Annotated in this window: 53 protein-coding genes; 37 read left to right on the top strand and 16 right to left on the bottom strand. The window is 64.0% G+C overall.

Translation table 11 applies throughout. The features are described from left to right. Positions 1–213: 213 nt before the first annotated feature. The gene (locus J7548_RS18965; protein WP_290977671.1) at positions 214–1917 is read left to right on the top strand and encodes a long-chain fatty acid--CoA ligase; all 1704 of its coding nucleotides are present in this window, start codon (positions 214–216) and stop codon (positions 1915–1917) included. A gap of 114 nt (positions 1918–2031) precedes the next feature. Here J7548_RS18965 and J7548_RS18960 read toward each other — a convergent pair whose 3' ends face one another. The 4 genes from J7548_RS18960 to J7548_RS18945 form a co-directional block, all read right to left on the bottom strand. Beyond that, positions 2032–2658 carry a 2-dehydro-3-deoxy-6-phosphogalactonate aldolase gene (locus J7548_RS18960; protein ID WP_290977669.1) on the bottom strand — a complete coding sequence of 209 codons (627 nt, stop codon included), beginning with the start codon at positions 2656–2658 and terminating at the stop codon, positions 2032–2034. Between the two features lie 24 nt (positions 2659–2682). Then, positions 2683–3648 (bottom strand): 2-dehydro-3-deoxygalactonokinase, encoded by a 966-nt coding sequence (locus J7548_RS18955; RefSeq protein WP_290977667.1) that lies wholly within the window; start codon positions 3646–3648, stop codon positions 2683–2685. Between the two features lie 10 nt (positions 3649–3658). Beyond that, the gene (locus J7548_RS18950) at positions 3659–4612 is read right to left on the bottom strand and encodes a 2-hydroxyacid dehydrogenase (protein ID WP_290977665.1); all 954 of its coding nucleotides are present in this window, start codon (positions 4610–4612) and stop codon (positions 3659–3661) included. A gap of 99 nt (positions 4613–4711) precedes the next feature. Beyond that, entirely contained in the window at positions 4712–5182 is a 471-nt protein-coding gene (locus J7548_RS18945) for an acyl-CoA thioesterase (RefSeq protein WP_290977663.1), read from the bottom strand. Positions 5183–5335: 153 nt separating this feature from the next. On the opposite strand from J7548_RS18945, the gene J7548_RS18940 reads away from it, so the two are divergent. The 4 genes from J7548_RS18940 to J7548_RS18925 all read left to right on the top strand — a co-directional run bounded on the left by J7548_RS18940 (position 5336) and on the right by J7548_RS18925 (position 10877). Then, positions 5336–7240: an ABC transporter ATP-binding protein/permease gene (locus J7548_RS18940; RefSeq protein ID WP_290977661.1), complete on the top strand. Its 1905-nt coding sequence runs from the start codon at positions 5336–5338 to the stop codon at positions 7238–7240. Positions 7241–7333: 93 nt separating this feature from the next. Further along, positions 7334–8323: a LysR family transcriptional regulator gene (locus J7548_RS18935; protein WP_290977659.1), complete on the top strand. Its 990-nt coding sequence runs from the start codon at positions 7334–7336 to the stop codon at positions 8321–8323. A 253-nt stretch (positions 8324–8576) separates the two neighbouring features. Next, positions 8577–9869: a Glu/Leu/Phe/Val dehydrogenase gene (locus tag J7548_RS18930; protein WP_290977657.1), complete on the top strand. Its 1293-nt coding sequence runs from the start codon at positions 8577–8579 to the stop codon at positions 9867–9869. Between the two features lie 78 nt (positions 9870–9947). Continuing rightward, positions 9948–10877 carry an amino acid ABC transporter substrate-binding protein gene (locus tag J7548_RS18925; RefSeq protein ID WP_290977655.1) on the top strand — a complete coding sequence of 310 codons (930 nt, stop codon included), beginning with the start codon at positions 9948–9950 and terminating at the stop codon, positions 10875–10877. 128 nt (positions 10878–11005) lie between these two features. Here the strand turns inward: J7548_RS18925 and J7548_RS18920 are convergent, their stop codons facing one another. Next, positions 11006–11347: a hypothetical protein gene (locus tag J7548_RS18920; protein ID WP_290977653.1), complete on the bottom strand. Its 342-nt coding sequence runs from the start codon at positions 11345–11347 to the stop codon at positions 11006–11008. Here J7548_RS18920 and J7548_RS18915 point away from each other — a divergent pair. The 6 genes from J7548_RS18915 (at position 11347) to coq7 (ending at position 16697) form a co-directional block, all read left to right on the top strand. Further along, positions 11347–12294, top strand: coding sequence for an amino acid ABC transporter substrate-binding protein (locus tag J7548_RS18915; RefSeq protein ID WP_290977651.1), 948 nt, complete (start codon positions 11347–11349; stop codon positions 12292–12294). The two genes, J7548_RS18920 and J7548_RS18915, sit on opposite strands and share 1 nt — an antisense overlap. Before the next feature lie 247 nt (positions 12295–12541). Then, positions 12542–13291 carry an amino acid ABC transporter permease gene (locus J7548_RS18910; RefSeq protein ID WP_290977649.1) on the top strand — a complete coding sequence of 250 codons (750 nt, stop codon included), beginning with the start codon at positions 12542–12544 and terminating at the stop codon, positions 13289–13291. A 3-nt stretch (positions 13292–13294) separates the two neighbouring features. Further along, complete coding sequence (locus J7548_RS18905; RefSeq protein WP_290977647.1) at positions 13295–13990, top strand: amino acid ABC transporter permease; 696 nt, start codon at positions 13295–13297, stop codon at positions 13988–13990. A 66-nt stretch (positions 13991–14056) separates the two neighbouring features. After that, the gene (locus tag J7548_RS18900) at positions 14057–14785 is read left to right on the top strand and encodes an amino acid ABC transporter ATP-binding protein (protein WP_290977645.1); all 729 of its coding nucleotides are present in this window, start codon (positions 14057–14059) and stop codon (positions 14783–14785) included. A 210-nt stretch (positions 14786–14995) separates the two neighbouring features. Continuing rightward, a complete protein-coding gene (gene pyrC / locus J7548_RS18895; RefSeq protein ID WP_290977643.1) occupies positions 14996–16030 on the top strand; it encodes a dihydroorotase in 1035 nt (344 codons plus the stop codon). 40 nt (positions 16031–16070) lie between these two features. After that, positions 16071–16697, top strand: coding sequence for a 2-polyprenyl-3-methyl-6-methoxy-1,4-benzoquinone monooxygenase (coq7, locus tag J7548_RS18890; RefSeq protein WP_290977641.1), 627 nt, complete (start codon positions 16071–16073; stop codon positions 16695–16697). A 70-nt stretch (positions 16698–16767) separates the two neighbouring features. Here coq7 and J7548_RS18885 read toward each other — a convergent pair whose 3' ends face one another. Beyond that, positions 16768–17226 carry an OsmC family protein gene (locus J7548_RS18885; protein WP_290977639.1) on the bottom strand — a complete coding sequence of 153 codons (459 nt, stop codon included), beginning with the start codon at positions 17224–17226 and terminating at the stop codon, positions 16768–16770. 43 nt (positions 17227–17269) lie between these two features. On the opposite strand from J7548_RS18885, the gene J7548_RS18880 reads away from it, so the two are divergent. The 7 genes from J7548_RS18880 to erpA all read left to right on the top strand — a co-directional run bounded on the left by J7548_RS18880 (position 17270) and on the right by erpA (position 21534). After that, complete coding sequence (locus J7548_RS18880) at positions 17270–17701, top strand: hypothetical protein (protein ID WP_290977637.1); 432 nt, start codon at positions 17270–17272, stop codon at positions 17699–17701. Positions 17702–17842: 141 nt separating this feature from the next. After that, entirely contained in the window at positions 17843–18271 is a 429-nt protein-coding gene (gene rplM, locus J7548_RS18875) for a 50S ribosomal protein L13 (protein WP_050469369.1), read from the top strand. Positions 18272–18280: 9 nt separating this feature from the next. Further along, positions 18281–18673 carry a 30S ribosomal protein S9 gene (gene rpsI, locus J7548_RS18870; RefSeq protein ID WP_050469370.1) on the top strand — a complete coding sequence of 131 codons (393 nt, stop codon included), beginning with the start codon at positions 18281–18283 and terminating at the stop codon, positions 18671–18673. 266 nt (positions 18674–18939) lie between these two features. After that, positions 18940–19977, top strand: a complete 1038-nt coding sequence (gene argC / locus J7548_RS18865; RefSeq protein ID WP_290977632.1) for an N-acetyl-gamma-glutamyl-phosphate reductase — start codon at positions 18940–18942, stop codon at positions 19975–19977. Between the two features lie 23 nt (positions 19978–20000). Beyond that, complete coding sequence (locus tag J7548_RS18860; protein ID WP_290977630.1) at positions 20001–20705, top strand: DUF6776 family protein; 705 nt, start codon at positions 20001–20003, stop codon at positions 20703–20705. A gap of 9 nt (positions 20706–20714) precedes the next feature. Further along, a complete protein-coding gene (locus J7548_RS18855) occupies positions 20715–21110 on the top strand; it encodes a polymer-forming cytoskeletal protein (RefSeq protein ID WP_290977628.1) in 396 nt (131 codons plus the stop codon). A 58-nt stretch (positions 21111–21168) separates the two neighbouring features. Beyond that, a complete protein-coding gene (erpA, locus tag J7548_RS18850) occupies positions 21169–21534 on the top strand; it encodes an iron-sulfur cluster insertion protein ErpA (protein WP_290977626.1) in 366 nt (121 codons plus the stop codon). A 100-nt stretch (positions 21535–21634) separates the two neighbouring features. On the opposite strand, the gene hemL is transcribed toward erpA, so the two are convergent. Further along, the gene (hemL, locus tag J7548_RS18845; protein WP_290977624.1) at positions 21635–22921 is read right to left on the bottom strand and encodes a glutamate-1-semialdehyde 2,1-aminomutase; all 1287 of its coding nucleotides are present in this window, start codon (positions 22919–22921) and stop codon (positions 21635–21637) included. A 41-nt stretch (positions 22922–22962) separates the two neighbouring features. After that, positions 22963–23793, bottom strand: a complete 831-nt coding sequence (locus J7548_RS18840) for a hydroxymethylpyrimidine/phosphomethylpyrimidine kinase (RefSeq protein ID WP_290977622.1) — start codon at positions 23791–23793, stop codon at positions 22963–22965. Positions 23794–23913: 120 nt separating this feature from the next. Here J7548_RS18840 and J7548_RS18835 point away from each other — a divergent pair, with 120 nt between their 5' ends. The 6 genes from J7548_RS18835 (at position 23914) to J7548_RS18810 (ending at position 32203) form a co-directional block, all read left to right on the top strand. Then, positions 23914–24066, top strand: coding sequence for a rubredoxin (locus J7548_RS18835; RefSeq protein ID WP_141913301.1), 153 nt, complete (start codon positions 23914–23916; stop codon positions 24064–24066). Between the two features lie 413 nt (positions 24067–24479). Then, entirely contained in the window at positions 24480–24845 is a 366-nt protein-coding gene (locus J7548_RS18830; RefSeq protein WP_290977620.1) for a response regulator, read from the top strand. Further along, positions 24842–25405 (top strand): chemotaxis protein CheW, encoded by a 564-nt coding sequence (locus J7548_RS18825; protein ID WP_290977618.1) that lies wholly within the window; start codon positions 24842–24844, stop codon positions 25403–25405. The genes J7548_RS18830 and J7548_RS18825 overlap by 4 nt, the downstream gene beginning before the upstream one ends. A gap of 83 nt (positions 25406–25488) precedes the next feature. Then, entirely contained in the window at positions 25489–27672 is a 2184-nt protein-coding gene (locus J7548_RS18820; protein ID WP_290977616.1) for a methyl-accepting chemotaxis protein, read from the top strand. Between the two features lie 25 nt (positions 27673–27697). Continuing rightward, positions 27698–30937, top strand: a complete 3240-nt coding sequence (locus J7548_RS18815) for an Hpt domain-containing protein (protein WP_290977614.1) — start codon at positions 27698–27700, stop codon at positions 30935–30937. A 342-nt stretch (positions 30938–31279) separates the two neighbouring features. Next, a complete protein-coding gene (locus J7548_RS18810; RefSeq protein ID WP_290977612.1) occupies positions 31280–32203 on the top strand; it encodes a LysR substrate-binding domain-containing protein in 924 nt (307 codons plus the stop codon). A 26-nt stretch (positions 32204–32229) separates the two neighbouring features. Here J7548_RS18810 and J7548_RS18805 read toward each other — a convergent pair whose 3' ends face one another. The 3 genes from J7548_RS18805 to J7548_RS18795 form a co-directional block, all read right to left on the bottom strand. Continuing rightward, positions 32230–33087 carry a sulfurtransferase gene (locus tag J7548_RS18805; protein ID WP_290977610.1) on the bottom strand — a complete coding sequence of 286 codons (858 nt, stop codon included), beginning with the start codon at positions 33085–33087 and terminating at the stop codon, positions 32230–32232. A 37-nt stretch (positions 33088–33124) separates the two neighbouring features. Next, positions 33125–34042 carry a DMT family transporter gene (locus J7548_RS18800; RefSeq protein ID WP_290977608.1) on the bottom strand — a complete coding sequence of 306 codons (918 nt, stop codon included), beginning with the start codon at positions 34040–34042 and terminating at the stop codon, positions 33125–33127. 230 nt (positions 34043–34272) lie between these two features. Beyond that, positions 34273–35391, bottom strand: coding sequence for an aromatic ring-hydroxylating dioxygenase subunit alpha (locus J7548_RS18795; protein ID WP_290977606.1), 1119 nt, complete (start codon positions 35389–35391; stop codon positions 34273–34275). 266 nt (positions 35392–35657) lie between these two features. Between J7548_RS18795 and J7548_RS18790 the strand changes: the two genes are divergently transcribed. The 3 genes from J7548_RS18790 to dxs are packed head-to-tail and all read left to right on the top strand — an operon-like array spanning position 35658 to position 38757. Next, positions 35658–35918 (top strand): exodeoxyribonuclease VII small subunit, encoded by a 261-nt coding sequence (locus J7548_RS18790; protein ID WP_290977604.1) that lies wholly within the window; start codon positions 35658–35660, stop codon positions 35916–35918. Continuing rightward, the gene (locus J7548_RS18785; RefSeq protein ID WP_290977602.1) at positions 35918–36847 is read left to right on the top strand and encodes a polyprenyl synthetase family protein; all 930 of its coding nucleotides are present in this window, start codon (positions 35918–35920) and stop codon (positions 36845–36847) included. The genes J7548_RS18790 and J7548_RS18785 overlap by 1 nt, the downstream gene beginning before the upstream one ends. Before the next feature lie 44 nt (positions 36848–36891). Further along, positions 36892–38757, top strand: coding sequence for a 1-deoxy-D-xylulose-5-phosphate synthase (dxs, locus tag J7548_RS18780; protein WP_290977600.1), 1866 nt, complete (start codon positions 36892–36894; stop codon positions 38755–38757). Between the two features lie 74 nt (positions 38758–38831). On the opposite strand, the gene J7548_RS18775 is transcribed toward dxs, so the two are convergent. Further along, a complete protein-coding gene (locus J7548_RS18775; protein ID WP_290977598.1) occupies positions 38832–39386 on the bottom strand; it encodes a cob(I)yrinic acid a,c-diamide adenosyltransferase in 555 nt (184 codons plus the stop codon). Between the two features lie 283 nt (positions 39387–39669). Here J7548_RS18775 and J7548_RS18770 point away from each other — a divergent pair, with 283 nt between their 5' ends. The 6 genes from J7548_RS18770 to J7548_RS18745 all read left to right on the top strand — a co-directional run bounded on the left by J7548_RS18770 (position 39670) and on the right by J7548_RS18745 (position 47665). After that, a complete protein-coding gene (locus J7548_RS18770; RefSeq protein WP_290977596.1) occupies positions 39670–41085 on the top strand; it encodes an FAD-linked oxidase C-terminal domain-containing protein in 1416 nt (471 codons plus the stop codon). A gap of 98 nt (positions 41086–41183) precedes the next feature. After that, the gene (locus tag J7548_RS18765) at positions 41184–42074 is read left to right on the top strand and encodes a LysR substrate-binding domain-containing protein (protein WP_290977594.1); all 891 of its coding nucleotides are present in this window, start codon (positions 41184–41186) and stop codon (positions 42072–42074) included. A gap of 149 nt (positions 42075–42223) precedes the next feature. Continuing rightward, positions 42224–43711 carry an FAD-linked oxidase C-terminal domain-containing protein gene (locus J7548_RS18760; RefSeq protein WP_290977592.1) on the top strand — a complete coding sequence of 496 codons (1488 nt, stop codon included), beginning with the start codon at positions 42224–42226 and terminating at the stop codon, positions 43709–43711. Between the two features lies 1 nt (position 43712). Next, positions 43713–44792: a glycolate oxidase subunit GlcE gene (glcE, locus tag J7548_RS18755; protein ID WP_290977590.1), complete on the top strand. Its 1080-nt coding sequence runs from the start codon at positions 43713–43715 to the stop codon at positions 44790–44792. A gap of 15 nt (positions 44793–44807) precedes the next feature. Continuing rightward, positions 44808–46052, top strand: a complete 1245-nt coding sequence (gene glcF, locus J7548_RS18750) for a glycolate oxidase subunit GlcF (RefSeq protein ID WP_290977588.1) — start codon at positions 44808–44810, stop codon at positions 46050–46052. A gap of 323 nt (positions 46053–46375) precedes the next feature. Then, the gene (locus J7548_RS18745) at positions 46376–47665 is read left to right on the top strand and encodes a dicarboxylate/amino acid:cation symporter (RefSeq protein ID WP_290977586.1); all 1290 of its coding nucleotides are present in this window, start codon (positions 46376–46378) and stop codon (positions 47663–47665) included. Between the two features lie 110 nt (positions 47666–47775). On the opposite strand, the gene J7548_RS18740 is transcribed toward J7548_RS18745, so the two are convergent. The 4 genes from J7548_RS18740 to J7548_RS18725 all read right to left on the bottom strand — a co-directional run bounded on the left by J7548_RS18740 (position 47776) and on the right by J7548_RS18725 (position 51688). After that, entirely contained in the window at positions 47776–48150 is a 375-nt protein-coding gene (locus tag J7548_RS18740) for a PPC domain-containing DNA-binding protein (protein WP_290977812.1), read from the bottom strand. A 77-nt stretch (positions 48151–48227) separates the two neighbouring features. Beyond that, the gene (locus J7548_RS18735) at positions 48228–48794 is read right to left on the bottom strand and encodes a DUF296 domain-containing protein (protein ID WP_290977584.1); all 567 of its coding nucleotides are present in this window, start codon (positions 48792–48794) and stop codon (positions 48228–48230) included. Beyond that, positions 48791–50407: an acyl-CoA synthetase gene (locus J7548_RS18730; protein ID WP_290977810.1), complete on the bottom strand. Its 1617-nt coding sequence runs from the start codon at positions 50405–50407 to the stop codon at positions 48791–48793. The genes J7548_RS18735 and J7548_RS18730 overlap by 4 nt, the downstream gene beginning before the upstream one ends. A gap of 99 nt (positions 50408–50506) precedes the next feature. Then, on the bottom strand, positions 50507–51688 hold the full coding sequence (locus J7548_RS18725; protein ID WP_290977582.1) for an acetyl-CoA acetyltransferase: 1182 nt from the start codon (positions 51686–51688) through the stop codon (positions 50507–50509). Between the two features lie 530 nt (positions 51689–52218). Here J7548_RS18725 and J7548_RS18720 point away from each other — a divergent pair. The 4 genes from J7548_RS18720 to J7548_RS18705 all read left to right on the top strand — a co-directional run bounded on the left by J7548_RS18720 (position 52219) and on the right by J7548_RS18705 (position 56841). Next, positions 52219–53253 (top strand): TRAP transporter substrate-binding protein, encoded by a 1035-nt coding sequence (locus J7548_RS18720; RefSeq protein WP_290977581.1) that lies wholly within the window; start codon positions 52219–52221, stop codon positions 53251–53253. A gap of 21 nt (positions 53254–53274) precedes the next feature. Next, on the top strand, positions 53275–55158 hold the full coding sequence (locus J7548_RS18715; protein WP_290977579.1) for a TRAP transporter large permease subunit: 1884 nt from the start codon (positions 53275–53277) through the stop codon (positions 55156–55158). Between the two features lie 101 nt (positions 55159–55259). Continuing rightward, positions 55260–56030: an SDR family NAD(P)-dependent oxidoreductase gene (locus J7548_RS18710; protein WP_290977577.1), complete on the top strand. Its 771-nt coding sequence runs from the start codon at positions 55260–55262 to the stop codon at positions 56028–56030. Positions 56031–56043: 13 nt separating this feature from the next. Further along, positions 56044–56841 (top strand): SDR family NAD(P)-dependent oxidoreductase, encoded by a 798-nt coding sequence (locus J7548_RS18705; RefSeq protein WP_290977575.1) that lies wholly within the window; start codon positions 56044–56046, stop codon positions 56839–56841. Positions 56842–56965 lie beyond the last annotated feature (124 nt).

The following is a 56965-nucleotide window of genomic DNA, read 5'->3' as shown; positions in this document are numbered from 1 at the left end:
CGAAAGCAAGACGGGCGGAATACGAGCCGCGCCGGAGCGGGCTAAGTTTTACGTAAAAATCCTCCTAAACTACTTGCTCAAGCGGCCAATGCTGGATAGCATCTGCACTAAATAAAAAAACACTCGTGCTTTTTTTTGCTGTGCGCGCCAAAGCAATGACATCAAATCAACGCTCAGCCCAGCGCAAGTTCTGATCGGAGACAGAGGTACAACATGGAAAAATTCTGGCTTGCTTCCTACCCCGCGGGCGTGCCTGCCGAGATCGATCCCGGCCGCTACGGCTCGCTGGTGCAGATGATCGACGAAGCCTTCGCCAAGTATGCCGACCGCAACGCCTACGTCTGCATGGGCAAGTACCTGAGCTACGCCGAACTGGATCGGCTGTCGCGCCAACTGGGCGCATGGCTGCAAGGGCGGGGCCTGCAAAAGGGCGCGCGCGTGGCGATCATGATGCCCAACGTGCTGCAATACCCGATCGCGATCGCCGCCATCCTGCGAGCCGGATACACCGTGGTCAACGTCAACCCGCTGTACACCCCGCGCGAACTGGAGCACCAGTTGAAGGACTCGGGCGCCGAAGCCATCTTCGTGCTGGAAAACTTCGCCTGCACGCTGCAGAAGGTGGTGGCGAACACCCGCATCAAGCACATCGTGGTCGCCAGCATGGGTGAGTTGCTGGGCGCCGTGAAGGGCGCCATCGTCAACATGGTGGTGCGCCATGTGAAGAAGATGGTGCCGGCCTGGTCCCTGCCGCATGCCGTCACGTTCAGCCAGGCGCTGAAGCAGGCCGCCGGCAAGCAGCTGCAGCCGGTCAAGCTGGGCCACGACGACATCGCCTTCCTGCAATACACCGGCGGCACCACCGGCGTGGCCAAGGGCGCCGTGCTGACGCATCGCAACCTGGTGGCCAATGTGCTGCAGGCCGAAGAATGGCTGACCCCGGCGCTGAAATCGGGCAAGCCGATCGACCAGCTGGTGTTCGTCTGCGCGCTGCCGCTGTACCACATCTTCGCGCTGACGGTGTGCAACATGCTGGGTACGCGCGAAGGCGCGCTGAACCTGCTGATCCCCAACCCGCGCGACATTCCCGGCTTCGTCAAGGAGCTGGCCAAGTACCAGGTCAATACCTTCCCGGCGGTCAACACGCTGTATAACGCGCTGCTCAACAACGCCGAATTCGCCAAGCTGGATTTCTCCGGCTACCGCTGCTGCGTGGGCGGCGGCATGGCGGTGCAAAAGGGCGTGGCCGACAAATGGAAGGCGCTGACCGGCTGCCCCATCATCGAAGGCTACGGCTTGTCCGAGACTTCCCCGATCGCCAGCGCCAATCCGTGCACCATCGAGGAGTACAGCGGCACCATCGGCCTGCCGCTGTCGTCCACCGACATCGCCATCCTGGACGACAACGGCCAGCCGGTGCCGCTGGGCCAGCCGGGCGAGATCGCCATCCGCGGCCCGCAGGTGATGGCCGGCTACTGGCAGCGCCCGGACGAGACCGCCAAGGTCATGACCGATGACGGTTTCTTCAAGACCGGCGACATCGGCGTGATGGACGAGCGCGGCTATACCAGGATCGTCGACCGCAAGAAGGACATGATCCTGGTCTCCGGCTTCAACGTTTATCCCAACGAGATCGAAGGCGTGGTGGCGCAGCATCCGGGCGTGCTGGAATGCGCCTGCGTGGGCGTGCCCGATGAGCACACCGGCGAGGCGGTCAAGCTGTTCGTGGTGCGCAAGGACAAGTCGCTCACCGTCGAGCAGCTGATGGCGTATTGCAAGGAACAGTTCACCGGCTACAAGAAGCCCAAGTACATCGAGTTCCGCGACGAGCTGCCCAAGACCAACGTCGGCAAGATCCTGCGCCGCGAGCTGCGCGACGAGCAGAAGAAGCCGGAGGCGGAAAAGAAGGCGGCCTGATGCCGCGTCCGGCGCCAGGCCGGATTCAGATAAAAAAGCGCCGCTGCGACGGTATTCGCAGCGGCGCTTTTTTTCGTCGTCGTCCCGGGCATGGCGGGGACGGCAACAGGAGGATCAGGCTGTTTCGCAAGCCCGTAATGCGGCGATGAACGCCTTGGCATTGGCCCCGACTTCCTGCGCGCTCAGCCCGGGCTTGTACAACGCCGAACCCAGGCCGAAGGCGCTGGCGCCGGCCTGCAGGAAGGCTTTCAGATTGTCCGGCGTGATCCCGCCCACCGGCGCCAGCACCACATTGGCCGGCACCACCGCGCGCCAGGCCTTGACCACGGCCGGGCCCAATTGCTCTGCCGGGAACATCTTGAGGATGTCGGCGCCGGCCGCCAGCGCGGCGAAGGCCTCGGTGACGGTGGCCACGCCCGGCGCGCTGGCCAGGCCGGCATCGGTGGCGGCCCGGATCACGGCCGGGTCGCTGTGCGGCATCACGATCAACTGGCCGCCCGCGCCCGCCACCTGCTGCACCTGGGCCGGCGACATCACGGTGCCGGCGCCGACCACGCAGTCGGCCGGCAAGGTGCTGCGCAGGATGCGGATGCTCTCCAGCGGTTCGGGCGAGTTCAGCGGGACTTCGATGATGCGGAACCCGGCATCGTAGATGGCGCGGCTGATCGCCTCCACCTCGTCGGGGCGTACCCCGCGCAGGATGGCGATGAGCCGGCATTGCTTCATGGCTTCTTTGAACATGGCTTCTTTCCTTTCTTTATCGCGTTAGCGCACCAGTCCCGCTTGCACGGCGATCTTCCACAGGCCGCGTTCGGTCGCTTGCGCCGCGATGCCGACATGGCTGTAGCCGTGGATCGCCAGCGCCTGCCGGTAACGCTCGCACAGCTTGCCGTCGCCGATCAGCACGATGCGCGGGGCGGCGTCCAGCTTTGCCGCCGCGCGGCTGCCGCGCAGCGCCGCCAGCTCATGGCCGATCAGCAGGCCGGACAGGTAGTCGGCCTGGGCCGCGCCGTCCAGCGCGCCGGTCAGCCCCAGCGTGCGCGTGCTGAAGACGGTCGACAGCACGCCGTTGATGCCGTCGCCGCCGGCGGCTACCCGTACTCCGCGTTCGAAGGCTTGCGGGTTGAAATCCGCGCCGCGCTGCATGGTGCGGCCGAGGATGGTATGCGAGGACAGGGCGGCATAGGCCTCGCCGGTCATGAAGGTGTCGAAGTGTATGAAGCGTTCGCCGGCGATGCGCACCCACTTGGAATGCGTGCCGGGCAGGCCGATCAGCAGTTCCTCGCCGGCGCCGTCCTGCAGCGCCCCGACCACCTGCGTTTCTTCGCCGCGCATGACGTTGGGCAGCGCGCCGCGCTCGATCAGTCCGGGCACGATGTGCAGCACGGCGCCGCCGCGGGTGGGAACCGCGGTCAGGCCGGCGCCGATGTCGGCGATGCGCAGCGGCACGTCGAGATAGGGGGCTTCGCGCCAGCCCTGGGCGCTGCCGACCATGCCGGCGGCCATCACGGGAACCGCCGGCGCATCCTGCAGCCAGTCGCCGCAGGCCTCGCTGAAGGCTTGTTCGAAACCGGCCTTGGCGCCGGCGGCCGAGGCCTCGACCACCGGCAGGTTCATGATGCCCCAGGGCAGCGCGCGCTTGTCCAGCACCGTGCCGTCGCTGCCCAGCCGATAGGCGCGCAGCGACGAGGTGCCCCAGTCGAGCGCGATCAGTTTGGTGGTGTCAGCCATGGCCGTCGCTTCAGTTCGGCACCGGCGTGAGCACCGGCTTGCCGGCGAAGTGCGCCTGCAGGTTGTTGAAGGCGAGGTCGGCCATCGCGGTGCGCGTGACCAGCGTGCCGCTGGCCATGTGCGGGGTCAGCACCACATTGTCCAGCGCCGCCAGTTCGGCCGGGATGTTGGGTTCGTTCTCGAACACGTCCAGGCCGGCGCCGGCGATCTTGCCCTCCTTGAGCGCGCGGGTGAGCGCTGCTTCATCCACCACCGAGCCGCGCGCCACGTTGATCAGGAAGCCTTTCGGTCCCAGCGCCTCCAGCACCTCGGCATTGACCAGGGCGCGCGTGCCGGCGCCGCCGGGCGTGATCATCACCAGGAAGTCGACCGCCGCCGCCAGCGACTTGATGTCGCCGTAGTAGGTATAGGGCACGTCCTTTTTCGAACGGTTGTGGTACGCGATATCCATGTCGAAGCCGGCGGCGCGCCGGGCGATCGCTTCGCCGATGCGGCCCAGGCCGACGATGCCCAGTTTGGCGCCGCTGACCTTGGTGGTGAAGGGGAAGGGGCCGTTCTTCCATTCGCCGCCGCGGGCGAAACGGTCGGCGCGCACCACGTTGCGGGCGGTGGCCAGCAGCAGGGCGATGGCCATGTCGGCGACGTCGTCGGTGAGCACGTCGGGCGTATGCGTGACATGGATGCCGCGTTCGCGCGCGGCGGGCACGTCGACGCCGTCATAGCCGACACCGAACACCGAGACGATCTCCAGCGCCGGGAAGCGCGCCATCAATTCGCGCGGCACCCTGGCCTCGCCGTTGGCGGCGATGGCGCGGATGGATGGGGCGATCTGCTGGAGCTTCTCTTCGCTCAGGCCGTCGAGCAGGTTGTGGCAGTTGAAATTGTCGTGCAGCAGTTGCATCAGGTGTTGCGGCAGGCGTGCGACGATCAGGACATCGGGGCGGGAAGAAGTGGCGGAAGACATGACGGAAATCGGGTGACGATGAATGAGGGGAGTGTAACGATACAAACTAAGCGCGGCCCGCGTGCTGAATTCTTTTCAACATTGCGGCCGCGCCTGCCATCAAACGGCTTGCCAGCCGCCGCCCAGGTCCTGCGGGAGATTCATGTCGCCGTCGCCATCGGCGTCCTGCTCCAGCGGCGGCAGCGGGCGCGGCTTGCGGTTCTCGTCGGTGGCGACATAGGTGAGGGTGGCTTCGGTGACCTTGACGATCTCGGTCTGCAGGCGGTTGCGCTCGGCATATACCTCGACATTGACGGTGATGGAGGTGTTGCCGACCTTGACGATGTCGGCGTAGAAGGACAGCAGGTCGCCCACGAACACCGGATTCTTGAACAGGAATGAATTGACGGCGATGGTGGCCACGCGGCCGTTGGCGCGGCGCGTGGCGGGCAGCGAGCCGGCCACGTCGACCTGGGCCATGATCCAGCCGCCGAAGACGTCGCCGTACACGTTGGCGTCGGCCGGCATGGGCATGACGCGCAATTGCGGGGATTTGCCGGCGGGCAGCCGGGTTCGGGTCGGTGTGGTCATGGTTTTTCCCTTGAGAGCGTGAAGTCCTGCGGACTCTTATAATTCCAGTTTCAATTTCGCTGGCGCGAATGCCTAGTTTATCGGATGTTGCTTCGCTACAGCGGGCCTTGCCGCCGTTGACGGCACGTTTTGCCAGCCATTTTTAGCCATCCCATGCGCCGCCATCCCCATCCCTCCTCTTCGCCAACCAATGCTGCGCCGCGTCAACGCAGCGACTGGGCCGTCGTCAAGACGCTGCTGCCCTACCTGTGGACCTATAAATGGCGCGTGATGCTGGCGCTGGCCTTCCTGGTCGGCGCCAAGCTGGCCAATGTGGGCGTGCCGCTGATCCTGAAGAAGCTGGTCGACCAGATGAGCGTGAGCGCTGCGCATCCACAAGCCTTGCTGGTGCTGCCGCTGGGTTTGCTGGTCGCCTACGGTGCATTGCGGCTGGCAACCTCGGTCTTCACGGAACTGCGCGAACTGATGTTCGCGCGCGTGACCCAGCGCGCGGTGCGCACCATCGCGCTGCAGGTGTTCCGGCACCTGCACGCCTTGTCGCTGCGTTTCCACCTGAACCGGCAGACCGGCGGCATGACGCGCGACATCGAGCGCGGCACGCGCGGCGTTTCCACGCTGGTGTCGTACACGCTGTTTTCGATCTTGCCGACCATCATCGAAATCGTGCTGGTGCTGGCCTACCTGATGCTGCATTACGACATCTGGTTCTCCGCCATCACGGCCGGCGCGTTAGCGCTGTACATCCTGTTTACGATCACGGTCACCGAATGGCGCACGCATTTCCGCCGCACCATGAACGACCTGGATTCGCGCGCCAACACCCGCGCCATCGATTCGTTGCTCAACTACGAGACGGTCAAGTATTTCGGCAATGAGGATTTCGAGGCGCGCCGCTACGACGAAGGCCTGCAGCGCTACGAGCGCGCCGCGGTCAAGTCACAGAGTTCGCTGTCGCTGTTGAACACCGGCCAGTCGGCCATCATCGCCATCGCGGTCACGCTGATCCTGTGGCGCGCCACGGTGGGCGTGATCGACGGCACCATGACGCTGGGCGACATGGTGCTGGTCAACGCCTTCATGATCCAGCTCTACATCCCGCTCAATTTCCTGGGCGTGCTCTACCGCGAGATCAAGCAGAGCCTGGCGGACATGGAGCGCCTGTTCGCGCTGCTGGAAGAGAACCGCGAAGTGGCCGACGGCGCCGCTGCCGCGCCGCTCAGGACGCAGGGCGCGGCGCTGCGATTCGAGCATGTCGATTTCAGCTACGAGAGCAAGCGCCAGATCCTGTTCGACGTCGATTTCACGGTGCCGGCCGGCACCACGACCGCGGTGGTCGGCCACAGCGGTTCGGGCAAATCGACGCTGTCGCGGCTGCTGTACCGCTTCTACGATGTCGACCGCGGGGCCATCCGCATCGACGGCCAGGACCTGCGCGAGGTGACGCAGGCTTCGCTGCGCCAGGCCATCGGCATCGTGCCGCAGGACACGGTCCTGTTCAACGACACTATCGAATACAACATCGCCTACGGCAAGCCGGGCGCCGGCCGCGAGCAGATCGTGGCGGCCGCCAAGGCGGCCTACATCCATGAGTTCATCGAATCGCTGCCGGACGGTTACGCCACCATGGTGGGCGAGCGGGGCCTGAAGCTGTCGGGTGGCGAAAAGCAGCGCGTGGCGATCGCGCGCACGCTGCTGAAGGATCCGGCCATCCTGATCTTCGATGAGGCCACGTCGGCGCTGGATTCGCGCGCCGAGCAGGCGATCCAGCAGCAACTGTCGGACATTGCGCGCGAGCGCACCACGCTGGTCATCGCGCATCGCTTGTCGACCATCGTGGATGCCGACCAGATCCTGGTGCTGGACCATGGCCGCATCGTCGAGCGCGGCACGCATGCCGGGCTGTTGATGGCCGGCGGCCTGTACGCCCAGATGTGGCTGCGCCAGCAGGCCGGCGCCGACGACGAGGGGGCTTCGCCTTTGCCGGATGCGCCTGTGGACAAGCCGGCGGCGGATGACGGCGGCGAACCTAGCGTTCTGATGCCGGCGGCCAGCCGTTAAGAGGTGCTGGCGTAGCGGTGGGCGCTGCGGCACAATTCGGCCATTCGCATCATCGCATCAACAATTCCGATAAGAACGAAAAGTGGGCGGGCAATGGAAAGCAAATGGCTTGAAGATTTCGTCTCCCTGGCTGAAACCCGCAGTTTCAGCCGTTCCGCCGATTTGCGGCATGTCACGCAGCCGGCTTTCTCGCGCCGCATCCAGTCGCTGGAGGCCTGGCTGGGGGCCGACCTGATCGACCGCACTTCCTACCCGACCCGGCTGACCGCGGCGGGCGAAGTGTTCTACGAGCAGGCGGTGGAGATGCTGGGGCAGATCAACAACACCCGCGCGCTGCTGCGCGGCAAGCGCCCGACGGCGCAGACCACCATCGATTTTGCGGTGCCGCATACGCTTTCGCTGACCTACATGCCCAAGTGGCTCAGCGCGCTGGAGTCCGGTTTCGGTTCCATCAACACGCGCCTGATCGCCCTGAACGTGCACGACGCGGTGATGACTATCGTCGAGGGCGGCTGCGACCTGCTGCTGTGCTACCACCACCCGCGCCAGCCGGTGCAGCTCGATGCCAGCCGCTACGATATGCTGACCATGGGTACCGAGACGCTGCGCCCGTACTCGCGCTGCGACCGCAACGGCAAGCCCGATTACGTGTTCCCCGGCACCTCCAAGGATCCGGTGCCGTTCCTCTCCTATACCAGCAACGCCTACCTGGGCCGCATGGTGGAACTGATGATGTCGGATGTGAAGCGTCCGCTGCACCTGCTCAAGCACTATGAGACCGACATGTCGGAAAGCCTGAAGATGATGGCGCTGGAGGGGCACGGCGTGGCCTTCCTGCCGGAGTCGTCGGTGGTGCGCGAAGTGCGCAACCGGCAGCTGGCGCGCACCGATGGACCGGCCGGCGAATGGGAGGTCGAGATGGAAATCCGCCTGTACCGTGAGCGGCCCACTGCGCAGCGCGTCGGCAAGGCCCTGGTGGCGCGCCTGTGGGAGTACCTGGTGGAACAGGATGAGGCGCGCGCCGGACGGCAAAAGGGCGGGGCGCAGAAGCAGGCGCGCGGCGCCGCAAAGCGCGCTTCCTGAGCCGGAAGAGGCGTTCGGATGGTTATGCATCCTATGCATAGTTACATGTGCATAAAGCATTAGCCTTGCATTGTCGCGCTGGCTACGATGGCGTCGCTGATTCGGACGGAGAGAATTTCCCGTTCTTGCGCGATGCAATATCCGCGGGAGCGATAAGCCTTGATCGTTGGCTGTGGCGGAGTACCATGCTCAGCAGGTCCCGATTTCTTTGCAGCGTCTTGAACAGCACGGCAAACCAAAGGAGCGATGCATCATGTCGAACGTACCTAACCACGAAGTGCCTTCCTACCTCGTCCCGCACGGCATCGGTCCGTGGGGCGTCTACCTTGAGCAGATCGACCGCGTGACGCCCTACCTGGGCTCGCTGGCGCGCTGGGTGGAAACCCTGAAGCGTCCCAAGCGCATGCTGGTGGTCGACGTCCCCATCGAGCGCGACGACGGCACCATCGCCCACTTCGAAGGCTATCGCGTCCAGCACAATACTTCGCGCGGCCCCGGCAAGGGCGGCGTGCGTTTCCACCAGGATGTGACGCTGTCGGAAGTGATGGCGCTGTCGGCCTGGATGACCATCAAGAACGCGGCGGTGAACGTTCCCTACGGCGGCGCCAAGGGCGGTATCCGCGTCGATCCCAAGACCCTCTCGCGCGGCGAACTGCAGCGCGTCACCCGTCGCTACACCAGCGAAATCGGCATCATCATCGGCCCCAACAAGGACATCCCGGCGCCGGACGTGAACACCGATTCGCAGATCATGGCGTGGATGATGGACACCTACTCCATGAACCAGGGCAGCACCTCTTCGGGCGTGGTGACCGGCAAGCCGATCTCGCTGGGCGGCAGCCTGGGTCGCCATGAAGCGACCGGCCGCGGCGTGTTCGTGGTGGGCTGCGAAGCGGCCGCCAAGCGCAACCTGGAGATCAAGGATGCCAAGGTCGCCGTGCAAGGTTTCGGCAACGTCGGCGGCATCGCCGCGCGCCTGTTCGCCGAAGCCGGCGCCAAGGTGGTGGCGGTGCAGGACCATGTGACGACCGTCTTCAACGCCGGCGGCCTGGATATCCCGGCGCTGCAGACCTATGTGGCGCAGAACGGCAGCGTGAAGGGCTTCGCCGGCGCTGACGAGATCTCCGACCGCGCACAGTTCTGGTCGGTCGACTGCGACATCCTGGTGCCTGCCGCGCTGGAACAGCAGATCACCGAAGCCAATGCCGGCAACATCAAGGCCAAGATCATCCTGGAAGGCGCCAACGGCCCGACCACGCCGGCGGCCGACGACATCCTGCGCGACAAGGGCGTGCTGATCGTGCCCGACGTGATCGCCAACGCCGGCGGCGTGACGGTGAGCTACTTCGAGTGGGTGCAGGATTTCTCCAGCTTCTTCTGGACCGAGGACGAGATCAACCTGCGCCTGACCCGCATCATGCGCGAAGCCTTCGCGGCCGTGTGGCAGCTGGCCGACGACAAGAAGGTGTCGTTGCGTACGGCGGCGTTCATCGTGGCTTGCACACGCGTGCTGCAGGCGCGTGAAATGCGAGGTTTGTACCCGTAATCGGGCTTTGTTCCAAATATTGGCAGCCAAGGCGGCAATATAAGATCGCCGGCTGCGTAAAGCGGTAAGGGAGGAGACGTGGTTCGTGCGCGCGCGCGCACCGGCGGCGCTGATGCCGTGCGGTGCGCCAAACTGTCCATGGCGGTGCTGGCATGCTTGTGCCTGGCGCCGTTGTCGGCGCACGCCGAAAGCACGCTGGACAAGATCCGGCGCACCGGCACGATGGTGATCGCTTATCCGGCCAGCCACTTCCCTTTCGCCGAGGCCGATGGCGACGGCAAGGCCGCAGGGTATTCCATCGAGATTTGCCGCAAGATCGCCGACGCGGTGCGGCGCGAAACCAGGCTTTCCCAGTTGCAGGTCAGGTACCTGCAGGTCGACGTCGATGGCCGCTTCGAGGCCATTTCCAGCGGCGCCGCCGACATCGAGTGCGGCTCGACCACCAGCAACGCTTCGCGCAGAAGCCGTTTCGATTTCACCATTCCCCACTTTTATACGACTACGCGCATGTTGGTGCGCAAGGACTCGGGCATCCGCTCGTGGCTCGACATGCGCGGCAAACGCATGGTGACGCTGCGCGGCAGCGCGGTCTTGCCGTATGTGAAGGCGCGCGATGCCGCGGGCGTGCTCGGCATGCGCTGGATCGAGACCGCGACGGATGCGGATGCCATGGCAATGGTGGCGGATGGGCGCGCCGACGCCTATGCCGATGACGATGTGCTGCTGTATTCATACCGCACCGACATGAAGAATCCGGACTCCCTTGAGATCGTCGGCGAGGCGTTGTCGGTCGACCCTTATGCCATGATGATGCGCAAGGACGACGCCGCGTTCAAGGCGGTGGTCGATCGCGAGATGGCGCGCATGATTTTCGACGGCGAGATCTACGGCATGTACGATCGCTGGTTCATGCGGCCGGCGGGAGCGCGCAAACGGACCTTGAATCTGCCGATGGGATACGTGTTGCGGGATTCGTTCCGCTTCCCATCGGACAAGATCACGCAGTAAATGGCTTTTCTGGCATGGATATTGCTGTGAAAAGGGCTGGTTGTGGCGGTCATGGGCATGAATCCGCCGGAGGCGATGCCGCGAAAGCATGACCGGCGAAGCCGGATGCTCATGTAAGATGGCATGCGCTATCCATCGGGGAAGTGGCCGCCGCGGTGCGGTCCGATGATGGAAGCTGTCGAAGTAATGGGAATATTGGCGCACTGCGGGATGGATGGCGCGGACATATGTCGTAAAATGCCGCCCGCCGCATGTAGCCATGGAAGATCACTGCTGTGTGCCGGGCCGCTGCCATCGATGGCGGCGACGGACGCAAGCGGATGAAAAAAAGCCAGCGAAGATATGGCATCGATAATAAAAAACAGGCATGGCAACAGGGCCGGCAAGCCTTGCTCCATCAGCGGCTCAGGCTGTTTTTGGAATAGGGCTTTTGGTACACTACGTAAAAATTTTTCCAGGAGGTCACACAATGAAGTTATTGAAGCTAGCAGGGGTTTTGGTCGGTGCAAGCGTGCTGATGGGTTCGGTTCATGCAGAGGAATTTTCCGGCCGTCTGAAGAAGATCAAGGACTCCGGCACCCTGACTCTGGGCGTGCGCGATTCCTCGATTCCGTTCTCCTACCTCGATGACAAGCAGTCCTACCAGGGCTACTCGATCGACCTGTGCCTGAAGGCCGCTACCGCGATCCAGAAGAAGCTGGGCCTGACTTCGCTCAACATCAAGATGGTTCCGGTGACTTCGGCTACCCGTATCCCGCTGATCGCCAACGGCACCACCGACATTTCCTGCGACTCCGCCACCAACAACATGGAGCGCCAGAAGCAGGTGTCCTTCTCGGTGACCGAGTTCGTGACCGCCAACCGTTTCCTGTCGAAGAAGGCCGCGAACCTGAAGACCCTGGACGACCTGAAGGGCAAGACCATCGTGTCGACCTCGGGCACTTCCAACCTGAAGCAGATCACTTCCCTGAACACGGAACGCAACCTGGGCATGAACATCCTGGCTGCCAAGGACCACGCCGAAGCCTTCCTGATGGTGGAAACCGGCCGTGCCGCCGCGTTCGTGATGGATGACATCCTGCTGGCCGGCCTGGCCGCCAACTCCAAGGCGCCGGGCGACTACCAGATCTCCGCGGAAGCGCTGTCGGTCGAGCCGTACGGCCTGATCCTGCCGAAGGGCGACGACGCCTTCAAGAAGGTGGTCGACGATGCCCTGACCGTGGTCTACAAGGGCGACGAGATCAAGAAGATCTATGGCAAGTGGTTCACCTCGCCGATCCCGCCCAAGGGCATCAACCTGAACGTGCCGATGAGCAAGGAACTGCTGGCCGTGCTGGCCAAGCCGACCGATTCGGGCGAGCCGTCCGCTTATGCGGTGGTTCCGGAAGCGCAGAAGAAATCGGCCGGCAAGAAGTAATCGGCTGATTGCCTTTGCGCAATGGGCGATGGAGCGGGGCGACCCGTTCCATCGCAAGACGGATAGCCCGTCTTGACGAAACGGGGGGCCTTGTCCCCCGTTTTGTTTAACCGGCCGGCGAAGACGGTTGCCGCGTGCAATCGCCTTTATCCACAGCGGCCGGTGACTGACCGGAATAGCCAGGGCGCGACATTTGCCTGGTGATCGCGCCTGACAGACAGACTCGAAACAAAAGACGAGGCCACATATGCATTACAACTGGAACTGGGGAATCTTCTGGGAGATGTCTCCCGACGGCATCCCCTATATCGATACCCTGATGGCGGGCCTGAAATGGACCATCGCGACAGCGGTATCCGCCTGGATCATGGCGCTGATCCTCGGCACCATCGCCGGCACCATCCGCACAACAACAAAACCATGGGCCGTGCGCCTTGCCAACGGCTACGTGGAACTTTTCCGCAACATCCCCCTGCTGGTGCAGATGTTCCTCTGGTATTTCGTGATGCCGGAAGTGCTGCCCCATGCGGTCGGAGACTGGCTCAAGAGCTTGCCGAACGCGTCCTTCATCACCGCCACCCTGGCGCTGGGCTTCTTCACTTCGGCCCGTGTCGCGGTGCAGGTTACTACCGGCATCCAGGCGCTGCCGCGCGGCCAGCGCATGGCCGGCCACGCGCTCGGCCTGACGCCGGTGCAGACCTATCGCTACGTGCTGTTGCCGATGGCGTTCCGCATCATCATCCCGGCGCTGACCAACGAGTTCGCCGCGATCATCAAGAACAGCTCGGTGGCGCTGACCATCGGCCTGATCGAGCTGACCGCAGCCACCTACTCGATGCGCGAGTTCACCTTCCAGACCTTCGAGGCGCTGACCGGCGCCACCATCATCTACATCGTCATTTCCGTCATTGCGCTGCTGCTGGCGCGCCTGCTGGAAAAAGTGACTGCTGTCCCTGGCTACATCTCCAGCGGTAGCGCCAGTTCGGGAGGGCATTGATCCATGTTCAGCAATTTCGACTTCAACGTCATCGAGCGTTCCTGGTACTACCTGTTCACCACGGGCCTGAAGTTCACCGTCATCCTGACCTTCTCGTCCATGCTGGGCGGCATCATCATCGGTACGCTGCTGGCCATGATGCGCTTGTCCTCCAACAAGCCGCTGTCATTCATCGCTACCACCTACGTCAACCTGATCCGCTCGATCCCGCTGGTGCTGGTGATCTTCTGGTTCTACTTCCTGGTGCCGTTCATCGGGGCGTGGATCATCGGCGCTTCCGAGCCGATCCAGGTCGGCGCTTTCGAATCGGCGCTGATCACCTTCATCCTGTTCGAGTCGGCCTACTACTGCGAAATCATGCGTTCGGGCATCCAGTCGATCCCGCGCGGCCAGATTTTCGCCGGTTACGCGATCGGCATGAACTACTGGCAGATGATGGGCAACGTGGTGCTGCCGCAGGCGTTCCGCAACATGGCGCCGATCCTGCTGACCCAGACCATCATCCTGTTCCAGGACGTGTCGCTGGTCTACGTGCTGGGCTCGGTGCCGGACTTCGTCACCAGCGCTTCCAAGATCGCGCAGCGCGACGGCCGCCTGGTGGAAATGTACCTGTTCGTGGCGGTGGTGTACTTCGTGCTGAGCTTCGGCCTGTCGCAACTGGTCAAGCGCTTCCAGAAGAAGATCGCCATCATCCGCTAAGCCCAATGACGGCCGTTCGCCGATGCGGCGGGCGGCCCAACGAATTTAGGAATTCAGGAGAAACAAATGATTGAACTCAACAACGTCAGCAAGTGGTATGGCAGCTTCCAGGTCCTGACCGACTGCTCGACCTCGGTGAAAAAGGGCGACGTGGTGGTGGTGTGCGGCCCGTCCGGTTCCGGCAAGTCGACGCTGATCAAGACCGTCAACGGCCTGGAGCCGTTCCAGAAGGGCGTCATCACCGTCGACGGCGTCTCGGTGGGCGACCCCAAGACCAACCTGTCCAAGCTGCGCGCGCGCATCGGCATGGTGTTCCAGAACTTCGAACTGTTCCCGCACCTGTCCATCCGCGACAACCTGACCATCGGCCAGGTCAAGGTGCTGGGCCGCAGCAAGGACGAGGCGACCGAGAAGGGGCTGAAGTACCTCGACCGCGTGGGCCTGCTGGCGCACAAGGACAAGTTCCCCGGCCAGCTCTCCGGCGGCCAGCAGCAGCGTGTGGCGATCGCCCGCGCGCTGTCGATGGATCCGATCGCGATGCTGTTCGACGAACCGACCTCGGCGCTGGACCCGGAAATGATCAATGAAGTGCTGGACGTCATGGTCGGCCTGGCCCAGGAAGGCATGACCATGATGGTCGTGACCCACGAAATGGGCTTCGCCCGCAAGGTCGCCAACCGCGTGGTGTTCATGGACAAGGGCGCGGTCGTCGAAGATTGCGCCAAGGACGAGTTCTTCGCGCAGCCGCGCTCGGAACGCGCGCGCGACTTCCTGGCCAAGATCATCACCCACTGATCCCGCAGCGCCTGCGGGCGCATCCCGGAGTCCGGAAGGGCCGCATCGGCGACGATGCGGCCTTTTCTTTTATCCGGCCCCGGGCTGGGGCCGGGGAGCGGCGGGGCTTGACGGCTACGGTAGAATAACGCCCTTGATGATGCCGCCCGGCCGGGCGCGTCCGTCGAGATGCCTGCCATCCGCCGATTCCAGACCAGAAAGAACACCGCAATGAGCAACCAACTGACCATCACCCGCCCGGACGACTGGCACCTGCACCTGCGCGACGGCGCGACCCTCAATGATGTGCTGCCGCATACCGCGCGCCAGTTCGCGCGCGCCATCGTCATGCCCAACCTGAAGCCGCCGGTCACCACCACCGAACAGGCCGCGGCCTACCGCGACCGCATCCTGGCTGCGCTGCCGGCGGGCATGCAGTTCGAGCCGCTGATGGTGCTGTACCTGACCGACAATACCCCGCCCGACGAAATCCGCCGCGCCCGGGACAGCGGCTTCGTCAAGGCGGTCAAGCTGTATCCGGCCGGCGCCACAACCAATTCCGACGCCGGCGTGACCGATCTCTCCAAGTGCTACAAGACGCTGGAAGTGATGCAGGAGCTGGACATGCCGTTCCTGGTCCACGGCGAGGTGACCGACCCGGCGATCGACCTGTTCGACCGCGAGGCGGTGTTCATCGACCGCATCATGAAGCCTTTGCGCCAAGCCATGCCCGAATTGAAGGTGGTGTTCGAACACATCACCACCAAGGAAGCCGCCGAATACGTGCTGGCCGGCGAAGGCCCGACCGCGGCCACCATCACCGCCCACCACCTGCTGTTCAACCGCAACGAGATCTTCAAGGGCGGTATCCGTCCGCATTACTACTGCCTGCCGGTCCTGAAGCGCGAGACCCATCGTCAGGCGCTGGTGGCGGCCGCCACTTCCGGCAACGACAAGTTCTTCCTCGGCACCGACTCGGCGCCGCACGCCAAGGGGCTGAAGGAGCACGCCTGCGGCTGCGCCGGCTGCTACACCGCGCTGCATGCGCTGGAACTGTACGCGCAAGCCTTCGACCAGGCCGGCGCGCTGGACAAGTTCGAAGCCTTCGCCAGCTTCAACGGCCCGGCCTTCTACGGCTTGCCGCGCAATACCGGTACCGTCACCCTGAAGCGCGAAAGCTGGACCATCCCGGCCGAGCTGCCGATGGGCGACGCCACCGTGGTGCCGCTGTCGGCTGGCGAGCAGATCAACTGGAAGATGGCCTGAGCCGTCGCTGCAAAGGGATGAAAAGGAGAAAGGGGGACGCATGCAATTCGTCGACCAACTGATTACCGACTTCGACAAGGCGCTGCGCGTGATCAGCGGCGTGGTCTCCGAAAGCCGTCCCAATCCCGCTCGCGGCCTGGCCGACGGCGTGATGGACGAGGCCGAGAAGCGGCACGCGGCCGGGCTGATGCGGGTCAACAATGTCGGCGAGGTATGCGCCCAGGCCTTGTACGACGCGCAAGGGCGGTTCGCCCAGAAGCGCGAGATCAGGCAGGCCTTCGAGCATGCCGGCATCGAAGAGGAAGACCATCTGGCCTGGACCGCCGAGCGTCTGCGCGAGCTGGGTTCGCGCACCAGCCTGCTGAATCCGCTCTGGTATGCCGGCTCCTACGTGCTGGGCACCATCGCCGCCCGCGTGGGCGATGCGCGCAACCTCGGCTTTGTGGCCGAGACCGAGCGCCAGGTCGAGCTGCACCTGCTGAGCCATCTGGAAAAGCTGCCCGCGCAGGACAACAAGTCGCGCGCCATCGTCGAGCAGATGCGCATCGACGAGGTCGAGCACGGCCAGGCGGCCAAGGACCTCGGCGCGGCCGAGATGCCGGCGCCCATCAAGGGAGCGATGAAGGCGATGTCGAAGGTGATGACGGGCGTGGCTTACTACGTCTGAGCCGCCCCCCGATGTAAAAAACGCCGCACCGGTGCAAGCCGTGCGGCGTTTTTCTTTGCGGCGTTTTTGCTTACTGCTGCTGGCCCAGCGCCGGCGCCGCTTCGCTCAGGTCGTCGACGATCTCGAAGGAGTGGGTCAGTTCGGCGGTCTTTTCCAGCATGATCGAGGCCGAGCAGTATTTTTCATGGGACAGCTTGATGGCGCGTTCGACCACGTTCGGCTTGAGGTTGCGGCCGCGCACGGTGAAGTGGAAGTGGATCTTGGTAAAGACTTTCGGATCGGTCTCGGCGCGCTCGGACTTGAGCGTGACGTCGCAGCCGCGCACATCCTGGCCGCTCTTGCGCAGGATCACCACCACATCATAAGCGGTGCAGCCGCCGGTGCCGGCCAGCACCACTTCCATCGGGCGCGGCGCCAGGTTGCGGCCGCCGCCCTCGGGCGCGCCGTCCATCGTCACCAGATGCCCCGAGCCTGTTTCCGCCGTAAAGGTCATGCCGGACAAGCCGGTCCAGCGCACTGTGCATTCCATCTGTGTCGTCCAAATTGGTTGAAAGAGTTGCGTATTGTAGCTTTTGGCGGCCCGGGCCGCTGTTATTGGACGCGGCAAGGCTGCGGCAGCCGGGAAGCACGGATTTTGCAATGCAAAAAATTATCTGTCCGTCATTGTTTTAATGGCATGTTTGAACAAGGAAAAACCTGCAATGCCGGGCTTTTCCGGTAAGGGTGAAAAAATATCGCTTCGTATATTGCAATGCACAAAATGCTTTGCTATATTGGTTTCAACGGATGTATTTGCAGCACGTAACGATGTCTCCTCCACCCTCCTCAACGGTGGATTAAGCCCGGAACTCCTGTTTCCGGGTTTTTTTTGTCCGCTCGTTCCCGCCATTCCGGCAAAAGCGGATGAAAATTGCCGATTTGCCATCGAAAATCCGCCTTCGGCGCGGCTGTATGCCACAAAATTCATCAAACCTTTTGACGCTAAGTCCTTGAAAAGGCTATAATTGCCGGCTTTCCCATGCGCTCGGGAAGATAAAAGGATGAGTCCGCCAGGCGTGAAGGCCCGACTAGAGCAATCTAGTATGGCCGGCACGGACGAACGGAACCGCCACTTTGAGCGTTATTTTTCATTTAGGAAGTCAAACATGAAGACCTTTTCCGCTAAAGCCCATGAGGTTCAGCGCGAGTGGTTCGTGATTGACGCGACGGACTTGGTCCTCGGACGTGTTGCCAGCGAAGTGGCACTCCGACTGCGCGGCAAGCACAAACCGGAATTTACCCCCCACGTCGACACCGGCGATTTCATCGTCGTGATCAACGCTGGCAAGCTGCGCGTCACCGGCACCAAGGCTACTGAAAAGACGTATTTCCGTCACAGCGGCTATCCGGGCGGCATCTACGAAACCAATTTCCTGAAGATGCAACAGCGTTTCCCCGGCCGCGCGCTGGAGAAGGCCGTCAAGGGCATGCTGCCCAAGGGCCCGCTGGGCTACGCCATGATCAAGAAGCTGAAGGTGTATGCAGATGGCAACCATCCGCACTCCGCCCAGCAACCGAAACCCCTCGCGCTCTAAGGAACAGACATGATCGGTAACTACAATTACGGAACCGGCCGTCGCAAGAGTGCTGTGGCTCGTGTTTTCATCAAGGCAGGTTCGGGCAACATCGTCGTCAACGGCAAGCCCGCTGCTGAATACTTCTCCCGCGAAACCGGCCTGATGGTGATCCGCCAGCCGCTGGAACTGACCGGCAACGTCGAGCGTTTCGACATCATGGTGAACGTGCACGGCGGCGGCGAGTCCGGCCAGGCCGGCGCGGTGCGCCACGGCATCACCCGCGCCCTGATCGACTACGACGCCGGCCTGAAGCCGGCCCTGTCGAACGCAGGCTACGTCACCCGTGACGCGCGTGAAGTCGAACGTAAGAAGGTTGGTCTGCGCAAGGCACGTCGCGCAAAGCAATTCTCGAAGCGTTAATCGTTTCCCGCATCACAGAAAGCCGCCGGCATTGTTGCTGGCGGCTTTTTGCTTTTTTGCGCTATTGCAGTGCCTGGCTTGCCGGCTGTGTCGGCATTTCCGGGGCAGGGCGGCCATTCCCGCATGACGGGATTTTTCAAGGCTTGCCGGTGAAATAACTTCCCGAACAGAAATGAGAGGGAAATATTCTCCTGCTAGAATGAAAAAGTTTGAGAAACTTCGCTTTTGCGAAGCTTTCCGTTCTCCTTTTATCGCAAGGACAAGACATGATCAAGGTAGGTATCGTCGGCGGGACCGGTTACACCGGTGTCGAATTGCTGCGTATTTTCGCGACCCACCCGGAAGCCAGCGTGCAGGCCGTGACCTCGCGCAAGGAAGACGGCATGCCGGTGGCGGAGATGTATCCGTCGCTGCGCGGCCGCGTCGACGTGGCGTTTTCCTCGCCCGACAAGGCGCGCCTGACCGACTGCGACGTGGTGTTCTTCGCCACCCCGCACGGCGTGGCGATGGCCCAGGCGCCTGAGCTGGTGGCCGCGGGCGTGAAGGTGATCGACCTTGCCGCCGATTTCCGCCTGCAGGACGTCGCCGCCTTCGAGAAATGGTACAAGCTGCCGCATAGCTGCACCGACCTGTTGAAGGAGGCCGCCTACGGCCTGCCCGAGCTGAACCGCGAACAGATCCGCCGCGCGCGCGTGGTGGGCAATCCGGGCTGCTATCCGACCACCATGCAGCTGGGCTTCGCGCCGCTGCTCAAGGCCGGCGTGATCGATGCCTCGCACCTGATCGCCGACTGCAAGTCCGGCGTGTCCGGCGCGGGCCGCAAGGCCGAGCTGTCGCTGCTGTTTTCGGAAGCCTCGGACAACTTCAAGGCCTACGGCGTATCCGGCCACCGCCATACGCCGGAGACCGTGGAGCGCCTGTCCACGCTGACCAAGGACAAGATCGGCCTGCTGTTCACCCCGCACCTGGTGCCGATGATCCGCGGCATGCATTCCACGCTGTACGGCCGCCTGACCAAGGATATCGACAACGCCGCGCTGCAGGCCCTGTTCGAGGACGCTTACAAGGACGAGCCTTTTGTCGATGTGATGCCGTTCGGCTCGCACCCGGAAACCCGCACCACGCGCGCCTCCAACATGCTGCGCCTGGCTGTGCATCGCCCCGGCGACGGCGACACCGTCGTGGTGCTGGTGGTGCAGGACAACCTGGTCAAGGGCGCGTCCGGCCAGGCGGTGCAGTGCATGAACCTGATGTTCGGCCTGCCGGAAACCACCGGCCTGCTGCAGGTCCCCGTGCTGCCGTGAAGTACAGGTTATGGCAACGGCGCATGACGATCTCTGCGCCGAAGATGACGATCAAACGCCATCTGCCGTGGCCGCTGCAGGCCCTGTTGTGGGCGGCCGTGCTGGGCGGCGGCGTGGCGCTGGCCGTCTGGACCTATGAGCTGGGGCGCAACAACCTGCCCACCTTGCAGGGCGATGCCGGCGAGCAGTTGTCGGAGCTTGCCGGCCAGGTCAAAAAGCTGTCGGAAGAAAACGAGCGCCTGCAAACGGCGTCGAACGCTTCGCAGAATGAACTGAAGATCGCCCAGGCGGCGCAGGCGCAACTGGCGGCCCAGGTCAAGAACCTGGAGGCGGAAAACAACCGCCAGAAGGAAGACTTGGCCTTTTTCGACAGCCTGCTGCCGACCAACCTCGGCGCGCCGGGCATTACCATCCAGCGGTTCAAGGCCGAGCTGGCCGGGGCCAACCAGGTGCGCTATCGCGTTCTGGTCATGCAGGGCGGCGGCGGTACCCAGCAATTTGCCGGGAATTTACAGCTTAGTATCACGGTTTGGCAGTCGGGTAAGAGTGCTATTATCAATTTCCCGGAATCCAACTCGGCTGATCTCGCGCGTTACAGGCTCGCATTCAAGTATTACCAGCGGGTGGAAGGCGTGTTGAATGTGCCGGAGGGAGCGACCATCAAGGCGGTCGCTGTTCGTGTTCTCGACCGCGGCCAGGTGCGCGCCCAGCAGTCGGTAGACCTGTGAGGTGATTTCATGTTCGGACGCAAGACCAAAAGTACGATCGACAGCCTGATCGGCATGTCGGCTAACATCAAGGGCGAGATCGGCTTCAAGGGCGGCCTGCGCATCGACGGCCATATCAATGGCAACATCAGCGGCGAAAGCGGCCAATCCAGCGTGCTGGTGATTTCCGAGCATGCCAAGGTGGTCGGCGAGGTGCGCGCGGCGCACCTGATCGTCAATGGCGAGATCACCGGCGACGTCTATTCGACCGAATTGCTTGAATTGCAGCCCAAAGCCCGCATAACTGGGAATGTCTATTACAAGGCGCTGGAAATGCATGGCGGCGCGCTGGTTTCCGGCAAGCTCAGCCATGACCAGGTGGAAGAAACGCCGGTATTGAAGCTGGCCGTGTCGTCCGAAGCATGAAAATCCGCCAGCGCTTATAATGAGTCATTGTCCGCCCAAGCCCTAGCAGGAGCCCGAAATGAATGCCGTAGCCGAACTGCAACAAACCGAAATGCCGACCCCGATCAACTTCAGCGACAGCGCAGCCGCCAAGGTGGCCCAACTGATCGAGGAAGAGGGCAACCCCGACCTGAAACTGCGCGTATTCGTGCAGGGCGGCGGCTGCTCCGGCTTCCAGTACGGTTTCACCTTCGATGAAATCGTCAACGAAGACGACACCACCATGTCCAAGAACGGCGTGCAACTGTTGATCGACTCGATGAGCTACCAGTACCTGGTCGGCGCCGAGATCGACTACAAGGACGACCTGGAAGGCGCGCAGTTCGTGATCAAGAACCCGAATGCCACGACCACTTGCGGTTGCGGCTCGTCGTTCTCGGTCTGATCCGCGGAAAGAGCTTTACCCAGCAAAAAAGGACGCTTCGGCGTCCTTTTTTGTTGTCGAAAAGAAAAGGCCGCAGGGAGATGCCGACGGCCTTCGAGATTCAACCCAATTCCGCAAACGCCTTGGAAGCCGCCGCGATAGTGGCATCGATCACCGCATCGTCATGCTGCGCGGAGACGAACCCGGCTTCGAATGCCGACGGCGCGAAGTAGACGCCGGCGTCCAGCATCTTGTGGAAGAAGCGGTTGAAGCGCTCCTTGTCGCCCTTCATCACTTCGGCATAGCTGTCCGGCGCCGAGGCGGCGAAGTACAGGCCGAACATGCCGCCCACGGCGTCGGCCGCGAAGGTGACGCCGGCCGCCTTGGCCGCCGACGCCAGGCCGTCGGCCAGCTTCTTGGTCTGCGCGCCCAGCTTCTGGTAGAAGCCCGGCTGCTGGATGATCTTCAGCGTGGCCATGCCTGCCGCCACCGTCACCGGGTTGCCCGAGAGCGTGCCGGCCTGGTACACGCCGCCCAGCGGTGCCAGGTGCTTCATGATGTCGGCGCGGCCGCCGAAGGCCGCCACCGGCAGGCCGCCGCCGATCACCTTGCCCAGCGCGGTCAGGTCGGGCCGGATGCCGTTGAGTTCTTGCGCGCCGCCCAGCGCCACGCGGAAGCCCGACATCACTTCGTCGAAAATCAGGATCGCGCCGTATTCGGTGCACAGGCGGCGCATCGCCTGCAGGAATTCGTCGCTGGCGCGCACCAGGTTCATATTGCCGGCCACCGGCTCCACGATCACGCAGGCGATCTCGTTGCCGGAGGCCTTGAAGGCTTCTTCCAGTTGCGCGGTGTTGTTGTAGTCCAGCACTAGGGTGTGCTTGGCGAAATCTTCCGGCACGCCGGCCGAAGTCGGGTTGCCGAAGGTCAGCAGGCCGCTGCCGGCCTTGACCAGCAGCGAGTCGCCGTGGCCGTGATAGCAGCCTTCGAACTTCACGATCTTGTCGCGCTTGGTGGCGCCGCGCGCCAGGCGCAGCGCGCTCATGGTGGCTTCGGTGCCGCTGGAGACCAGGCGGACCTGCTCGATCGACGGCACCAGCTTGATGATCTCTTCGGCCATCTCGATCTCGGCCTCGGTCGGCGCGCCGAAGGAAAGGCCGCGCGCGGCCGCTGCCGTCACCGCCTGGACCACGTCCGGATGGGCGTGGCCGACGATGGCCGGGCCCCAGGAGCCGATGTAGTCGATGTAGCGGCGGCCTTCGGCATCCCAGAAGTAGGGACCGTCGGCGCGCTCGATGAAGCGCGGCGTGCCGCCTACCGAACGGAACGCGCGCACCGGGGAGTTGACGCCGCCCGGCGTGCTTTTCTGGGCGCGGGCGAACAGGGATTCATTGCTGGTCTTGGACATGTTTGTTACCGGTTCAAATACAGGTCGGATGCGCAGACGCATCAGTTGAGGTTGCTGGGATCTTCGGCTTCGCGCGCCCAGAAGTAGCGGTCCGGCACCAGCTTGCCCATGCCGAGGCGCTGGGCGTTGGCCAGCGAGGCCAGCGTGAATTCCTGGGCTTCGGTGACCGCCTCGGGCACTTCCAGGCCGTTGGCCAGCATGGCCGCGATCGCGGCCGAGAGGGTCGAGCCGGCGCCGCTGAAGGAGCCCGGCAGGCGTTGCCAGGCATCCTGGCGCACCAGGCCGGATTCGTCGAACAGCGAGTTGGCGATTTCCTGCAGCTCGGCCTGGGTGTTGGTGACGAACAGGTATTCGCAACCCATTTCGATGATGCGCATGGCGTCGAGCATGAGCGTGTCGCCCGTCACCGGTTCGCGCCAGGTTTCGGCCAGCCGCGCCAGTTCGGTGGCCGAGGCCAGCATCAGCGTGGTCTGCGGCACCAGCAGTTCGCGGATGGCGATCAGGCGGTCTTCCTCTTCTTCCTGGTTGGCCAGCGACGAGGTGAAGGGATCGAGGATCAGCGGCACTTCGGGGTAATCGGAGACGATCTCGGCGATCGCCGAAATGTTTTCGATGCTGCCTACGGCGCCGACCTTGAAAGCCGACACCGGCATGTCTTCGAGGATGACGCGCGCCTGGTCGGCCACCCAGTCGACGTCGATGACTTGCGTATCTTCCACGCGGGCGGTGTCCCCGATCAGCAGCGATGTCACGACCGACAAGCCATGGCAGCCCATCGCCGCGAAAGTGGCGAGATCTGCCTGGATGCCCGTGGCGCCTACCGGATCGGCGGCGCCGAAGGTCAGGATGAGGGGGGAGGTTTGGTTTTGCACGTCGAGTAGATTAAGATAGCGTGTTTAGAACTCGTTCCATACGGGTTTCAAGCATTTTACTTGAATTGATTTGAGGGATAGTCAGCCGTGAGCAATAACCAAACCGAATTCAAAACCTGGATGTGCCTGATCTGTGGTTGGATCTACGACGAGGAAGCAGGCCTGCCGGAAGAAGGGATCGCTCCCGGTACCCGCTGGGAAGATGTGCCCATCAACTGGACCTGTCCCGAGTGCGGCGCGCGCAAGGAAGATTTCGAAATGGTCGAGATCTGACCGCCTTCCTTCCCCATCCTTCATGCGGCGGCCGGTACCCATCAGCGCGCTGCCGCATTCCTCCCCCCGTTTTCTTCTTTTGGCGCGCTTGATCCAGATCAAGCCGGGTGCATCCTGCCTGCCATCTTCGTTTCACCCGCGAAACTTGTCGATGTGGAAACCCGGTTCTCCGGCGCCAGCATTCCAGTGTTTTCAATAAAGCAGTGAAGTTGCTGCTGTTTCCGTGCTAGATGGGCCGGGCATTTGCTAAAGTTGCCCGATGCGCTCCAGCGATTTGCGAAAGAGATACATGGCGTCCCCGTCCGGCCCGGTTGCGGGAATGCATATCGATGGCGCCTGGCCCGGGTGTGCGGGTTTGCCATTTCAGACGCAACCGTATCCAATCGTATTCGTATCAATGGGGGAGGGGAGGCATGAGAATAAAAAAGGTGCTCGTGGTCGATGACTCCCCGACCGACCGCTACGTGCTGACCAACATTCTCGAACAGAACGGTTTTTCAGTCGCCATCGCCGAGAGCGGCGAGGATGCCCTGCAAATGATCCGTGCGGACAAGCCGCAACTGGTGCTGCTGGACGTCGTCATGCCGGGGCAGAACGGCTACCAGGTCACGCGCCAGATCGCGCGCGACCCCAACCTGAAGGATTTGCCGGTCATGATGTGCAGCGTCAAGGGCGAGGAAACCGACCGCATCTGGGCGTTATGCCAGGGCGCTTGCGACTACATCGTCAAGCCGGTCGACCCGGACGAGTTGCTGGCCAAGATCGGCGCCATCGAATGAGCGCGGAGCGGGACGATACTGCCGGAACCGGCAGGAAGAAAGGTGGGCTGCAAGCCTTCCAGGCCTCGCTGCTGGCGCGCATGGAGGCGGCCAGCAGCGAGGAATTGCTGGCGCGCCGGCTGGCGGCGACCATCGGCCCGTTCCATTGCCTGATCCGCCTGACCGAAGCCGGCGAAATCCTGCCGCTGTCCAGCTTGCCTGCGCCGATGAAGGTGCCCCTGACGCAGCCCTGGTACCTTGGCCTGGTCAATCTGCGAGGCAATCTGGTCGGGATTGCCGATCTTGCCGTGTTGAGCGGATTCCCGGCCCAGGCACATGGGCGCGATAGCCGGGTGCTGGCGTTTTCACCCGCCTTGGCGCCCAACTGCGGCTTGCTGCTGTCATCCGTGCTGGGGTTGCGGCATATCTCGGAAATGACGCAAATATCGAAAAATTACGATGACAAAAACGAATTAATTGGGGTTGTTGGGCGGTATAAAGATACCGCCGGAACCGAGTGGCATGAAATCGGTTTGGCAACGCTGCTGAAAGAGGCCGCCTTCTTGCATATCGGCCGGTAATAGGTAATACGGAGCGGGGCCTGGCGGCGAATCGCTGCGGCCTTGGGGGTACGCCGACCTGAACTAAAAAAGGAGCACCAGTCATGGCATTGAGTTTGCCGCGTCTGCCGAAAAAGCAAAAAAACACAGCGGAGAAGGAAACGGAGCATGCCGTTGTGCCGCCATCGCGCCGCACCCGGCTGCCGTTCATCAACCGTTTCTCGCTGCGCCGGCAGACCCGTATCCTGCTCGGCCTGCTGGCCTTGTCGCTGGCCAGCACCTTCTTCTTCCTGTGGCAGGGCTCGCGCAACTACATCCATGCCACGTTCCAGACGCACATCGCCTCCGACCTGGTGATGCATTCGCAGCGCATCGGCAAGGCCGTGCCCAACGCCATCCAGGGCAACAAGGAGGCGTTCTCCCAGCTCGCCGAAAGCCGCAACGAGTTCAACCGCGACCTGGGCCTGCTGATGGAGGGCGGTATCTACCAGGGATATACGATCAGCCTGCCCGACGCCGCGATGAAGCCGGTGCTGGACGACGTGCAAAAGATCTGGGAGCACACTAACCATGCGTCCGGGACCATCCTTAGGCTGGAAAAGGAATTGACCGGTTTCGGCGTCACCTTGAAGCGGCTCAACCTGCTGCTGCCGACCATGCTCGACCTGAGCGAGCAGATTTCCATGCTGCAGTCGCAAGGCTCGGCCAGCCCGCGCGAGATGGCCGCGGCCGGGCAACTGGTATTGCTGACGCTGCGCCTGGGGCGCAGCGCCAACGAGTTCCTGACCTCGGAGGGCGTCAATCCCGAAACCGCCTTCCTGCTCGGCAAGGACGTCAATACCTTCCATGACATCCTCGACGGCTTCCTGAACGGCAGCGACCTCTTGCGCTTGAAACCGGTCACCGACAAGGAGACGCGCGACAAGCTGCAGGAGCTAGAGAAAGTCTTCGGCGAATACCAGCCGCAGGTGGCCGGCATCCTCGGCAACCTGCAGAATTTCATCGCCGCCAAGCAATCGGAGCAACTGGTTTTCCTCGAGAACGAACTGCTCAAGAAGCACCTGACGGTCTTGCAGAGCGATTACCGCGAGGTCCAGGAGTCGCGCGGCTGGACCTTCTGGGCCATGCTGGCGGCGACGGTATGCGCGCTGTTGAGCGCCATCGGCATCGCGCTGGTGCAGTTGCAAAACAGCCGCAACAATGCCGCCGACGCTGAGGCGCGCCGGCAGGAGGCCGAAGCGCAACGCCTGCAGGCGCAGCAGCAGGAAGAGAAGGCCATGCGCACCAATGTCGCCAACCAGGCCGCCATCCTGCGCCTGATGAACGAATTGCAGAAGGTCGCCGACGGCGACCTCACGGTGCACACTACCGTCTCGGAAGACATCACCGGCGCCATCGCCGATTCGGTCAACTACACCGTGGAAGCGCTGCGCGGACTGGTGGGGCAGGTCACGCAGATGGCGTCGAAGGTGGCGGCATCGTCCGACCACGTGCGCAAAACTACGACCGAGCTGGCCGGCGCGGCCCGCATGCAGGCGCGGCGCATCCAGGAAACCGGGCAATCGATGCTGGAGATGTCGATGCAGATCACCGACGTGTCGGTGTCGGCCAGCGAATCGGCCGATGTGGCGCGCCATTCGGTGGTGGTGGCCGAGCGCGGGGCCCGTGCGGTGGAAGATGCGGTCAAGGCCATGAACGAGATCCGCGACCAGATCCAGGAAACCTCCAAGCGCATCAAGCGGCTGGGCGAATCCTCGCAAGTGATCGGCGAGATCACCGACCTGATTTCCGACATCACCGAACAGACCAACGTGCTGGCGCTGAACGCCGCCATCCAGGCCGCTTCGGCAGGCGAGGCCGGGCGCGGCTTCTCGGTGGTAGCCGAAGAGGTGCAGCGCCTGGCCGAACGCTCCAGCGCCGCCACGCGCGAGATCGGCGCCCTGGTGCGCATGATCCAGACCGATACCCATGACGCCGTGGCGGCGATGGAAAAGTCCACCGCCGGCGTGGTGGAAGGCGCCGTGCTGTCGGACGCGGCCGGCGCGGCGCTGTCGGATATCCGCAGCGTCTCCAACCAGCTGGCCGAACTGATCCAGGGCATGTCGCTGTCGACCGAGCAGCAGGCCATCTCGGCCAACGGCGTGGCGCAGAATATCCAGAGCATCCTGACCGAAAACGAAATCATCGAACAGAGCCGGGAGCAGGTCACCAGCCTGTACACCGACCTGTGGGATGCCGCCAAGGAACTGCAAAGCTCGGTGTCGCGCTTCCGCGTGACGGTGTCCTGAGCCGTTGCCTGCCGCCATGCCGCCGATGGACGATATCCCCTCAACTTCCTCCGCGCCGGCTTTCGGCGATTTCGTGCGGGATGCCCCGGGCGAGTGGCAGCCGCGGGAACGCGACCCGGAGATGATGGCGGTATTCCTGGCAGAGGCGCGCCAGATGCTCGACGCTTTGCGGGAGGCGCTGCCCCGGCTGGCCGGCGGGGCAGCCGATCCGGAACTGCTGGCAGGCGTGCGCCGTTGTTTCCATACCTTCAAGGGCAGCGGGCGCATGCTGGGATTGGCGGCGCTTTCCGATGCGGCACATGCGGTGGAGCGCCTGCTCAACGCCTGCCTTGTGCAAGCGCGCGCGGCCGGGCCGGCCGCACTGGCGCCGCCGGTATTGGCGCTGCTGGAAAACAGCCGCCTGCTGCTGGAAGAATGGATCGGCGAGCTTGCAATGCAAGGCGGCTCATACCGGGAAGCGCCCTCGCTGGTGGCCGCAGCGCGGGCCTTGTGCGAAAGCATGGCGTCTATGCCGCCTGAACAGGATCCTCACGCGCTCAGCGCCATGCCTGCCGATGCCGATCCCCGGCTGCGCGCCATTTATCTCGACGAGGCCCGCCAGTTGCTCAAGACCATGCGCCAGCATGGCAGCAGCTGGCGCGCCAAGGCCAACAGCGGCCTGGTGGCGCCGGCGCCGCCCTTGTTCATGCGCGCCGTCCATACCTTGCGCGGCAGCAGCGCCACGGCCGGGTTTGCCGGCATGCGGGAACTGGCGGGTTTGCTGGAAGGCTTGCTGGAACAGGTCAAGGCGGCTGCCGCCGGGCTCGACGGCAGCCAACTGGCCGCGGTGGAAAATGCGGTCGACGCCATGCACGCCATGCTGGAGCAGTATCGGCAAGGCGGCCAGCCGGCGGCCCCGGCGCAAGCCGGCGAGGCGCTGTCGGCGCTGCTGGGGCATTTCCGCCGGCAGCGCACAGGGCGGGAAGAGGCGGGCGCCGCCAGCCCGCCGCCGGCTGCCGCGGTAGCGGAGCCAGCCATCGCCCCGGAGGCCGGGGCCGGCGAGCTGCGCGATGAGATCGACCATGACTTGCTGCCGGTCTTCCTGGAGGAGGGGCAGGATTTGCTGGCCGCGGTGGGCGAGGGACTGCACCGTTTCCAGCGCGACCCCTCCGACAGCGCGGCCATCGCCGAACTGCGGCGGCCGCTGCATACCGTCAAGGGCAGCGCGCGCATGGCCGGGGCCTTGCGCCTGGGCCACCTGATGCATGAACTGGAAAGCGGCGTACAGCGCGCGCTGCGCGGGCAGGGCGGGGCGGATGCCGCCGCCGGCCTGCTGGCGCTCTACGACAAGGCGCTCAAGCAGTTCGAAGCCCTGGAGCGATTGGGCGGCGCCGATGGCGCATCCGCGCCGCTGCGGCGGCTGTCCGAGGGCGAGCGCAAGCTGGCCTCGCCGCTGGTGCGCATCAAGGTCAGCGTGCTCGACCAGTTGCTCAACCAGGTGGGCGAGGTGTCGATCGCCCGCTCGCAACTGGAAAACGAAGTCGACGCCCTGCACAAGAGCGCGCAAGAACTGGCGGAGAGCATCGCCAAGCTGGCGGACCAGTTGCGCGATGTCGAGATCCAGGCGGAGATCCAGATGGCCGCCTCCCACCATGCCGGCGGCGAGAGCGCGCGCTTCGACCCGCTGGAGCTGGACCGCTTCACCCATCTGCAGGAACTCACGCGCATGATGGCCGAGAATGTCGGCGATGCGGCCTCGCTGCAAAAGCAACTGGTCGATGCCGCCGGCAAGACGCAGGAAGGCTTGCGGCGCCAGGGCCGCCTGACGCGCGAGTTGCAGCAGGAGCTGATGTACACCCGCATGGTGAAGTTCAACAGCCTGGAGCAGCGCCTGCAGCATCTGGCGCGGCAGTTGTCCAATGAGACCGGCAAGCCGCTGGCGCTGGAAATCGGCGGCGGCGATGTCGAACTGGACCGCGGCATCCTGGAGCGCATGATCGGGCCGTTCGAGCACCTGTTGCGCAATGCCGCCGTGCATGGCATCGAGGCCGGCGACGGACGCCTCGTGGCGGGCAAGCCGGCGGCCGGCCGGCTCAGCGTGCGGGCGGCGCAGGAGGGCAGCGAGGCCATCATCCGGATTGCCGACGACGGCCGCGGCCTCGACCTGGCCGCCATCCGCAGCAAGGGGGAGGCGCTGGGGCTGGTCGGCGAGGATATCGCGCCGGATGACGCGCGCGTGAGCGAACTGATTTTCGAGCCCGGCTTCAGCACTTCCTCCGAGATATCGGCCCTGGCCGGGCGCGGCGTCGGCATGGATGTGGTGCGCTCCGAAGTGACCGCTCTGGGCGGGCGCGTCATGGTGGAGTCGCAGCCTGGTGCGGGAACGCATTTCACCATCCACTTGCCGTTGTCGCTGGCCGTCAAGCAGGTTTGCCTGTTGCGGCAGGGCGGGCAGACCTATGCGATTCCCTCGATGCTGGTCGACAAGGTGGTGCAACTGCGCAGCGCGCGGTTGCGGCAGGCATTGGCCGAGGAAGCGCTGGACGAGGGCGGGCGCAGGGTGGCCTTGCAGCCGCTGGAGCGGCTGCTGGACCAACCGCCCAGGGAAGACGAGGGTTTGCCGCAGGCATCGGGCCACGTCTTGTTCGTCAAAGGCGGCAACGAGCTGGTGGCGATCCTGGTCGACCAGGTGCTGGGCAACCGTGAAGTGGTCGCCAAGCCGCTGGGGCCGCAACTGGATACCCTGGCCGGCGTGGTCGGGGCGACCGTGCTGGGCAACGGCGAGATTGCCCTGATCGTCAATCCGCTGCTGCTGGCGCGCCGCACCGGCGCACGCCGGCTGGCGGGCAGGCCGGCCAAAGCCGAGCCGCGCGCCGGGCGCAAGCTGGTGATGGTGGTCGACGATTCGCTCACCGTGCGCAAGGTGACGCAGCGCCTGCTGGTGCGCGAAGGCTATGCGGTGGCGACCGCCACCGACGGCTATGACGCCATCGGCCAGTTGCACGACCGGACACCGGACATCTTCCTGGTCGACATCGAGATGCCGCGCATGGATGGTTTCACCCTGGTGCGCCATTTGCGCGACAACGAATCCACCCGCGCCAAGCCGATCATCATGATCACGTCCCGCACCGGCGCCAAGCACCGCGAGCGCGCCATGGAAGTCGGCGTCAACCATTACATGGGCAAGCCTTACCAGGACGAGAAATTGCTGGCGCTGGTCAGGCATTTCACCGGCGATCCGAGCAAATGGCGGGATGACGACTTCAGGGATGTCTTGTACTAATCAACATCATGCCGGCAAGGCGCGGATCAGCGCCGATTCCACCTCCGACGTAAAATAACGCGCTGCGGCAACGTCGCGCCGGCGGGTATTTCAGCGCTGGTTGCCGATGTCGCGGCGGCGGCCGGATGCGCGCCGCATGCTCCAGCGGATGCCGATACTGCAGACGAGGCCGAGCAGGCCGAGGAACAGCAACAGGTCGTCAAGCACGATGGGTCCTTGGAAAAGGTCCCGCATGGCGCGGGCGTTGGGGATGGCTTCACTGTATGCGCCCGGCGCCGGAGGCGCCAATATCAAATGGGGCGGGGCGCCATCTCAAAACGATATGGGGACAAGGGAGAGGAGATGATTTCATTCCGGCAGCTCAGGTACTTTGTTGAAATCGTCGAAGCCGGTGGCTATACGCGCGCCGCGGAGCGCCTGTTCATCGCGCAGTCGGCGCTGAGCCGGCAGGTCAAGGAACTGGAGGGCGACCTCGACGTGGTGCTGCTCAAGCGCGATGCCAAGCAATTCGAACTGACCGACGCCGGCCAGGATTTCTACGAACGCAGCCGCAAGATCCTGTCCGACATCGACCGCGCGGTAGCGCAAGCGCGCACCATCGGCAAAGGCGAGCATGGCGCGCTGCGGCTGCTGCATTCCAGCTCGGTGCCGCTGTCGGCGCCACTGGGGCCGACCCTGAACGAAGCGCTCAAGGCCTTTCCCGGCATTTCGCTGGAGATATCGCAGGCCCCGTCCGAATACCAGGCGCGCGAAATCGATGAAGGCAGCGCCGACATCGGCCTGGCGCGCCTGCCCATCCTGCGCAAGCATCCCAATCTGGAAAGCACGGTGCTGTACCGCGAGCGGCTGGTGGCAGCGGTGCCGGCCGCGCATCCGCTGGCACGGCGCGAGCAGGTTGAGATCGCGGAGTTGCGCGAAGAGCAGTTCGTCTCGGTGCCGCACCGCGATCGCGGCGGGCTGAGCTACCTGGTGGCCGAGCGCTGTATCGCGCACGGCTTCTATCCGCGCGTGGCGCGCGCGACGTCGCGCAAGAATTCACTGCTGAGCCTGGTCAATGCCGGCTTCGGCATTGCCGTGGTGCCGCAGAGCATGGCTAGCATCTCGCTGTCGGCGGGGGTGAGTTTTCCGGCGGTGAAGGATGCGGATTTCTATTCGGAGGTGGCGCTGTTGCGGCGGCGCGATGCCCCGGCCATGGTGGACCAGTTCGTGCAGGCCTTTATCCAGGGCTTGCGGGCGGCGGGTTTGCCCGCGCCGGACGAGGACTGAGCCCGGCGCGATTACAGAGTAATGTCTTAGGCGCCGGTAGCGACAGGCCGCTTGGCGTCCGAACTCCATTCGCTCCACGAACCCGGATACAGGCTGGCGCCGCCCAGGCCGGCCACTTCCAGCGCCAGCAGGTTGTGGCAGGCGGTGACGCCGGAGCCGCACTGCATCACCGCGGCATGCGGGTCGCCGATCACCGACAGCCATTCCTCGCGCAGCTGGGTCGCGTTCTTGAAGCTGCCGTCGGCTTGCAGGTTGTCCTTGAAGAAACGATTCCTGGCGCCGGGGATATGGCCGCCGACCGCGTCCAGCGTTTCGTTCTCGCCGCGGAAGCGATCAGGCGCGCGCGCATCGACCACCTGCAGCGCCTGCGATTTCAAATTCTCCACCAGCGCATGCGCATCCACCGTCCTGACGAGCGAGGTCAGGTCCTGGATGTTGCCGTGCGCGGCCGGCGGCGGCACTTCGGCGGTCGCCTGCTCGCCCAGGGCCTGCCAGGCGGCCAGGCCGCCGTCCAGCACCGCCACGTCGCTGTGGCCGATCCAGCGCAACAGCCACCACAGGCGCGCGGCGAACATGCCGCCGTGGGCGTCGTAGGCCACCACCTGGGTATCGTTGTTGATGCCCAGGGCGCGCATCGCCTCGACGAAGCGCTGGCGGTCGGGCAGCGGATGGCGGCCGTGGAAGCGGCCGGCGGCATCGGTCTTGGGGCCGGACAGGATCTCGTCCAGATGGGCGAAGCGGGCCTGGGCGATGTGGCCGGCGGCATAGGCCTCGCGGCCGGCGTTCGGATTGGCCAGGTCGTGGCGGCAATCGACGATCACCAGGTTCAGGTATTGCGCGCGCGACTTCAGTTCGGCGGCGCTGATCAGGGTGCTGTAGGTCATGCGGTCTCTCCTTGTGCTCGGATGCGGATGGTTCGGATCATACTTCAGTCGCGATCGGGTCGACCTTGGGGACGTTCTTGGCGGCGCTCTGGCTGCGGCGCTGGTTATGGTAGGTGGCCAGGATGCCGCTGGCCAGGATGATGGCCACGCCGGTCCAGCCGATCCAGCCCGGCGCATCGTTCCAGATCACCACCCCGAACAGGCTGGAGAACACGATGCCCGTATATTGCAGGTTGGCTGTCAGCAGCGTGTTGCCCAGGCGGTAGGCCCGCGTCATGGCGATCTGCGCCAGCGTCGCGGTCAGGCCGATGGTGATCACCAGGGCGGCGCCGGTGGGCGAGTGGGAATGCAGCAGGGGCACCTTGCCGGTCACCATGTTGCCGGCCAGGCCGGCCACCACGCCGGTCAGTGAAAAATAGAACACGACGCGGTATTCCGGTTCCCCCAGCAAGCCCAGCTTGCGCACCTGCAGGTAGACCAGCGCCGAGAGCACGCCCGAGCACAACGAGATGGCGCCGCCCAGCAACTGCTCCGAATTCAGCGAGGGGCGCATCAGCAAGGCCACGCCGATGAAGCTGAGCAGCACGGTGCCGGCCAGGCCCCATTCGAATTTCTTGTTGCCCTGCCACCATCCGGCGGCGAACAGCATGGCCGCGATCCAGATCGAGGACATGTAGTTGAGCGTGGTGGCGGTGGCCACCGGCAGCAGGCTGAACGAGTAGAACCACATCCACAGCGAGATCACGCCGACGCCGCCGCGGATCAGGTGCTCGCGCGGGAAGGGCGTGCGGAAGGTGCCGCCGCGCAGCAGCACCATGGAAGCGATGACCGTTACTCCGACCAGGCCGCGGCACAGCACGATCTCGGCAGTGCTGTAGTACTCGCCGGCCAGCTTGACGCACACGCCCATGATGGAGAACAGGAAAGAAGCGACGAGCATCCAGAGCGATTGCATGGCGGTGGCGTTTTGGTGGAAAGGATGGAGGGCAGGCGCGCGGCGGCTGCGGAAAAAGAAATCGGCAGCGCCGGGCCGAGCCGGTGCTGCCGATCTGGTATTACGCGGGGCGCGAATGGAGTTGAAGTTCTTGCAATCCGGGGGCGGCGGCAATGGCGGCGTATCTGAGTGCCGTCGTCGTCTTGCCGCTCCCCTTGCATGAAATCTCCTCTGCGCGGCCAGTGGCCGGATTATTCTTTGGCGCCCGGCGGCACCTCAAGCTGCGAGCGGTACCATTCGTGGAAGTGCTGCATGCCGTCTTCCATCGGCGACTGGTAGGGCCCGACTTCGCTGGTGCCGCGATCCATCAGTATACGACGGCCGGCATCCATGCGCAGGGCGATCTCGTCGTCCTCGATGCAGGTCTCCATGTAGGCGGCGCGTTCGGCTTCCACCATCTCGCGTTCGAACAAGGCGATCTCTTCCGGATAGTAGAACTCGACCACGTTGGTGGTCTTCTGCGGGCCGTTGGGCCACAGCGTCGACACCACCAGCACGTGCGGGTACCACTCGACCATGATGTTGGGGTAGAGCGTGAGCCAGATCGCGCCGTACTTGGGCGGCGTGCCGTTGCCGAACTGCAGCAGCTTTTCCTGCCACTTGGCGTAGGTCGGCGAACCGGACCTGGCCAGGCCGTGGTTCACGCCCACGGTCTGCACGCTGTAGTCGCGGCCGAATTCCCACTTCAGGTCGTCGCAGCTGACGAAGTTGCCCAGGCCCGGATGGAAGGGTTCGACGTGGTAGTCCTCCAGGTAGACCTCGATGAAGGTCTTCCAGTTGTAGTCGCACTGGTGGACTTCGGTGTGGTCGTACAGGTAGCCGGAGAAATCCAGGTCGCGCGCCACGCCGAGCTTGTTCAACTGCTGCGAGACGTTGGCGCCATTGGCTTCGAACAGCAGGCCGTTCCAGCTCTGCAGCGGCGTCTTCGACAGGTTCAGGCAGGGCGTCTCGCCGAAATGCGGCGCGCCGATCAGCTCACCCTTCAGGTCGTAGGTCCAGCGGTGCAGCGGGCACACGATATTGCGCGCGTTGCCGCGGCCGTCCAGCATCTTGGCCTGGCGGTGGCGGCACACGTTGGAGACCAGCTCGATGCCGTGCGCGTTGCGCACCAGCATGCGGCCTTCGTTTTCCCACGGCAGGGTGGCGTAGTCGCCCGTCTCCGGCACCATCAGTTCATGGCCGGCGTAGCGTGGTCCCTGCTGGAATATGGTCTGGAGTTCCCGCTGGTAAAGCGGTTCGTCGAAGTAGACGTTGACTGGAAGTTGCGCGTTTGAGCGCGCCAATTTGGCAAAAGTAGCAAGATCGGACATTTCCGCCCCCAAATTAATTTGCACCAACCTAAGAGAGAAAATCCGCAAAAACCTGTGTTCAAATAATATGAAGAGGAAATTTTGGACAGAACCGGGGATTATACCTTAAAACCCCCTTAAGGTTCCGGGTTTTGAGGTCATTTAGACAGCATTTTGGCCGAATTTACATGGTTTGGCCTGCCGTGCCGCTGCAATCCTGTGTTGAATTGATTTTGGAATGGGCGGTTTGTTCTAAAATAGCAGGTTAGATTTTCAAATGGGTCGATATGCCAAGAACCTCAGCCACCGCCGCCGCCAACGCGCCCGCCTCCTTTGAGCAAGCCATGCAGGAGCTGGAACAGCTCGTGGCGCAGATGGAAGGCGGCGAACTGCCGCTGGAAGCCTCGGTGGCCGCCTACAAGCGCGGCTCGGAGCTGGTGAAGTTCTGCGCGGCCCAACTGGACAAGGTCGACAGCCAGGTCAAGGTGCTCGAAGGAGAGATGCTCAAGCCCTTCAGCGCCGACCCCAACGCCAGCGAGGACGAGTGATGACTGCACGCCTGGGAGCTTCCCTGTCTTTCCTCGAATGGATGCAGCAAGTGCAGGCCGGCATGGAAACCGTGCTGGAACGCTTCCTGCCGCCGGTCTCGGTAGTGCCGGCGCGCCTGCACGAGGCGATGCGCTACACCGCCCTGGACGGCGGCAAGCGCGTGCGCCCGCTGCTGGTGTACGCCGCCGGCGACGTGTTCGATACGCCGCTGCCGCTGCTGGAGCGGGCCGCCGCCGCGGTCGAGATGATCCACGTGTATTCGCTGGTGCATGACGACATGCCCTGCATGGACGACGACGCCTTGCGCCGCGGCAAGCCCACCGTGCATATCCAGTATGACGAAGCCACCGCGCTGCTGGTGGGCGACGCCTTGCAGGCGCAGGCCTTCGATACCCTGTCGGCGCCGCTGGAGGCGGAGCTGGGTGCGGACGCCGGCCTGGCCGCGCGCCAGTTGCGCATGTTGAACCTGCTGGCGCAGGCCGCCGGATCGGTCGGCATGTGCGGCGGCCAGGCGATCGACCTGGCCAGCGTCGGCATGACGCTGTCGCTGTCCGAGCTGGAGCAGATGCACCGCCTGAAGACCGGTGCCCTGCTGCGCGCGGCGGTGTTCCTGGGCGCGCTCGGCGGCAAGGCCCTGGCGGCCGAGGAAAGCGCCGCGCTGGACGACTACGCGCGCGCCGTCGGCCTGGCGTTCCAGGTGGTCGACGACATCCTCGACGCCACCGCCGACTCGGCCACGCTGGGCAAGACCGCCGGCAAGGACGCGGCCGACAACAAGCCGACCTATGTCTCGATACTCGGCCTGGGCGAATCGCAGGCGCTGGCTGAAAAGCTGCGCGGCAACGCGCACCAGGCACTGGCGCCGTTCGGCGACAAGGCGCGCCGCCTGCGCGAGCTTGCCGACCTGATCGTGCAACGGAAGGCATGAGGCCGGTCATACGGCCTTCAGACCCAATCAACGGTAACAACAGTATGCTGCTCAATACCATCAACGACCCGGCCGACCTGCGCCGCCTGTCCCGTCCCCAACTCAAGCCGCTGGCCGAGGAACTGCGCGGCTTCGTGCTGGACTCGGTATCCAAGACCGGCGGCCACCTGTCGTCCAACCTGGGCACGGTCGAGCTGACCATTGCGCTGCATTACGTGTTCAACACGCCGCAAGACCGCATTGTGTGGGACGTCGGCCACCAGACCTATCCGCACAAGATCCTGACCGGCCGCCGCGACCGCATGGGCACGCTGCGCCAGCAGGACGGCATCTCCGGCTTCCCGCGCCGCGCCGAAAGCGAATACGATACCTTCGGCACCGCGCACTCGTCGACCTCGATCTCGGCCGCGCTGGGCATGGCCCTCGCGGCTAAAACCCAAGGTTCGGACCGCCATTCCATCGCCGTGATCGGCGACGGCGCGATGACCGCCGGCATGGCCTTCGAAGCGCTCAACAACGCCGGCGTCTACGACGACATCAACCTGCTGGTGATCCTGAACGACAACGACATGTCGATCTCGCCGCCGGTGGGCGCGTTGAACCGCTACCTGGCGCGCCTGATGTCGGGCAAGTTCTACGCCAAGGCGCGCGACGTGGGCAAGTCGGTGCTGCCGGCGCCGGTGCTGGAGCTGGCCAAGCGCCTGGAAGAGCATGCCAAGGGCATGATCGTGCCGGCCACCATGTTCGAGGAATTCGGCTTCAACTACATCGGCCCCATCGACGGCCACGACCTCGATTCGCTGATCCCCACGCTGCAAAACCTGAAGAACCTCAAGGGGCCGCAGTTCCTGCACGTGGTCACCAAGAAGGGCCAGGGCTACAAGCTGGCCGAGGCCGACCCGGTGCTGTACCACGGCCCCGGCAAGTTCAATCCCAGCGAAGGCATCAAGCCCAGCGCCGGCGGCAAGCTGACCTATACGAAAGTGTTCGGCGACTGGCTGTGCGACATGGCCGCGGCCGACGACAAGCTGGTCGGCATCACGCCGGCCATGCGCGAAGGCTCGGGCATGGTCGCCTTCGAAAAGAAATTCCCGCAGCGCTACTACGATGTCGGCATCGCCGAACAGCACGCGGTGACCTTCGCCGCCGGCATGGCCTGCGAAGGAATGAAGCCGGTGGTGGCGATCTACTCGACCTTCCTGCAGCGCGGCTACGACCAGCTGATCCATGACGTGGCGCTGCAGAACCTGGACGTGACCTTCGCGCTGGACCGCGCCGGCCTGGTCGGCGCTGACGGCGCCACGCACGCCGGCAACTACGACCTGGCCTTCCTGCGCTGTATCCCGAACATGGCGGTGCTGGCCGCGTCCGACGAGGACGAATGCCGCAAGATGCTGTCGACCGCCTACCGGCACAACGGCCCGGCCGCGGTGCGTTACCCGCGCGGCGCCGGCATTGGCGCCGCAGTGGAAAAGACATTGGATGTGCTGCCTTGGGGCAAGGGCGAAGTCCGCCGCGAGGGCAAGGGCATCGCCATCCTGGCCTTCGGCACCATGGTCGCGCCGGCATTGGGCGCGGGCGACAAGCTCAACGCCACGGTCGCCAACATGCGCTTCATCAAGCCGCTGGACGTGGAGCTGGTCAAGCAACTGGCCGCCACCCACGAGGCGCTGGTGACGGTGGAAGAGGGCTGCATCATGGGCGGCGCCGGCGCCGCCGTGTCGGAGGCGCTGGCCGCCGCCGGCATCGACAAGCCGGTTTTGCACCTGGGCTTGCCCGACCGCTTCATCGACCACGGCGATGCCGGCCAACTGCTGGCGCAATGCGGGTTGGATGCCGCCGGCATCGCCCAGTCCATCGTGCAGCGTTTCGGCAAGGACCAGCCGCGGCTGGTGGTCAGCAACGGCTGATTGCGCGACTTGTTCATTGAAACAAAACGCCCCGCGAATGCGGGGCGTTTTGTTTGGCGCAGACCGATCGGCGATCAGCGCGCCCGATCCTTTTCCCACAGCACATCCTGCCCGCCCGCTTCGCGGTTGAGCACGCGCGCCAGCACGAAGCACAGGTCGGACAGCCGGTTCAGGTAGCGCCGTGCCGGCGCATTCACGCCGCCGTCGGCCTTCTCCAGCATCACCACGCTGCGCTCGGCGCGGCGGCAGACGGTGCGGCATACATGCGCCAGCGCCGCGCCGCGCGAACCGCCCGGCAGGATGAATTCCTTCAGCGGCGGCAGGGTGGCGTTGTATTTCTCCAGCAAGGCATCCAGCCGCGCCAGGTGGGCGTCGGCCAGCACGGTATAGCCGGGGATGCACAGCTCGCCGCCAAGGTCGAACAAATCGTGCTGGATCGACAACAGCGCCTGGCGCAGCTCGTCCGGCAAGGTTTCGCACAGCAGCAGGCCCAGCTGCGAATTGAGTTCATCCACATCGCCCAGCGCCTGGATGCGCAGGCTGTCCTTGCCCACCCGGCTGCCGTCGCCCAGGCCGGTGCTGCCGTCGTCGCCGGTGCGGGTGGCGATCTTTGAAAGGCGGTTGCCCATACTTGTTTCTCCCTACGTGAAGTTGCGCGAGCTTAAGCTGTGAACAGTACTTGCGCAAGGCTGGCGCAGCGCCCGCCATTGCCTGTTTGATAAGTAATAAATGATAAAAAATTCACTTGATTTGACGGGCGTGCGGAAAAGGCATTGGAGATTTGCCGGATCACTTTGCCGCAAGAGAGTAAAATTCATCAGTTAAGTCAGTGGTAAGGCCATTGATGCCACTGATGCTCGTGTAACCGCATATCTAATAAAAACAGACAACAGAGACCCCTGAGAGAGACAAATGAATCACATCGTTGACGCACAAAAACTCAAGAAGCCGGTTCCCCAGGCCTTGCTGGACGAATTGCAGGCCTTTTTCGGCAGCCGCCTGTCGACTTCCGCCGCCATGCGAGAGCACCATGGCCGCGATGAGTCCTCGTACGATCCGATGCTGCCCGACGCGGTGGTGTTCGCGCACACAACCGAGGAAGTCGCCGCCTTCGTCAAACTGTGCAGCCGTTACGAAACGCCGATCATTCCCTACGGCGCCGGCACTTCGCTGGAGGGCCACATCCTGGCGCTGCAGGGCGGCATCACCATCGACCTGTCGCAAATGAACAGCGTGCTGTCGATCAACCCGGAAGACCTGACCGCCACCGTCCAGGCCGGCGTCACCCGCAAGCAACTGAACCAGGAAATCAAGGACACCGGCCTGTTCTTCCCGATCGACCCGGGCGCCGACGCCTCGCTGGGCGGCATGGCCTCGACCCGCGCTTCCGGCACCAACGCCGTGCGCTACGGCACGATGAAGGAAAACACGCTGGCGCTGACGGTGGTCACCGCCGACGGCAACATCATCAAGACCGGCACCCGCGCCAAGAAGTCGTCGGCCGGCTACGACCTGACCCGCGTGTACGTGGGCAGCGAAGGCACGCTGGGCATCATCACCGAAGTCACGGTGCGCCTGTACCCGCAGCCGGAAGCGATCTCGGCCGCGATCTGCTCCTTCCCCAGCGTGGCCGACGCCGTCAACACCGTGATCCAGACCATCCAGGTCGGCGTGCCGCTGGCGCGCGTGGAGCTGCTCGACGAGAACGGCGTCAAGGCCATCAACGCCCACGACAAGCTGAGCCTGCCGGCCAATCCGCTGCTGTTGTTCGAATTCCACGGCAGCGACAACGGCGTCAAGGAGCAGGCCGAGATCGTGCAGGACATCGCCAACGACAACAACGCCACCGGCTTCGAATGGGCCACCCGCCCGGAAGACCGCAGCCGCCTGTGGACCGCGCGCCATAACGCCTACTTCGCGCTGCTGCAGTTGCGCCCGGGCGCGCGCGCCATCTCTACCGACTGCTGCGTGCCGATCTCGCGCCTGGCCGAGTGCGTGCTGGAGACCAAGGCCGACTGCGAGGCGCAGGGCCTGATCCACGCCATCATCGGCCACGTCGGCGACGGCAATTTCCATGTGCAGATGATGGTCGATCCCAACGATCCGGCCGACGTCGCCAAGGCAGAAGGCGTCAACGAACGCATGGTGGCGCGCGCCATTGCGATGGACGGCACCTGCACCGGCGAGCACGGCGTGGGGCTGCACAAGATGGATTTCCTGGTGCAGGAGCACGGCGCCGGCGCGATCGATGTGATGCGCGCCATCAAGCACGCGCTGGACCCGAAGAACATCATGAACCCCGGCAAGATCCTGCGCTGGGAGCAGTAAGCGTACCGGTGCCGGCGGCCTGCCGCCGGCATCCCGCATCCTCCGTTTTACCCGTCGGCAGCAGTCCGGTTTTGAGCACGATCAGCAAGAAAGAATCCATGGCCACCCGCCTTCCACCCGTCCACGCCCTGTCCGCCTTCGAAGCGGCGGCCCGGCATAACTCCTTCGCCATCGCCGCGGAAGAACTGTGCATCACTCCCTCGGCGCTGTCGCACCGCATCCGCCTGCTGGAGGAATTCGTCGGCGAACGCCTGTTCTACCGCGACGGCCGTTCCATCGGCCTGTCCGAATTCGGCCGCCGCTACCTGGACGTGGTGCGCTCGGCGCTGCGCACGCTGACCGATTTCCCGATGCCGCATCGCAACGCCGCGGCGCAGCCCAAGATCAAGGTGATGGTGCCGCCGACCTTCGCGCGCCACCTGCTGATGCCGCGCATCGCCGACTTCACCCAGCGCCATCCGGAGATCGTGGTCGAACTCTACCTGTCGGTGCCGCTGTACGATTTGTCGCTGTCGGAAAGCGACGTCGAGATCCGTTTCGGCGCCGGCAACTACCCCAACATCCTCACCGAGAAGCTGTTCGAGGAACCGGCCTTCGCGGTGGCCAGCCCCAGCTACCTCAAGACCTTGCCGCCGATGAAGACCCCGGCCGACCTGCAGCACGCCAGCCTGCTGCGCTCGGCGCTGGAGCCGTGGCAGCCGTGGTTCGAGGCGGCCGGCCTGAAGGATTGGACGGAGCCGTCCTCCGGCCTGCGCGTGGACGACCTCGGCCTGCTGCTGGAAGCTGTGCGCCACGGTTACGGTGTGGGCCTGACGCGCCAGCACTTCGCCGAAGAACTGCTGGCGCGCGGCGAGATCGTCGAACTGTTCGACGTGCGCTTGCGCACGCCGCCGCACGCCTACTACGTGGTCTACGAACGCGCGGTGCGCGAGCGACCCGAGGTCGATACCTTCATCAGTTGGATGCAGAACGCATTCAGGAACATCTGAGCTCAGGCCCGCTGAAAATAATTCATTCCCGTTAAGAATTCTTTTCAGTGCGCCGCCAGGCAACAATCCGGCTTGGCGCCGGGGAAAATTCGTTACACTTGGATCCTTGCAGCGGGCCGCTCCCGCATTGCCCAGAACAAAGGTCCAGCATGAATGCTCCCGCCAACCCATCCTTCGCGCCGGCCCGCCAGCGCGAAGTCGTCGACGCCCTGCGCCGGGCCGTGCCCGCGCATTGCGTGCTGTTCGACGAGGAAGATACCCGCCCCTACGAATGCGACGGCCTGGCCGCCTACCGGCAATTGCCGATGGCCGTCGTGCTGCCGGAAAACGAGGCCCAGGTCGTGGCCATCATGAAAACCTGCCATGCGCTGAAGGTGCAGATCGTGCCGCGCGGTGCCGGCACCGGTTTGTCGGGCGGCGCCATGCCGATCGCCGACGGCGTGGTGCTGTCGACCGCCAAGTTCAACAAGATCGTGAGGCTGGACAAGTATTCGCGCACCGCCGTGGTCCAGCCCGGCGTGCGCAACCTGGCCATTTCCGAAGCGGCCGCGCCGCACGGCTTGTACTACGCGCCGGACCCGTCCTCGCAGATCGCCTGTTCCATCGGCGGCAACGTCGCCGAGAACTCCGGCGGCGTGCACTGCCTGAAATACGGCCTGACCGTGCACAACGTGCTGCGCGTGCGCATGGTCACCATCGAAGGCGATGTGGTGGAGTTGGGCAGCGGCGCGCTGGATGCGCCGGGCCTCGACCTGCTGGCGGTGTTCATCGGTTCCGAAGGCATGCTGGGCGTGGTCACCGAAGTGACTGTCAAGCTGGTGCCCAAGCCGCAGGCCGCGCGCGTGATCATGGCCTCGTTCGACGACGTGGTGAAGGGCGGCAACGCGGTCGCCAACGTGATCGCTGCCGGCATCATCCCGGCCGGTCTCGAGATGATGGACAAGACCAGCTCGCGCATGGTCGAGCCGTTCGTCAAGGCCGGTTACGACACCGATGCCGAAGCGATCCTGCTGTGCGAGTCGGACGGCACGGTGGAAGAGGTCGAGGAAGAAATCGGCCGCATGACCGAAGTGCTCAATGCCAGCGGCGCCACCGCCATCGCCTGTTCGCAGTCGGAGGCCGAGCGCCTGCGTTTCTGGTCCGGCCGCAAGAACGCCTTTCCGGCCGCCGGCCGCATCTCGCCCGACTATTACTGCATGGACGGCACCATCCCGCGCAAGCGCCTGGCGCAAGTGCTCTTGGGCATCGCCGAGATGGAAAAGAAATACGGCCTGCGCTGCGCCAACGTGTTCCACGCCGGCGACGGCAACCTGCATCCGCTGATCCTGTTCGATGCCAACATCGCCGACGAATTCCATCGCGCCGAACTGTTCGGCGCCGAGATCCTGGAATTGTGCGTGGAAGTGGGCGGCACCATCACCGGCGAACATGGCGTGGGCATCGAAAAGATCAACTCCATGTGTGTGCAGTTCGCGCCGGCCGAGCGCGAGGCTTTCTTCAAAGTCAAGCGCGCCTTCGACACGGCCTTCCTGCTCAACCCCGACAAGGCCATCCCGACCCTGCACCGCTGCGCCGAGTACGGCCGGATGCACGTGCAGCGCGGCCAACTGCGCCACCCCGATTTGCCGAGATTCTGAGATGAGCGAGCAACAAAATATGAATGCGGTGCTGGACACCTTCCGCCAGCGCATCGCGCAAGGCAAGCCGCTGCAGATCCGCGGCGGCGGCACCAAGGACTGGTACGGCCAGGCGCCGCAAGGCGAAGTGCTGGATACGCGCGCCTACAGAGGCATCATCGACTACGAGCCGACCGAACTGGTGATCACCGCGCGCAGCGGCACCACCCTGGCCGAGATCGATGCCGCGCTGGAAAAGAACAACCAGATGCTGGCCTTCGAGCCGCCGCGCTTCGGGGGCGCCGCCACCATCGGCGGCATGGTCGCGGCAGGCTTGTCCGGCCCCACGCGCGCCGCATCCGGCGCGGTGCGCGACTTCGTGCTGGGCGCGGTGCTGATGGATGGCGAAGGGCAGGAGCTGCACTTCGGCGGCCAGGTGATGAAGAACGTCGCCGGCTATGACGTCTCGCGCCTGCTGACGGGATCGCTCGGCACGCTGGGCCTGATCCTGCAGGTCTCGCTGAAGGTGCTGCCCAAGCCGTTCGCCAGCAGCACGCGGGTGTTCGAAATCAACCAGGAAGGCGCATTGCGCCTGCTGAACCAGTGGGGCGGACAGCCGCTGCCGCTGGCGGCCAGCGCCTGGAGCAACAATACGCTGACCATCCGCCTGGCCGGCGCGCAGGCGGCGGTGGATGCTGCGATCAGGAAGCTGGGCGGCAGCGAGCTTTCCAACGGCGACGATTTCTGGCGCGACCTGCGCGAGCAGGAACATGCCTTCTTCGCCGATATCCATGCCGATGCGCCGCTGTGGCGCCTGTCGCTGCCTTCGGTGGCGGCGCCGCTGGACTTGCCCGGCCGCCAACTGATCGAATGGGGCGGCGCGCAGCGCTGGCTGCGCCCGGACGGCGCGCTCAGCGCGGCCGCCATCCGCGCCGCAGCGGTGGCCGCGGGCGGCAGCGCCAGCCTGCATCGCGGCGGCGACAAGGCGGTCGGCGTGTTCCATCCTTTGCAGCCGGCGGTCGAGAAGATCCACCGCAACCTCAAGGCCCAGTTCGATCCCAAGGGCATCTTCAATCCCGGCCGTATGTACGCCAGCCTGTAAGCCAGCACAGACGATATGCAAACCAACTTAGCCGATTTCATCCGCGACACCCACGAAGGCCAGGAAGCCGACAGCATTCTGCGCAGTTGCGTGCACTGCGGTTTCTGTACCGCCACCTGCCCGACCTACCAGTTGCTGGGCGACGAGCTGGACGGCCCGCGCGGCCGCATCTACCTGATCAAGCAGGTGCTGGAAGGCAAGCCGGCCACGGCCGCCACGCAATCGCACCTGGACCGCTGCCTGACCTGCCGCAACTGCGAATCGACCTGCCCGTCGGGCGTGCAATACGGCCGCCTGGTCGACATCGGCCGCAAGGTGGTGGAACAGCAGGTGCCGCGTCCGCTGTCGCAGCGCGTGGTGCGCACCGCATTGAAGGAACTGCTGCCGCGCAAGTGGATTTTCCGTCCGGCGATGAAAGCCGGGCAGATGGTGCGTCCGCTGCTGCCGAAGGTGTTGAGAAACAAGGTGCCGGCGCCGCAAGAGGCCGGCGTCTGGCCCACGCGCACCCATGCGCGCCAGATGCTGCTGCTGGATGGCTGCGTGCAGCCGTCGATGTCGCCCAACATCAACAGCGCCACCGCGCGCGTGCTGGATGCGCTGGGCGTGCAATTGTTCGTGCCGCCCAAGACCGGCTGCTGCGGCGCCATCCGCTATCACATGAACGACCAGGACGGCGGGCTGGACGATATGCGCCGCAACATCGACGCCTGGTGGCCTTACATCGAAGGCCGCGACGGCATCAAGGCCGAGGCCATCGTGATGAACGCCTCCGGCTGCGGCGCGACGGTGAAGGAATACGGCCACCTGCTGCAGCACGATCCTATCTATGCCGAAAAGGCGCGCCGCATTTCGCACATGACGCGCGACATCAGCGAGATCCTGCCCGACTTCGAAGCGCAGTTGCAGGAGAAGCTCAGGGGCTACGCCGGCAAGCGCGTGGCCTACCATCCGCCTTGCACGCTGCAGCATGGGCAGAAGATCCGCGGCAAGGTCGAGTCCATCCTTGGCGCGGCCGGCGTGGACGTGCAACTGTGCGCCGACAGCCACCTGTGCTGCGGCTCGGCCGGCACCTACTCGGTGCTGCAGCCGGAACTGTCCTACCAGCTGCGCGACAACAAGTTGAAGAACCTGGCCGCCACCGACCCGGACATGATCGTCACCGGCAATATCGGTTGCGTTACGCACTTGCAGTCGGGCACGGAAACACCGGTGAAGCATTGGATCGAGCTGCTGGATGCGGCATTGCAGGAACGCGCCTGAACCGGGGATTTCCGCATGGCACTGCCAAAAGCCCCGCAATGCGGGGCTTTTTTGTGGCCAAAATGATCATGTTTCGCCTATTCAGGGCCATTTGGGCGATCCCGGCTTGACGGGCAACCCCATAAATCAATAAGCTTCGTGCTTTTTATCGGTTGCCGGGAAAAAAACCTAATAATTTCTCATTGGAAACTGCCGCAATCTGAAGCAATCCAATGCGTCACCGGCCTGGAAGCAGCACTCTCAACACGTACTACGCCATTACCCCTCATCGCGCCCGACGTCCGGCTGTTTCACCTGCCTGCGTTCCAGGGCAGGAGACTATCTTGAAAAAACGCATCCCACCCGCCGCCTACATTTTCGTCGCCATGGTGCTCGGCATCCTGGCCGGTTACCTGGTTTTCACCCACTACGACAAGGCCGAAGCCAAGGAGCTGGCCGGCTACATCTCGATCGCTTCCGACATGTTCCTGCGCCTGATCAAGATGGTGATCGCGCCGCTGGTGTTCTCGACGCTGGTGGTCGGCATCGCCCATATGGGCGACGCCAAGTCGGTGGGCCGCATCTTCGGCAAGTCGCTGGGCTGGTTCCTGCTGGCGTCGCTGGTGTCGCTGGCGCTGGGCATGATCATGGCCAACCTGCTGCAGCCGGGCGCCGGCGTGGCATTGCCGCCGCCTGACGCGGCCGGCGCGGGCCTGGCGACCGGCAAGTTCACCGTCAAGGAATTCTTCAACCACCTGGTGCCCAAGTCGGTGGCCGAGGCGATGGCGCAGAACGAAATCCTGCAGATCGTGGTGTTCTCGATGTTCTTCGGCATCGCGCTGGCGGCGCTGGGCGAACGCGGCAAGAACCTGCTGGCGGTGGTGGACGACCTGTCGCACGCCATGCTCAAGATCACCGGCTACGTGATGAAGTTCGCGCCGGTGGCGGTGTTCGCCGCCATGGCCGCGACCGTCGCGGTCAACGGACTGGACATCCTGCTCAGCTTCGCGGTGTTCATGCGCGACTTCTATTTCTCGCTGTTGCTGTTGTGGGCGATCCTGATCGGGGTCGGTTTCGTGTTCCTGAAAAAGCGCATCTTCCACCTGCTGGCGCTGATCAAGGAAGCTTTCCTGCTGGCCTTCGCCACGGCCAGTTCCGAAGCCGCCTATCCCAAGCTGCTGGACGCGCTGGACCGCTTCGGCGTCAAGCGCAAGATCTCCAGCTTCGTGATGCCGATGGGGTATTCGTTCAACCTCGACGGTTCGATGATCTACTGCACCTTCGCCACGCTGTTCATCGCCCAGGCCTATGGCATGCACCTGTCGATCTCGACCCAGATCACCATGATGCTGGTGCTGATGCTGACCTCCAAGGGCATCGCCGGCGTGCCGCGCGCCTCGCTGGTGGTGATCGCCGCCACGCTGCACCAGTTCAATATCCCGGAAGCCGGCCTGCTGGTGATCCTGGGCATCGACACCTTCCTCGACATGGGCCGTTCGGCCACCAACGCGGTGGGCAACTCGATCGCTTCGGCGGTGGTCGCCAAGTGGGAAGGCGGCTTGCTGAGCGAGGAAGAGGCCCGCGCCGCTGAGCAGGAAATCGAGCAGGAAGCGGAACTCAAGCTGCACGCTTAAACACCATTGCCGTTGCCGCCGCCATCGCGGCAGGCAAGCAAAAAAGGAGCGCGCCGGGCAACCGGCCCGCTCCTTTTTCTTTGGCTGGAAGGGAAGGGCGCCAGGCCAAGTCAGGCCAATACGGCTTCGCGCGCCTTGGCCGGAATCCACTCCTGCAGCGTGATCTCGATGGTGATGAAAGAAAGGTTGGCGCCGCGCACGAAGCGGCCGGCGAAGATCTTGCCGTCGGTGTCGGCCACCACGCCTTGCAGCGGGTTGGGATTGGATTTGCCGTCCGAGAAACCGATCTCGCCGAAGACGTTGAGGATCTCTACGCCGGGGCCGTTGATTTCCATTTGGCGCAGGCCGCCGGCGGCGGCATATTGCAGGTGGGCGTCGATCAGGCTGCCGATGGCGCCGCGCACGATGGCGGTTTGCATGCCGTGCTGGCGGCACAGCGCTTCCACGCTCTCGGTCAGGTCCTGGTTGGGTTTCAGGCGCGCCATGACCAGTTTGCCCAGGGTGCCTTCTTCTACTTGAATGTCGTCGTTTGTCTCTGTTGTCGTTGTAGTTGGGTTCGTCATCATGATTCCATGGGTGTCGGATGCAATAGACTGAAGTGCGTCTCTTCATCGCTGTTGACGACGAAGGCGCCTTGGGAAAACAAGCACATGCGGATGATGAGCGGATCGTCGCCCACTTCCACCGTGTCCAGCAAAAGATGGCCGCCATGGATGGCGCCATCGCCATCGATGAAGCCCGAATGGCAGTGCAGCAATACTTTTCCGTCCTGGTTCTGGCCCACCGTGATGGCGCCGGTCACAAAGGTGATGGCGCCTTCCAGGACATGCGGCGGGCCGTAGTCATACGGGCGCTTCTGGTCCTTGGTGTTTTCGATGCGGTGGTAGTGCAGGCAGCGCGCGGTGCCGCCGCACATGCGGCCGACGCCGCCGCGCTGGCCGTAGCGCGCCAGTACCTTGCGCAAGGCCTCGCCGACCAGGGTGCCGGGCGCCAGCGTGATGCGCAGTTCCTCGGCCGGATTGGCTTCCAGGTCCAGCGTGCGCGGGTAACTCTGCTGGCCTGCGTGGAGGAACTTGCGCACCTCGACAAATCCCGGATGGCCGTCAGCGGGTTTGTTGGAGAGTTTCATAAGCGATAGTCACCTTTCTCCTCAAGCAATGCCTTGATCTGTTTCTTGACGATCTTGCCGTAGCCCGACTTGGGCATGGTTTCCCAGAACACGAAGCGGCGCGGCCACTTGTACTTGCCGATGCGCTCTTCCAGGTGCGCCAGCAGCGCTTCGCCGCCGACTTCCTGGCCCGCCTTGCACACGATCACCGCCAGTCCGCTCTCGCCCCACTTGGGGTCGGGCACGCCCAGCACCGCCACTTCGGACACCGCCGGGTGGGTCAGCAGCGCTTCCTCGATCTCGCGCGGATAGACGTTGGAGCCGCCCGAGATGTACATGTCGGAGGAGCGGCCGGTGATGTAGAGGAAGCCATCCTTGTCCACATGGCCGAGGTCGCCGGTATGGAACCAGTCGTGCTTGAAGGCCTTGGCATTGGCGTCCGGATTGTTGTGGTAGCCCATGAACACGGCCGGGCCGCGCACGCAGATCTCGCCGGTCTCGAAGGGCTTGAGCTTCTTGCCGTCGTCGTCGAGGATGGCGATTTCCATGCCGGTGCGCGGCATGCCGCAGGTGCCCACGCGGGCCTGCGGGTGGGCGTCGTCCTCATGATGCATGTAGGGCGGCAGGAAGGTGATGTTGCCGGTCACTTCCCCCAGGCCGTAGTACTGCACCAGCACCTTGCCCAGTTTTTTCAGGGCGTACACCTGGTCGGCGCGGTACATCGGCGCGCCGGCGTAGATCATGTGCTTCAGCGACGAATGGTCGTAGCGGTCGACCGATTCGTCTTCCACCAGGATCTTGACGATGGTGGGCACGGTGAACATGTTGTCCACCTTGTATTTCTCGACCAGTTGCCAGGCTTCCTCGACCACCAGGCGTTCGGAAGACAGCAGGATGCTGGCCGCGCCGCGCGCGGTATTGATCACGGCGTGGATGCCGGCGCCATGCGACAGCGGCGCCACCACCAGCGAGCGCGATTCGTGGTTCAGACCCGGCATCAGGTCGGCCAGGTGGTTGGTGACGACGAAGGCCATCTGGCCGTGCGCCAGCATGCCGGCCTTGGGGTGGCCGGTGGTGCCGGAGGTGTAGAAGAACCACAGCGGGTCTTCGTAATCGACTTCGGCTTCCTCGAAGGCTTCGCGGCCGGCGTCGGCCACCAGCGTTTCGAAATCCAGTTCGCCCGGGCGCGGGTCGGCCAATGCGATCACGTGTTCCAGCGTCGGCGACACCGCCTTGACCGCGTCCACGTAATGGGCGAAACCCTGGTCGTAGAGCATCACGGAAGCGCCGCTGGACTGGCCGAGGTAGGCCGCCTCAGGCGGCGTGATGCGGAAGTTGGTCGGCACCCAGACCATGCCCAGTTTGAAGGCGGCCCAGGCGCTTTCGAAGATCTGCTGGTTGTTGCGCGAATGCACCAGCATCTTGTCGCCTTTCTTCACGCCGCGCTTGGCCAGCGCATGCGCCAGGGCGTCGACGCGGTCGTTCAACTGCTTCCAGGTAACGATCTTGTCTTCGCCGTTGGCGGCGCCTTTGCTGAGGATCAGGCCGGGGGCGTCGGGAAAGCGGCGCGCCACATCCGACAGCAGGCGGCCCAGGTTCATGACTTTCTTTAACATCGTCTCACTCGTTCTAATTGGAATTGGCGTTGCTTTTTTATTTGCTGCGGGTCTTGCGGATGCCGCCTGCCGCCCGCGCACAGTCGCGGGCGGCAGGGAAGTGCGGAAGGAAACGGATCAGTGGACGCGTTCCAGGATGCTGACGTAGTTGGCCACGGCCGCGCCGCCCATGTTGAACACGCCGGCGTACCTGGCGTTGGGGATCTGCATGTCGCCGGCGTCATGCGCGGCCTGCATCGCCGCCATCACGTGCATCGACACGCCGGTGGCGCCCACCGGGTGGCCCTTGGACTTGAGGCCGCCGGAGGGGTTGACCGGCAGCTTGCCGTCCTTGGCGGTAATGCCGTCGAGGATCACGCGCGCGCCCTGGCCGTGCGGCGCCAGGCCCATCGCCTCGTATTCCAGCAGTTCGGCGACGGTGAAGCAGTCGTGGGTTTCCACCAGCGACAGGTCGTCCAGCGCCAGGCGCGCATTGCCCAGCGCGTTCTTCCAGGCCAGTTCGGCGGCTTCGAAGCGGGTCGGGTCGCGGCGCGACAGCGGCAGGTAGTCGTTGACGTGCACCGCGGCGCGGAACTGCACCGCGCGCGGCAGCGACTTGGCGGCGTCGGCGGCGCTGATCACCAGCGCGGCGGCGCCGTCGGAGACCAGCGAACAGTCGGTGCGCTTGAGCGGGCCGGCCACGAACGGGTTCTTTTCCGAGACGTTGCGGCAGAAATCGAAGCCGAAGTCCTTGCGCATGTGCGCATAGGGATTGGACATGCCGTTCTTGTGGTTCTTGGCGGCGATCGCGGCCAGCGCGTCGGACTGGTCGCCGAAGCGGTCGAAGTAGCCTTGCGCGATCTTGCCGAACACGCCGGCGAAGCCGCCGGGGATGCCGGCCTCTTCCTTGGCGTAGCAAGCCTTGAGCAGCACCTCGCCCACTTGCGGGGTGGCCAGCTCGGTCATCTTCTCGAAGCCGATCACCAGCACATGCTTGGAATCGCCCGCCTTGATCGATTGCAGGCCCGAGTGGATCGCGGCCGAACCGGTGGCGCAGGCGTTCTCCACGCGCACGGCCGGCTTGAAGCGCAACTGCGGCAGGCTGTTGATGACCAGCGAGGAGGGGAAGTCCTGGTAGAGGAAGCCGGCATTGAAGGTGCCGACGTGGATCGAATCGATATCTTCCGGTTGCAGGCCGGCGTGTTCGATGGCGGCCTTGGCGACCTGGCCGATCAGCACTTCGGGGTCGATGCCGTCGAGCTTGCCGAATTGGGAATGGTGCCAGCCGGTGATGCAGGGGGCGGATGCGGAAGCAGTCATGTTCATTTGTCCTTGTAAGACGTGGTCGGTACGGTTGATGTGGACGCAATATGCAAAATCGATGCCACGCATCCGAACTGTCATTCAGAGGCCTTGTGGGCTTCGTCGCGGATGGGCAGGGCGGCCTGCACTATTGCCTGTGTTATGGCCTGTGGAATCAAGATAGCACGTCTGCGCAGCGGGTGAATTTGCTGCGATGCGCAAAGGGAATGTAGTGGAAATCGCCAGGTACAACTGTCCGCGCTGCGACAGTTGTGCGACACAAATGCGACAGGTGTCGCATCAATTCCCATCAAATAATTTGTCGCCGGGGGCCTGCCCGCCCTTGTCCTTTCGCGCCGTTATCGCAGAGAATACAGGCGCAATGCCGATGACAGGGAGGGGAGGCCGGCGCCGCCGAGGGAGAATTGGCGGCTTGGCATCCAAATTGCTCTGTTGACGTCAAGCAGTGCCGACAACGACGGACACCAGCTGCATTCCGGCATCCAGGTTCCGGTTCACATAAAACTACATAAACAGGAGATAAACAGATGGGCAATCCCGCTGGCAAAATCACGCGCCGTTCTTTTCTGAAGACCGCCTCGGTCGCATCGGCCGCCGCCGCGACCGGCCTGTACGGTACGTCCGCGCATGCCGCCGAATTCACCTTCAAGTACGCCAACAACCTCCCGGTGACGCACCCGATGAACGCGCGCGCCAAGGAGATGGCCGCCAAGATCGCCGAGCAGTCCAAGGGCCGTATCGAGCTGCAGCTCTACCCCAACAACCAGCTGGGTACCGACACCGACATGCTGTCGCAGGTGCGCGCCGGCGCGATCGATTTCTTCACGCTGTCGCCGCTGATCCTGGGCACGCTGGTGCCGGCCGCGCAGATTTCCGGCATCGGCTTCGCCTTCAAGGACTACAACCAGGTGTGGGCCGCCATGGACGGCGAACTGGGCGCGCACGTGCGCAAGCAGATCGAAGCCAAGTCGACCCTGTTCGCCTTTGAAAAGATCTGGGACAACGGCTACCGCCAGATCACCAACAGCAGCAAGCCGATCAAGAGCGCCGACGACCTCAAGGGCATGAAGCTGCGCGTGCCGCCGAGCCCGCTGTGGACCTCGATGTTCCGTGCCGTGGAAGCGGCGCCGACCTCGATCAACTTCGCCGAAGTGTATTCCGCGCTGCAGACCAAGATCGTCGAAGGCCAGGAAAACCCGCTGGCGATCATCGCTACCGCCAAGCTGTACGAAGTGCAGAAGTACTGTTCCATCACCAACCACATGTGGGACGGCTTCTGGTTCCTGGGCAACAAGAAGTCCTTCGAGCGCCTGCCCAAGGACCTGCAGGAAATCATGGCCCGCAACATCAATGAAGCCGGTATGAACCAGCGCGCCGACGTGCGCAAGCTCAACGATTCGCTGATCGGCGAAATGAAGGGCAAGGGCCTGGCCTTCAACGATACCGACAACGATTCGTTCCGCGCCAAGCTGCGCAGCGCGGGCTTCTATGCCGAATGGCACAAGAAGTTCGGCGACGAGCCGTGGGCATTGCTGGAAAAGTACACCGGCAAGCTGGCCTGACCTGGATCCGCTGGAGACTTGATGATGGAAGCTGCAATGACTTACCGCGCGCTGGTAAACATGAACCCGGCGGCGCGCGCGCTGGTGGCGATCAACCGCATGGTGATGCATGTGGTCGGCGCCGTCGCGGCGGCGCTGGTGGTGGCCGAGACGGTGGTGCTGTTGACCGGCGTCATCTACCGCTACGCCCTGCACGACCCGCTGGTATGGTCGGATGAACTGGCCTCGATCCTGTTCATCTGGCTGTCGATGCTGGGCGCGGTGCTGGCGCTGGACCGCGGAGAGCACATGCGGCTGACCGCCATCATCAACAAATGCTCGGAAAAGGGCCGCGTCTGGCTGGAGACGGTCGCGGCCCTGGTGGTCTGCATCTTCGTGCTGATGGTGATCCACCCGGCGGTGGACCACTCGGTCGAGCAGATGGCGATCACCACGCCGGCCCTTGAGATCCCCGATGGATTGCGCGCCGCGGCGCTGCCGGTGGGCGCGATCCTGATGCTGCTGGCGGCGGTCTCGCGCATGGCCGCGATGACCACCTTCAAGCAGTTGCTGTCGGCCCTGGCCGTGGTGGCCGTGATCGCTGGCGGCCTGTGGCTGGCCAAGCCGGCCTTGCTGGCCATGGGCAACTACAACCTGATCATTTTCTTCGTGCTGCTGATCGGCGTGTGCGTGGCCGGCGGCATTCCCATCGCCTTCGCCTTCGGCACCGCCACCATGGCCTACCTGGCGCTGGCCACCGGCGCGCCGCTGATGATCGTGGTCAGCCGGATGGACGAAGGCATGTCCAGCCTGATCCTGCTGTCGGTGCCGCTGTTCGTGCTGCTGGGTTCGCTGCTGGAAATGTCGGGCCTGGCCAAGACCCTGATCGATTTCATGGCTGCGCTCCTGGGCCACGTGCGCGGCGGCCTGCAATACGTGCTGCTGGGCGCGATGTTCCTGGTGTCGGGCATCTCCGGCTCCAAGGCGGCCGACATGGCGGCCATCGCCCCGGCGCTGTTCCCGGAAATGAAAAAGCGCGGCTCCAAGCCGGAAGAGCTGGTGGCGCTGCTGTCGTCTTCCGGCGCGATGACCGAAACCATTCCGCCCAGCCTGGTGCTGATCACCATCGGCGCGGTTTGCAGCGTATCGATCACGGCGCTGTTCATCGGCGGCCTGATGCCGGCGGCGATCGCCACCATCGCCATCGCCGTGGTGTGCTGGATGCGCGCGCGCCGCGAACCGATGCCGGACGTCAAGCGTGCGCCGCTGTCGCTGATCATGAAGACCCTGATCGCCGCCATTCCCGCGCTGGCATTGCCGATGCTGATTCGCGTGGCGGTCATCGAAGGCGTCGCGACCGCCACCGAAGTGGCGACCATCGGCGTGGCCTACACCATCGTGGTCGGCCTGGTCATGCACCTGTTCATGAAGCACCTGAGCTTCAAGCGCATCTATCCGATCCTGGTGGAATCGGCCGCGCTGTCGGGCGCGATCCTGCTGATCATCGGCATGGCGACTTCGATGGCCTGGGCGCTGACCCAGTCCGGTTTCTCGGCCAAGCTGGTCGCCTTGATGCAAGGCGTGCCGGGCGGCGGCGCCGGTTTCCTGCTGATCACGATCGTGATCTTCATCATCCTGGGCAGCCTGCTGGAAGGCATCCCGGCGATCGTGCTGTTCGGGCCGCTGCTGTTCCCGGTGGCGCGTTCGCTCGGCGTGCACGACGTGCACTACGCGATGGTGGTGATCCTGGCGATGGGCATCGGCCTGTTCGCGCCGCCCTTCGGCGTCGGCTTCTATGCCGCCTGCGCCATCGGCAAGGTGTCGCCCGACAAGGTATTCAACCGCGTCTGGGGCTACCTGGCCGCGCTGGTGGTGGCGTTGCTGGTGGTGGCCTTCGTGCCCTGGATTTCCATCGGCTTCCTCTGACCTTCACCCAAGTCACCAAGGCAGATCACTGACAAGGTATTCGACTTAAAAACGGCGGCCCCATCCTTTCCCCAGGGGCCGCCAACATCCACGGAGACAACATGAACCAAAGCGATAGCGGCGCCCGCGTGGCGCTCGTGACGGGCGGAGCCATGGGCATCGGCGCCGCGATTTCCCGGCAACTGGCGGCCAAGGGCTACACCGTCCTGGTATCGGACATCAACCTGGAGGCGGCCACCAAGACCGCCGCCGCGCTGGTCGAGGCGGGCCACAAGGCGGCGCCGCTGCAGATGGACGTGGGCAACCCGGAATCGATCGCCAAGGCTTTCGCCGCGGTCGAGAAGGATTACGGCCGCTGCGATGTGCTGGTCAACAACGCCGGCATCGCCAAGACCTATCCTTTCCTCGATTTCCCCATCGACAACTGGCTGCAGACCATGAACGTCAACGTCACCGGCGTGCTGGTGGCGGGGCAACTGGCAGCGCGCCTGATGCTGAAGAACAAGTGGGGCCGCATCGTCAACATCTCGTCGATCTCGGGCATCCGCGCCGGGGCGGGGCGCACTGCCTACGGCACGTCGAAGTCGGCGGTGATCGGCCTGACGCGCCAGATGGCGATCGAGCTGGCCGAGCACGGCATTACCGTCAACAGCGTGGCACCGGGGCCGGTCGATACGCCCTTGACGCAGGCCGTCCATTCGGAGGCGACGCGCCAGAGCTTTTACCGGCTGGTGCCGATGCGCCGTTACGGCAGCACCGATGAGATTGCCGCCGCGGTGTGTTTCCTTGCCGGCGATGAGTCTTCCTATATCACCGGCCATGTGATTCCGGTCGATGGCGGTTTTGTCGCCGGCGGCGTGCTGGATATCTGAACAAGGAGCGGACATGCAGAAGCTGATGGAAGGCAAGGTCATCATCGTGACCGGGGCCGGTTCGGTGGGCGAGGGCTGGGGCAACGGCAAGGCTGCCGCGGCGCTGTATGCGCGCGAGGGCGGCCGTGTGCTGGCGGTGGATCGCAGCATCGATGCGGCTCGGGAGACGCAGGAAATTATCCGCGGCGAAGGCGGGGTGTGCGAGGTGATTGCGGCCGATGTGTCGAAGACGGCGGATGTGAAGGCGATTGCCGATGCGGCGATGGATCATTTCGGGCGGGTCGATGTACTGCATAACAACGTCGGTATCGCGGAGACCGGCGGGCCGGTGGAGACCAGCGAGGAGAGCTGGAACCGGTTGGTGGCGGTTAACCAGACCAGCTTGTTCCTGACGCACAAGTTCGTATTGCCGATCATGGAGAAGCAGAAGAAGGGTTCCATCGTGAATATCTCTTCGCTGGCTGCCTTGCGCTGGATCGGTTTTCCTTATCTTGGCTATACGACTACCAAGGCTGCCATCCTGGCTTTTACCAAGAACGTGGCGATGCAGTATGCGCCGTTGGGGATTCGTGCCAATTGCATCCTGCCGGGGTTGATGGATACGCCGATGATTCGGGAGCCGTTGAAGGCTTCTTATGGCGGGGATATCGAGGAGATGCGGGCTAAGCGGAATGCGCAGTGTCCGATGGGGTTCATGGGGGATGCATGGGATGTGGCGCATGCTTCCCTGTTCTTGGCTTCCGATAATGCTCGATATATCACCGGACTGGATCTGATTGTGGATGGTGGATTGTCGTTGAAATGTACTTGATGTTGTTGGGTAGTCTGGTTTTGCTTCGTGCAGATGTACTGGCTTAATGCTTATCTTTCTTCGGTCGGAACGGAGCGCCGGGGGCGGCCCGGCAGCCGCTCACTTTTCTTGTCTCGCCAAGAAA

Source organism: Herbaspirillum sp. (assembly GCF_017744395.1).
Lineage (GTDB): Bacteria > Pseudomonadota > Gammaproteobacteria > Burkholderiales > Burkholderiaceae_D > Herbaspirillum.
The sequence above is the reverse complement of the archived record's forward strand: the minus strand, read 5'-3'. Positions and strand labels throughout refer to the sequence as shown.

Coding starts and splice junctions, on each gene's coding strand:
- J7548_RS18965 (WP_290977671.1), top strand. CDS start 214: ATGGAAAAATTCTGGCTTGCTTCCTACCCCGCGGGCGTGCCTGCCGAG.
- J7548_RS18960 (WP_290977669.1), bottom strand. CDS start 2,658: ATGTTCAAAGAAGCCATGAAGCAATGCCGGCTCATCGCCATCCTGCGC.
- J7548_RS18955 (WP_290977667.1), bottom strand. CDS start 3,648: ATGGCTGACACCACCAAACTGATCGCGCTCGACTGGGGCACCTCGTCG.
- J7548_RS18950 (WP_290977665.1), bottom strand. CDS start 4,612: ATGTCTTCCGCCACTTCTTCCCGCCCCGATGTCCTGATCGTCGCACGC.
- J7548_RS18945 (WP_290977663.1), bottom strand. CDS start 5,182: ATGACCACACCGACCCGAACCCGGCTGCCCGCCGGCAAATCCCCGCAA.
- J7548_RS18940 (WP_290977661.1), top strand. CDS start 5,336: ATGCGCCGCCATCCCCATCCCTCCTCTTCGCCAACCAATGCTGCGCCG.
- J7548_RS18935 (WP_290977659.1), top strand. CDS start 7,334: ATGGAAAGCAAATGGCTTGAAGATTTCGTCTCCCTGGCTGAAACCCGC.
- J7548_RS18930 (WP_290977657.1), top strand. CDS start 8,577: ATGTCGAACGTACCTAACCACGAAGTGCCTTCCTACCTCGTCCCGCAC.
- J7548_RS18915 (WP_290977651.1), top strand. CDS start 11,347: ATGAAGTTATTGAAGCTAGCAGGGGTTTTGGTCGGTGCAAGCGTGCTG.
- J7548_RS18910 (WP_290977649.1), top strand. CDS start 12,542: ATGCATTACAACTGGAACTGGGGAATCTTCTGGGAGATGTCTCCCGAC.
- J7548_RS18905 (WP_290977647.1), top strand. CDS start 13,295: ATGTTCAGCAATTTCGACTTCAACGTCATCGAGCGTTCCTGGTACTAC.
- J7548_RS18900 (WP_290977645.1), top strand. CDS start 14,057: ATGATTGAACTCAACAACGTCAGCAAGTGGTATGGCAGCTTCCAGGTC.
- pyrC (WP_290977643.1), top strand. CDS start 14,996: ATGAGCAACCAACTGACCATCACCCGCCCGGACGACTGGCACCTGCAC.
- coq7 (WP_290977641.1), top strand. CDS start 16,071: ATGCAATTCGTCGACCAACTGATTACCGACTTCGACAAGGCGCTGCGC.
- J7548_RS18885 (WP_290977639.1), bottom strand. CDS start 17,226: ATGGAATGCACAGTGCGCTGGACCGGCTTGTCCGGCATGACCTTTACG.
- rplM (WP_050469369.1), top strand. CDS start 17,843: ATGAAGACCTTTTCCGCTAAAGCCCATGAGGTTCAGCGCGAGTGGTTC.
- rpsI (WP_050469370.1), top strand. CDS start 18,281: ATGATCGGTAACTACAATTACGGAACCGGCCGTCGCAAGAGTGCTGTG.
- argC (WP_290977632.1), top strand. CDS start 18,940: ATGATCAAGGTAGGTATCGTCGGCGGGACCGGTTACACCGGTGTCGAA.
- J7548_RS18860 (WP_290977630.1), top strand. CDS start 20,001: ATGACGATCTCTGCGCCGAAGATGACGATCAAACGCCATCTGCCGTGG.
- J7548_RS18855 (WP_290977628.1), top strand. CDS start 20,715: ATGTTCGGACGCAAGACCAAAAGTACGATCGACAGCCTGATCGGCATG.
- erpA (WP_290977626.1), top strand. CDS start 21,169: ATGAATGCCGTAGCCGAACTGCAACAAACCGAAATGCCGACCCCGATC.
- hemL (WP_290977624.1), bottom strand. CDS start 22,921: ATGTCCAAGACCAGCAATGAATCCCTGTTCGCCCGCGCCCAGAAAAGC.
- J7548_RS18835 (WP_141913301.1), top strand. CDS start 23,914: ATGTGCCTGATCTGTGGTTGGATCTACGACGAGGAAGCAGGCCTGCCG.
- J7548_RS18830 (WP_290977620.1), top strand. CDS start 24,480: ATGAGAATAAAAAAGGTGCTCGTGGTCGATGACTCCCCGACCGACCGC.
- J7548_RS18825 (WP_290977618.1), top strand. CDS start 24,842: ATGAGCGCGGAGCGGGACGATACTGCCGGAACCGGCAGGAAGAAAGGT.
- J7548_RS18820 (WP_290977616.1), top strand. CDS start 25,489: ATGGCATTGAGTTTGCCGCGTCTGCCGAAAAAGCAAAAAAACACAGCG.
- J7548_RS18815 (WP_290977614.1), top strand. CDS start 27,698: ATGGACGATATCCCCTCAACTTCCTCCGCGCCGGCTTTCGGCGATTTC.
- J7548_RS18810 (WP_290977612.1), top strand. CDS start 31,280: ATGATTTCATTCCGGCAGCTCAGGTACTTTGTTGAAATCGTCGAAGCC.
- J7548_RS18805 (WP_290977610.1), bottom strand. CDS start 33,087: ATGACCTACAGCACCCTGATCAGCGCCGCCGAACTGAAGTCGCGCGCG.
- J7548_RS18800 (WP_290977608.1), bottom strand. CDS start 34,042: ATGCAATCGCTCTGGATGCTCGTCGCTTCTTTCCTGTTCTCCATCATG.
- J7548_RS18795 (WP_290977606.1), bottom strand. CDS start 35,391: ATGTCCGATCTTGCTACTTTTGCCAAATTGGCGCGCTCAAACGCGCAA.
- J7548_RS18790 (WP_290977604.1), top strand. CDS start 35,658: ATGCCAAGAACCTCAGCCACCGCCGCCGCCAACGCGCCCGCCTCCTTT.
- J7548_RS18785 (WP_290977602.1), top strand. CDS start 35,918: ATGACTGCACGCCTGGGAGCTTCCCTGTCTTTCCTCGAATGGATGCAG.
- dxs (WP_290977600.1), top strand. CDS start 36,892: ATGCTGCTCAATACCATCAACGACCCGGCCGACCTGCGCCGCCTGTCC.
- J7548_RS18775 (WP_290977598.1), bottom strand. CDS start 39,386: ATGGGCAACCGCCTTTCAAAGATCGCCACCCGCACCGGCGACGACGGC.
- J7548_RS18770 (WP_290977596.1), top strand. CDS start 39,670: ATGAATCACATCGTTGACGCACAAAAACTCAAGAAGCCGGTTCCCCAG.
- J7548_RS18765 (WP_290977594.1), top strand. CDS start 41,184: ATGGCCACCCGCCTTCCACCCGTCCACGCCCTGTCCGCCTTCGAAGCG.
- J7548_RS18760 (WP_290977592.1), top strand. CDS start 42,224: ATGAATGCTCCCGCCAACCCATCCTTCGCGCCGGCCCGCCAGCGCGAA.
- glcE (WP_290977590.1), top strand. CDS start 43,713: ATGAGCGAGCAACAAAATATGAATGCGGTGCTGGACACCTTCCGCCAG.
- glcF (WP_290977588.1), top strand. CDS start 44,808: ATGCAAACCAACTTAGCCGATTTCATCCGCGACACCCACGAAGGCCAG.
- J7548_RS18740 (WP_290977812.1), bottom strand. CDS start 48,150: ATGGCGCGCCTGAAACCCAACCAGGACCTGACCGAGAGCGTGGAAGCG.
- J7548_RS18735 (WP_290977584.1), bottom strand. CDS start 48,794: ATGAAACTCTCCAACAAACCCGCTGACGGCCATCCGGGATTTGTCGAG.
- J7548_RS18725 (WP_290977582.1), bottom strand. CDS start 51,688: ATGACTGCTTCCGCATCCGCCCCCTGCATCACCGGCTGGCACCATTCC.
- J7548_RS18720 (WP_290977581.1), top strand. CDS start 52,219: ATGGGCAATCCCGCTGGCAAAATCACGCGCCGTTCTTTTCTGAAGACC.
- J7548_RS18715 (WP_290977579.1), top strand. CDS start 53,275: ATGATGGAAGCTGCAATGACTTACCGCGCGCTGGTAAACATGAACCCG.
- J7548_RS18710 (WP_290977577.1), top strand. CDS start 55,260: ATGAACCAAAGCGATAGCGGCGCCCGCGTGGCGCTCGTGACGGGCGGA.
- J7548_RS18705 (WP_290977575.1), top strand. CDS start 56,044: ATGCAGAAGCTGATGGAAGGCAAGGTCATCATCGTGACCGGGGCCGGT.